The organism is Amycolatopsis coloradensis (genome assembly GCF_037997115.1).
GTDB lineage: Bacteria > Actinomycetota > Actinomycetes > Mycobacteriales > Pseudonocardiaceae > Amycolatopsis > Amycolatopsis coloradensis_A.
In genome coordinates, this window is sequence record NZ_CP150484.1 from 2,139,009 (window position 1) to 2,195,010 (window position 56,002).

A 56,002-nucleotide genomic window follows, 5' to 3' on the forward strand; every position below is an offset into this window, starting at 1 on the left:
TGCACGCGCCGACCCCCACCGACGACGAGCTTTCCCTGCCTGCCAGGCTGATCGCGACGTTGCCGATCGAGCCGTCCCGCCGCCGCGCGCTGCCGGGTCCGGAGCTGACGGCGGCACTGAAGAACGCCGCGCGGGAGTACGTCGATCTCGTCCGTTCCTTGCCCGGCAAGGAACGTCTGGCGCTCGTGCCGGGCGCGGACTTCCCGCGTTCCACTGTGGACGGAACGCTGCGGGAGGCCATCCTCGAGAATCTCGCCGGCTTGCCCTGGCTTCCCGCGCAAACAGGTGACGACTTGCCGGGGCGTCAGGCGCGTGTCCTGTCGGTGGACGTACCAGGGCTGGCGCCGCTGCTGGCGGACCTCGTGCCTGGACTGACTTCACTGTCCGGTGTGGACCTTCGCGCCGTCGGCGCGCAGTCGCTCTCACCCGCCGAGGCCATCGAGCTGCTGGCCGGGGCACAGCGCGAGCCCTCGTGGTGGCGTTCGCTCTATGACGTGCTGCTCCCGGCGCTCGAAGCGCACGACCTCACCAAGGACGACCTCGGCGCCTTGCCGGTGCCGATGTCGGACGGCCGTACCTTGCCCGGCGTCCGCGACGCGTTGCTCGTCGGCGGCTCGGCGGAACTGCTCGAACTCCTGTCCGATGTGGACATCATCGGCCTGCGGCTCGTGCATCCGGCCGCCGCGCATCCGTTGCTGGAACGCTTGGGAGCCAAGCACGCAGAGGCGAGCGACCTGCTCGAAGCCGACGCGCTGAGCGCCGCCGTCGAACGCAGCGTCGAAGACGTCCGGTCCGGTTTGGACGGTATGGCCCTCGCGGGTGCGGTGCTCCGCCTGATCGCCGAGGTCGGTGACGAGGCCCCCGATTGGGCGGGCGCTTTGGCCTTGCCGAGTGAGGACGGCTGGCGTCGCGCGGACGAACTCGTCCTGCCCACGTCGCCACTGGGCGACATCTTCGATCCCGAGGTGTTCGAAGAAGACGGCGCTTTGTCCGTGCTGGACGAGGAATTCGCCGAGGACTGGCCGGCGGCCACGCTCGTCGCGGCCGGCGTGCTGGATTCCTTCGCGATCATCACCGACGACGAACCGCTGGAACCCGAGCACGGACTGCCCGACGAGCACGACTGGTGGGATTCGCTGGAGCGCCCGCCGTCACGGGTGCTCGCCGTGCGCGATCTCGATCTCGTCGGCGATGACGCCTGGCCGGAGGCGCTGCGGTTGCTCGCGTCCCGTCCCGAAACCTGGCGTGCCCTCACCGAACCCGGCGGGCACACCGGCTGGTGGCTCGCGCGGTACGCGCTCCTGGACGGGCACGCGCCGCTCGATTGGCGGATGCCGGAAGCGTCCGCGCTGGCCGGGCTCTACGACGTCGTCCCGGATTCGGGGTTGAGCAAGGAGATCCTGCTCGCCATCGGGGTAAGGACAGAGCTGGGTTCCGAGGCCGAAGACGTCGAAGATCTCTTGGAGCGGCTGGGTGACCCCGAGCGCAAGGTGAGCCCCGGGCTCGCTTCCCGGGCGCACGCGGCCCTCGCCGAGTACACAGTGGACGTCGCGCCGCCGGATCGCGTCCGCGCCGCCGATGGTTCGGCCGTCGATGCCCAGAACGCCGTCGTGCTCGACGTACCGTGGTTCGCCGCCGTGCTGGCGCCGGAGCGGATGGTCGTCGCGGCGAGCGGCGCCGCCGCGCTGGCGGAACTGCTGGACCTGCCGGTGGCGAGCGGTCTCGACGCCAAGGTCACCGAAGACGGCGAATACGTGCCGTGGACGGAGTTGCCCGCGCTTCGGCTGGCCGCCGATCAGCTGGGCGTCGAACCGCCCGAGGGCGGGGTGCTGCTGCACGAGGCGCTGACGGTGACCTTCGAGGACGCGGAGCACGACGTCGCCTGGTGGTCCGACGGCAGGCTGCACGCCGCCGACACCCCCGAAGGGCTCGGCCGGGCCTTCGCCTGGGCGACGGACCGCTGGGCCGACCGGCACGTCCTGACGGCCCTGCTCGAAGACCCCTCGCCTTCGGCTCTCCTGAACTGACGCGTTTCGTCCTCTGAATGCGGTCCTTGCGTGTGCAACTACCGCATTCAGAGGACGAAATGCGGGGCTAGAAGCGTTGGGCGCTCTTCGAGCCCCGGCGGGCGGCGGCGCGCTGCCAGGCGATGATCGCGAGACCGATGAAGCCGAGCACGAGGCCGGAGAACGCCGTCTGCACCCAGATGCCGTCGGTCACAAAGAACAGGACCACGGTCGCGACCGCCCAGAGCGAGGTACCTACGATCACGACCGGCGTCAGGTCGGTCAGCCGCTTCGGCAGCTCCGGCGTTGGCCGCAATGAACCGTTTACTTCCCCGGAATTGATCGATTCGCCCACGTGGGGAAGGGTACCCGGCAACGGGCGAAGGGTGGTACGCGATGGCGGAGCAGCGCACCCGGTCCACACTGGACCGGTTCTTCAAGATCAGCGAGCGCGGCTCGACACCGGGACGTGAGATCCGCGGCGGGGTCGTCACCTTCTTCACGATGGCCTACATCGTGGTCCTGAACCCGCTGATCCTCGGCAGTTTCTCCGCCGACGACGCGGGCGCGCACAAGGACGTCCTCGGAGACATCCTCCCCGTGCCGCAGGTCGCCGCGGTGACCGCGCTGGTCGCCGGGGTGCTGACCATCGTCATGGGCCTGGTCGCGAACTACCCGTTCGCCATCGCCACCGGTCTCGGCATCAACAGTCTGATCGCGGTCACCTTCGCCTCCCAGATGACCTGGCCGGAGGCGATGGGCCTGGTGGTGATCGAGGGCCTGATCATCGTCCTGCTGGTGTTCGCCGGCATCCGGACGGCGGTGTTCAACGCCGTGCCGCCGCCGCTGAAATCCGCGATCGCGGTGGGCATCGGCCTGTTCATCTGCCTGATCGGCCTGGTCGACGCCGGTTTCGTCCGCCGCGTTCCGGACGACGCGAAGACGACCGTGCCGGTCGGGCTCGGCATCAACGGTTCGATCGCGTCGTGGCCGACGCTGGTGTTCGTCGTCGGCCTGCTGGTTACCGGCATCCTGGTGGCGAAGCGGGTCAAGGGCGCGATCCTGATCGGTGTCCTCGCCTCGACCGTGCTGGCGATCGTCATCGAGGCGATCACCAAGGTCGGCCCGTCGAAGGGCGTCAACCCGCAGGGCTGGAACCTCGGCTACCCGGCGCTGCCCGATCAGGTCCTCGGCGTGCCGGACCTCTCGCTGGTCGGCGACATCTCCTTCGGCGCCTGGACGCGGCTGCCGATCATCACCGTCGTGCTGCTGGTGTTCACCCTGGTGCTGGCGGACTTCTTCGACACCATGGGCTCGATGACCGGCCTGGCGAAGGAGGGCGGTCTCCTCCCGCCGGACGGCAAACTCCCGAACGTCGGCAAGGCCCTGTTCGTCGACGGCACCGCCGCGGTGGCGGGCGGTTTCGCGTCGTCGAGTTCGAACACCGTCTTCGTCGAATCCGCGTCCGGTATCGCCGAGGGCGCCAGGACCGGGCTCGCGAACGTCGTCACCGGGGTGCTCTTCATCGCGGCCATGTTCCTGACCCCGCTCTATCAGGTCGTCCCGGTCGAAGCCGCCGCTCCGGCGCTGGTCGTCGTCGGCGCGCTGATGATGAGCCAGGTCAAGGAGATCGACTTCGCCGACTTCACCGTCGCGCTGCCCGCGTTCCTGACCATCGTGGTCATGCCGTTCACCTATTCGATCGCCAACGGCATCGGCGCCGGCTTCGTCAGCTACGTCGTCATCCGCGCGGTCACCGGCAAGGCCAAGGGTGTGCATCCGCTCATGTGGGGTATCGCGGTGATGTTCGTGGCCTACTTCGCGGTCGGTCCCATCCAAGCCGCGTTCAACTGACCAGCGGTTATGTCATCCGTGGGCGATCTCACGGGCCGATGATCCGATCGTGAGGTATGCTAACTATATGTCCGGAGACACGCACGAGCGCTCACTGGCGAGCCGCCTGCGTCTCGCGGTGGTGCGGCTGAATCGACGGCTGCGGGCCCAGCGCGCCGGTGACGGCATCTCGCTGACCCAGGTGTCCGCGTTGTCGACGCTGCACAAATGCGGTGCGCTGACCCCCGGCCAGCTCGCCGCGAAGGAAGGCGTCCAGCCGCCCTCGATGACGAGGGTGATCGCCGCGCTCGAGGAGATGGGTTACGTCGAGCGCAGGCCGCATCCGACGGACGGCCGCCAGGCGATCGTCGAGTTGTCCGACCGCGGCCGGGCCTACGTGATCGAGCAGATCACCGCGCGGGAGATCTGGCTGGACAAGCAATTGGCGGAGTTGAGCGCCGAAGAACGTGAAGTGCTCTCTCGCGCCTCCGAGATCATCGACAGGATGGCGGGGAACTAACAGCGGTGACGACCACGGGTAACGAAACACAGTGTCCTTCCAAGACCACCGTTACCCGGGAACCCGCTCCACCACCGCCCGCGCCCGAGAAGCCGCGCGGGAGCATGTTCTCCTCGCTGAAGGTCCGTAACTACCGGCTCTTCTTCACCGGCCAGGTCATCTCGAACATCGGCACCTGGATGCAGCGCATCGCGCAGGACTGGCTGGTGTTCACCCTCAGCGGCAACGACCCGATCGCGCTCGGCATCGCGGTCGCGCTGCAGTTCGCGCCGACGCTGTTCCTCTCGTTGTGGGCCGGGGTGCTGGCCGACCGCGTCGACAAGCGGCGGCTGCTGATCGGCATCCAGATCGCCGTGCTGGCGCAGGCGGTCGTCCTCGGCGCGCTCGATCTGAGCGGGATCGCGGCGCTCTGGCACGTGTACCTCCTCTGCTTCACCCTCGGCGTGACCGCCTCGCTGGAGGTGCCCGCGCGGCAGTCGTTCGTAGCCGAGATGGTGGGCAGGGACAAGGTCACCAACGCCGTCGCGCTCAACTCGTCGATCTTCAACATGGCCCGCATCGTCGGCCCGGCCATCGCGGGTTTCGCGATCACCTGGGTCGGCACCGGCTGGCTGTTCATGGCGAACGCGGTGAGCACGGGCGCGGTCATCGCCGCGCTGGTGATGATGAACCCGGACAAGCTCTTCCGCGGCCCGGCCATCCCGCGCGAGAAGGGGCAGCTCGTCGAGGGGCTGCGATACGTGCGGCGGCGCAGCGACCTGATGACCGTGATGGTGCTGGTGTTCTTCGTGAGCACGTTCGGCATCACGTACTTCACGTCGCTGCCGATCGTCGCCGCGAACGTCTTCCACACCAACGCCGACGGCTACGGCCTGCTGTCGACATTGGTCGCCGTCGGCACCTTCACCGGCGCGCTGATGTCGGCCCGCCGCAACACCCGCGGCGGTCCGCGCGTGCGGCTGCTGCTGATCTCGGCGTTCCTGCTCGGCGCGTTCGAGGTGATCACCGCGTTCATGCCGACGTACTTGACCTTCGGCCTCGCGCTGATCCCGCTCGGCTTCGCCACGATCACCTTCCTGAACACGGCGAACGCGCTCGTGCAGACCGCGGTCAGCCCGGAGATGCGCGGCCGGGTGATGGGCCTGTACGTGCTGGTGCTGATCGGCGGCAACCCCATCGGCGGCCCGATGACCGGCTGGATGGCCGACGCTTTCGGCGGCCGCTCGCCGTTCTACATCGGTGGCGCGGTCTCGGCGCTCGCCGCGATAGCCTGCGCCGTCGTGCTGATCCGGCGTGGCGGCGTGAGCCTGCCGGTGCGGCGGTTCGGGAACGGTCTGCGGGTGCTGAAGCGGGAGCGGGTGTGAACGAACTCGGCGTCGAACCGTCGGTGACCCGATGGAACGACGGCGAGGCCCGGTTTCTCGACTGGACGATCGACGGCGTCGCGCTGTGCTCGATGCTGTCTGAGCCGCCGCAGCAGCAGACACCGTTGTTCCTGGACGACGATGGGTGGCGCGAGGCCGCTGTCGCGGCGCTTCGCCGTCTGCTGGGCGAACTGCCGGGTGATTTCGACGATGGCCGGGTCGCGCTGCTGGTGTGCCCCTTGTGCGGTGATCTCGGCTGCGGCGGGTACAGCGTCGAGGTCGTCTTCGGCGACGACGTGGTCGAGTGGCGGGCCCTCGGTTGGCAAACCGACTACGAGCCGTTCGACGACCCGGACGAGTACCGGTTCACCGGGGCCACGTTCGAGCGGAAGGCGTACGAGACCCTGCTCGGCGACCTCCTGTCGAACTACCGCGCCTAACGGCCGAGCAGCGGCGGCACCACCTTCTCGGCGAGCGCCGGGAGATCACCGGTGCCCTTGAACTTCAGCGTCTGCCCGGCCGGATCGTCGGTGAGCTGCACGAAGACGCCTCGTCCGTCGATCTGGGCGGGTAATCCGGCGATCGTCGTGGTCGGGGTGACGGCGGTGGACAGTTCGCTGTAGTCGGCGGTCACGCCGTTCAGTTCGCACGCGGCGAAGAAGGTCGGCTTCGCGTTGTCGACGGGCACACCGAGGGCGCGGCCGAGTTCTCCGCACAGCAGCCACGAGATCACCGGAAGCGGCCGGTCCTTGATCGGGCCGGGTTCGGTTTTCTCCAGGGCGATCTCGCCGTCCTTGCCGATTTTCGGCAACTTCGGCCCCGGCGGCGTCACACCGGCGATCAGTGCTTCGGCGAGCGCCCTCGCCTTCTTCTCGGTTTCGGGGCTCTTGACGATCCTGCTGCGGAGTGAAACGTGCAGCACCGGCGACGCGCCGTTGTGCGGCGCGACCTCGACGAGTTCGACGCTCAGGCTGGTGCCGTCCTTGTCGGTGGCGATGACCGCGAGCTTGCCGGCGACCGAGGTCTTCGTGGGCATGCCCCGGCTCGTGTCCTCGGGCAGCGCGGGAATCATCTGCACGCTGACGTCGAGTTTCGTGGTGATCGCGTGACAGGAGCTTCCCGCTTCCCGCAGCGTGCGGTCGCCGAGGATCTCCTCCCAGCGCTGCTCCGGGATCGCCTGGCACAGCACCTGCGCGCCGGTTTCGTCCGTCAGCGCGGCCACCATCTCGCCCGTCGGCATCGTGACCGGGCGGAGCGCCTGCGCCCGGTCGGACGGCCAGACTTCGGGGAGCTCGGCGCCGGTGTCGGTGTCGTCCCGGCTCAGCAGCGTGATCGCGACGGCGATACCCGCGCCGAACAGCAGCAGGACACTGACCAGCGCGCAGCCCGCCCAGATCCACATCGGACGGTCGGTCTTGCGTGCGATGGCGCGATAGTCGTTCGGGGTGGTCACGGGGTGAAGCTAGCCCGTCGGGCGTCCGCTGTCCGGCGAAACGCCAACCCGATGGATGGATCCGCACGGGTCTTCGAGGAGGGTTGCGGTCGGCCTGGACCAGCGCTGGTCAGTAAACCGGCGAAGTGGACCCGGCAGCCTTCCGGACGGTGGGGGGCCGGGTTTCGCGTATCCGGACCTCATACGATTCTGAAGCACGTAGATGCCGGTATTCGAGAGTGTCGTGGCAGCCATTCGCGTCCCGGTGCTCGAGAGGTCCTCGACCACCGCCCCCGTGGTCCCGAGGTCAGCGGCAGGTCGGCGAAGACCGGGTCTCACCTCCACCTGGCCGAGGGAGGCGGCTCCAGCGCCTCCCTTGATCGCTGTCTGCCCAAGGACGCACAGGATGTCGCCGCGGAACCGGAGGATCTGCCCGGTGACGCCCGCCGACAGGTCGCTGAGCAGGTACGTCACCAGCGGTGCCACCCGTGAGGCGACGGCGCCTTTCGACGCCGAGTACGCGGCCGCGCGCCGCTGGCCGATCATCGAGCCGGACCCGATGTTCACGATCACGCCGCCACCCCGCACACGCAGCACTTTCGCCGCCGCGGTCCCGCGGAACAGCGGGCCGAGCACGTTGACCTCGACCACTTCGCGCATCCGCGCCGGGTCGTCCGACCACGGGTCGGCCCGGTGGTTGACGCCCGCGTTGTTGACCAGTCCGGCGGCCAATTCGGCGTCGGCGACCGAGCCGTGGTGAGAGACGGCGCGCCCGTCCAGTGCGCGGATCTCCGCCGCGACCACGTCCGCGAGCCCCGTTTCGACGTCGTTCACCACGACCGCCGCGCCCTGTGCGGCCGTGTGGCGGGCGAAAGCCCTGCCCAGACCCGGTAATCAGCACGGCTTTGCCGCTCAGAAGGCTCATGGAGGCAGAGTGTTCCGTCACCCGGAAGGGTGAGATAGGCATCTCTCGGCCGTACCCCTTGTCGGGGTAGATGAGGTTAGGCTAACCTCATACATGTCCGCTTCGTGGTGGGAGCGGCAGTCAGTTCGGGAACGGACGAAGCCCCGCAACCGGGTCACCCCCGGAGGCGGGGCTTCGTTCATTCCGGAGGGTTCATGGTCGATGACCATGGCGATTCGGTCAAGGCACCCGGTCGAGTTCGATCCCGAACTCCTTCCGGTAGACGTCCAGGATCTCCCGATCATCCGAAAGCCTGGTCTCCTCGCGGACGCCATGGGTGGTGACGATCAGCCTGTCACCCGCGAGCGTGACCCGCCCGTGCCTGGTCGGCAGCGAGCAGGTCGGCCCCTGCGTGAAATGCGAGTCCGGCGACGTCGACTGCCAGAACGCCGTCGGGACGAACTCGTCCAGATCCCGCGGCCGCCGCTCGATCCGGTACTGGGGATCGCCGTCCCGCAGGACGTCGATGTCCCCGTGGGGCGCGTCGAGGACCAGGAACTCACCCGCCGGGTCGGCCTGCGCCTCGGTGGCGGACAGCCGCAGCGGGAACCGGCTGAACCGGCCGAAGCCGACGTCGGCCAGCCAGGGTTCGTCCAGGTCGACGTGGACGACCGCGTGGTCGAACGGCGGCCCGAGGGTGCCGTCCGGCCGGAACACCTTCGCCGGCCTGAGCTCGGCGTCGAACCCCAGTTCCCGTAGCAAGGCGGCGAAGAGCCCGTTCAGTTCGTAGCAGAAGCCGCCGCGCCGCCGTCGCACGATCTTGTCGAACAGCGCCTCGGTGTCCAGGACGATCGGCTCGCCGAGGTGGATGCTCAGATTCTCGAACGGGACCACCGCGAGGTGGCGTTCCTGCAGCGTCCGGAGCGCGGCGACGTCCGCGGTGGCGGGACGGTCGAGCCCGAGGCGGTCGAGGTATGCGGCGACGTCCATGCGTCCACCTTCACACCTCGACTCCGCTGGAGGTCAAGGCGGGAACAAGAACGGGGCCCTCCCGGAAGGAGAGCCCCGCTTCGTGGCGAGAGGTCAGCCGAGCAGCAGGCCGTTGCCACCGGCGACGGCGTTGTCGAATCGCTTGGAGATCTCGGCCCAGTTGAAGATGTTCCAGAGCGCCTTGACGTAGTCCGGCTTCACGTTCTTGTAGTCCAGGTAGAACGCGTGCTCCCACACGTCGACCAGCAGGATCGGCGTGGTCGGCAGGACCAGGTTGTTGTGGTGGTCACGCAGCTGCTGGGTGATCAGCGTCTTGCCGATCGGGTCCCAGGAGAGCGCGGCCCAGCCGTTGCCCTGGATCGTGGTGGCGACCGCGGTGAACTGCGCCTTGAACTTGTCGAAGGAGCCGAACGCCTCGTCGATCGCGGAGGCCAGCTCGCCGGTCGGCTTGTCGCCGCCTTCCGGGGAGAGGATCTTCCACCACACGACGTGGTTGGCGTGCCCGGCGAGGTGGAACGCCAGCGTGGTCTGCAGGCCGACGATGTCGCCGAAGTTGCCGGCCTCGCGGGCCTCCGCGAGCTTGTCGAGCGTGTCGTTCGCGCCCTTGACGTAGGTCGCGTGGTGCTTGCTGTGGTGCAGCTCGTTGATCTCGCCCGAGATGTGCGGCGCCAGAGCGCTGTAGTCATAGTCGAGATCGGGGAGCACGTAGCGGGCCATCGGCCCTCCTTCTGTCTTCGACACAAGTTTCCAAGGACGAACTTAGTCGTCTTCACCCGTTTGCGGCGACCGGGGGCGCCGCGTTTCTCCCCAGGTGGAACGACCCGTTCGTAGCGGCTGTACCCCGTGGGGCCACCGCCTGAAACCCACCCTGCTAGCTCCAGTTAGCTGGAGGTCAAGGCGATGTGACGGCGGTCATCAAGCCAGGTAGGGCAGCCCGACCAGGTGATAGGAGGCGATCGCCCCGAGGAAGGCCGCCAGCGCCACGGAAACCACCGTGTAGGTGATCCTGGCGGGGGTGGTCCACCAGCGGCGGAGCCACGCGAGCGCCGTGCAGACGACGGCCGCGCCGGCCAGGAGCAGGACGACGTTCGGCAGGAGCAGGGTGACGCTCAGCAAGGGGGAGTGCCCGGAGGTCAGCGCGACGGCTGCGGCGCTGAGGTCACTCATGAGGAGCGCGAAACCACCCGTGAACAGCAGGACCGCGAGGGCGGCGGACCAGGCGGCGACGGTCGCGAACCGGGCACCCGGCGGGTTCCGCTCACGGCCTCGCCGGACGAACGCGCGGATCGGCCACCACACCAGCGCGCCCAGCAGGAGCAGCAGCGCGATACCGAGGATCAGCAGATGTGTGGAGGGCGAACCGAGCCACGACGTGCGTTCGTAGGAGGAGTTCGGGTCGTCGCCCGCGAAGAGCAGCATCTGCCCGCCGGATTCGCGGAACGCGAGCCGCTCGCCCGCCGCGTCGGTGAACAGACCGGGCTCGGTCTGCGTCCATCGCCGGGTCCCCTCGCCGAGACCGGACGTCGTCAGCGCGCCGTCACCGTCGGCGGTCACCGTGACGCCGCCCGCGAGCGCGCGGACCTTCGTGAAGCTGTCGTAGTCCAACCGGGTGTTGTTGTAATCGCCTTCGAACCGTGAGACGTCCCCCGTCAGTGGCACGGGAGCGGGAACGGGAGCGGCGGGCTGGAGCCGGTCGAGAAAGGCTTTGAGTACCTCGGCGGTCACCGCGGCGGCGTCACCGGAGAACGCGCCGCCGTTGAACGCCAGGTACACGCCGGTGTTCTTCTCGGGGATCAGTTCCAGCACGCTGAAGAACCCCGGTGAGTCGCCGCTCTTCTCCGCCATGCGCAGGCCGTTCAGGTACCGCTCGGAGAAGCCGAACCCCATCGCGGGCAGTCGCGGGTCGTTGCGGTACCGCGCGCCATGCAACTGGTCGAGCAAGGAGCGGCTGAACACACCGGGGACGAGGTTCGCGGACAGATAGCGGCCCATGTCGGCCGGAGTGGCGACGTTCCCGTCACCGGCGGGTGGTTCGGGGCCGAAGTTGGCGGGCGGGACGACCTGCGCGGACCCGTCCCAGCGGTAGCCGGTGGCGAGAGGGACGTCCGGGGTGGGCTGGGCGACGCTGCTGTCCTTCATCCCCGCCGGTTCGAAGATGTGCTGCCGCACGTAGTCCGCATAGGACTGTCCGGACGCGAGTTCCACGAGATGCCCGGCCAGCGCGAAGCCGTAGTTCGAGTAGATGGCGACCTCGCCGGGCGGGCGGACGCGGGTGGGTATCTCGTTCGCGAGGTGCTCGGCGAGCGTCGGCAGCTTTTCTTCCCGGGGCGTGAACATCCGGTACACGCGGTCCTCGAAACCCGCGGTGTGGGTCAGGAGGGAGAACAGGGTGACCGGCCGGCCGGGGAAGGTTTCGGGGATCTTGAACGACTTCAGGTACGTGTTTACGTCGGCGTCCAGCGCCAGTTCGCCCTTTTCGACGAGCTGCATCGCGGCGGTCGCGGCGATCGACTTGCCGACGGAGTTGATCAGGAACCCGGTGCGCGCGGGGTCCACCTTGGCTTGAATGTCCACTGAGGACACTCCGTAGCCCGTCGAGAACACGGTCTTGCCGCCTTCGACGACCACGACGGCGGCGCCGGGAATGTGATGCTCGGCAAGGCTTCGCGGGAGGATTTCATCGAAGACGCCGGCGGCGGAGCCGGGTGTCGCCGCTTGGGCGGCGGGGGCACTCAGGACCGTCGCGACGGTCAGCAGGGCGGCGGTGGCCGCGATCCGGAACATACCCGGAAAGTTAGGGATTTCCCCGGGGAGAGAGGATCCGGCGGGCCGCCGATCGCGGGGTGGGGCCCGCCCTACCCCGCGACCGGCCCGACTTCAGGCGAAGGAGGTCAGGCGGCCCGGTACGCGTCCAGCTCGCTCGCCAGCTCGTCGAACACCGCGATGTTGCACTCGAAGGCCACGATGGCCTCCTCGATCAGCCGCGCGCGCTCGTCCTCGGTCCACGGCGCCGAGTTCAGCCGCTCGCGGTAGTCGTCCCGGAACTTGGGCGCGCTGCCCAGCTGGTCGAAGTGGTAGAACAGCGAACCCGCTTCGGTGAGCTCGTACTTGCGCTCCAGCAGCCGCCGGATGACCTGGCCGCCGGCGATGTCGCCGAGGTAGCGCGTGTAGTGGTGGGCGACGAACCCGCCGGACCAGTCCGACGCCTCGGCCACGCGCCGCGCGTAGCGCTCCGTCGAGGGCAGCGGGCGGACGGTCTCGCGCCAGTCCGGGCCGACGAGGTGTTCGAGGTCGCGTTCGAGGCTCGGCAGCCGTCGCAGCTCCTCGAAGACGAACTCGCCCGCAACCGGGTCCTTCGCCAGCTTGTCGGCGGCCTGCTCGATGGCCTGGTAGATGAAGTAGTACTGGATCGCCAGCCGGGTGTACCCGTCGCGAGTGAGCTCGCCGCCGAGCAGCGCGTTCATGTACTCGGAGTGGTTGGCCCGCTCGTGGGCGGGCAAGGTGGAGGCGCGCAGGGTCGCGGAGAACGGCCCGGATTCGACGTCGGTGGTCACCGGCATGGACAGAGCCTCCAAGCATCGATCTGACATGCTGTCAGAAAGAGCGTAAGGCACAACCGCGGGTTAGGCTACCCTAATTTTCCGGTTTCCCGGTCATCCCGACCGCTCTGAGCACGAAGCGGACGGCTCCCTCGATCGCGTCGTCCAGCCGTTCGGGTGGTACGTCGACGACCTGACGGCTGCCCAGCGCGGCGGTGATCATCGGGATCAGCACGTCGGGGTCCTCGTCCGGCGCCCCCTCGGCGAGGATCTCGCGCAACTGGCCGGTGATGGGGTCGGCGTGCGCGCTGATCCGCCGGTACGCGGCGGGTGCCAGCGCCGACGCGAGCGCCGTCCCCGGCGGCAGGTGGTACTCGGCCAGCACCCGCAGCTGGAGCCGGACGAACGTCGCGAGCTTCTCGACCGGGGTGTCCGCGGTCGCGACGGCCGCCGTCAGCCGTTCGACGTACCGGGTCGCCTCGTCCTCGACGAAGGCGACCAGCAGGCTCTCCTTGTCGGGGAAGTGGTTGTACATCGCCGTGCGGCCGAGGCCCGCTTCGGCGGCGACACCCGCGAGCGTGATCGCGTCGAATCCGCGTTCGTACAGCTGCCCGCGCAGGACGTCGAACACCCTGCTGCGGACCTCGCGCCGGTGCTCCTCAAGCGACCGGCCGATGATCTTGGGCACGAGCCACCTCCCTGGAGGGAGACTCTAAGCCTCCAGCGACCAGGTGTGCACCGGCGTCTCGGTGGCCGACAGCTCCAGATACCGGCCCAGCATCCGGTGCAGCGCGGTCTCCCGCTCGGCGCCGCGCTCCTCCGCGCGCAGGACGTACTCCCGCTGCCATGCCGCGCCGGTCCGCCTGGTGAGGCACCGCTGCTCGATGATGCCCAGGTAGCGCTCTCTCGCCTCGTCCGAAACGTCCGACCGGCGTAGTCCCTCGTGCGCCAGTGGCAGCAGGACCCGCAGCACCAGCTCGTCCGGCGGGATCCAGCCGATCCCCGGCCAGTACAGCTGCGCGTCGAAACCCCGTCGCGCTCCCGCGTACATGTTCTCCTCGGCGGCCTGGAACGACATCTGTGTCCATACTGGACGGTCGGCCTCGGCGAGGGCCCGCTGCGCGCCGTAGAAGAAGGCGGCGTTCGCGACCATGTCGACGACGGTCGGGCCCGCGGGCAGCACGCGGTTCTCCACCCGCAGATGCGGCAGGCCGTCGACGACGTCGTAGACCGGCCGGTTCCAGCGCCAGACGGTGCCGTTGTGCATCCGCAGTTCGGTGAGCTTCGGAGCCTGCCCGGAGTCGAGCGCCTCGATCGGATCCTCGCGGTCGGTCTCGGGAAGCAGGCCGGGGAAATACCGGACGTTCTCCTCGAACAGGTCGAAGATCGACGTGATCCACCGCTCGCCGAACCACACCCTCGGCCGCACGCCCTGGTTCTTCAGTTCTTCGGGCCGGGTGTCCGTGGCCTGCAGGAACAGCGGGATCCGCGTCTCGTGCCAGAGCGCCTTGCCGAGCAGGAACGGCGAATTCGCGCCGACGGCGACCTGGACGCCCGCCAGCGCCTGCGCCGCGTTCCAGTGCGCCGCGAACTCCTCCGGCGCGACCTGCAGATGCAGCTGGACGGAGGTGCAGGCGGCCTCGGGCAGGATGGATTCGGAGTAGCTGCGCAGCCGCTCGGGCTGACGGCCGGGAAGCGGCGCGCCCTCCATCGAAAGCACGGTGCGCTCGCCGCGCGCGGCGAAGATCCGGTCGTTGAGCAGCGAATACCGCGCGTTGTTGGTCAGCCACTTCTGATCGAAGTGTTCGTGCCGCAGCGTCGGGAGGATGCCGATCATCGCCAGGGAAGCGCCGGATTCCTCGGCCTTGCGGGAGGCGGCGCCCAGATACGCGTGGAGGTCGTCCTCCAGTTGCAGCGCGGACTCGCCTGCGAGCGGCCGCGGCGGCACGTTGAGCTCCAGGTTGTGCTGGCCGAGCTCGGTGGTGAACGACGGATCGTTCAGCGCTTCGAGCACCGTCGTGTTCGTCATCGACGGGCGCAGCTGGCCGTCGACGAGGTTGAGTTCGACCTCAAGGCCGATGTTCTTGCGCGGGAAGGAAAAACTTCCGTCGGTGAGCATACGGGCCAAGGTGTCGAGGCAGCGCTGGACCTTCCGGCGATAGCGGCCGCGATCCTGCGGCTCGGAGGGGTCCGCCGAAAGATTCTTACCCATGTTCGTCGAGCTCCTCATTGGCCACGCTCCGCGGGATCCAGGCGGGACTGCCAGGCGGCCCAACGGTTTCACGCCTCGCTGTCGCCCGGCTAGCGGCCAAACTGGTGCTCTCTGTCACGAGTGGTTAACTGACAGCAAAATACCTCCATTCGTACCATTTACCCGCAGGCGATCGGACGCAAACGGCGCGCAGCGGGCGGATGACACACTCTCCTGGTGGCAGAACTGATCACCATCGACGACCGCGAAGATCCGCGGCTCGACGATTTCCGCGACTTGTCCACAGCCGATCGGCGTCCCGATAGGCCGGGTGGGCGTGGCTTTGTGATCGCCGAAGGCACCGTCGTGGTCGAGCGGCTGCTCAAGTCCCGCTATCCGGTCCGCTCCCTGCTCGGAGTGGAACGGCGATTCCACGAACTGGGCGGTGACCTGGACGTCGTCGACGTCCCCGGTTACGTGACTTCCGCCGAGACGATGGCCGACGTGGTCGGATTCCACCTGAACCGGGGCATCCTGGCCGTCGCGGATCGGCCGGTCCCGCCGCCGACGGTCGAAGAGGTCGTCGACGGCGCACGAGTGCTCGCGGTGCTCGAAGGCGTCGGTGACCACGAGAATCTCGGCTCGCTGTTCCGCAACGCGGCCGCGCTCGGCGTCGACGGGGTCCTGCTCGGCGCCGGCTGCTCGGACCCGCTGTACCGGCGCAGCGTCCGGGTCTCGATGGGGCACGTCCTGCGCGTGCCGTTCGCGACAATCGGCTCCTGGCCCGGCGACCTGGAACTGCTGCGGGAACGCGGTTTCCGTATCGCGGCCCTCACTCCTCGTGCGGATTCCGTTTCGCTGCGCCAGTTACGCGACCAGACACCGGAGAAGGTCGCGCTGATGCTGGGAGCGGAAGGCCCCGGCCTGACCGAGGCGGCCATCGCCGCCGCCGACGTCGCGGTCCGGATCCCGATGCCGGAAGGCGTCGATTCGCTGAATGTCGCCACGGCGGGCGCGATCGCGTTCTACGAGACGCGTCCACCGCTATCGTGAGCACCCGAGCGATCACGAGGAGAACCCATGGAATTGCGGATCCGTGAGGGACGCGCGGTGCTGGCCGGTCCTGGCGGTGAAAGCGCGCGCGAGGTGGACCCGCATTCACTCGCGATCGGTTCGGATCTCGCTCAGGCGTTGCACGAATGGGCCAGGGTCGCTTCCGCCGTCGGCGGCTCCGGCACCGAGGCGGCTTCCGTGGTCTCCCAGCGAGGCCGCCAGCTCGCCCAGCGGGTCGCCGCCACGATGGGCACGTCGGTGCGGTTCGTCGATCCCGTCTCCGGCGACGGCGTCCTCATCGACCCGCCCGCCCCGGCACCCCGCAACGAACTCGCGCGGCGGCTCTTCGGCACGCCGGACCCCACCGGGGAACCGACACCCTGGCTGACCGGGCTGACCGTCTCCGCGTTCGCCGCGGCCGTGGTCGTCGTGGCGATGCTGGCACTGGCGAACACCCTCGCGCGTGAGACCAACGGCTGGCTCGCGCTGCTCGCGTCCGCCGTCGTGACCGCCGGGATCACGCCGTCGCTGTGGCTCGCGCGGAGGGTGCCGATCGTGCGCTGGGCCTCCTTCGGCGCGGCCGCGGGGATCGTGATCGCGTGGATCGGCGTGCTGATCGTCGTCTTCTAAAGATCGAAAACGGTGTCGATCGGCTCGTCGTGCTCGTCCTCGGCGGGAGCCGGACGGTTCGGCCGCGGCGCGGGCTCCCCGGTCAGCGCACGCCGGATGGTCGCCGTGATGACGTCACCGAGCGCGCTCGCGCTCGACGCCATCGCCTTGTCAGCGAGCCGGACCTCGCCGATCGCCCCGCCGGGACCGACGGTCACCGTCACCGTGCCGTCGGGGGAAGTCACCTCGGTCATGTCACCGGACGCGGCGAGCGCCTTGGCGTTCTCGGCCTTGCGCGCCTCGATCTCGCGCAGCTGCCAGCGCATTTCCTCGATCAGCTGGGGATTGCTGAGTTCCGCCATGGTCATTCCTCCGTGCTGCCCGGGCGAAGGCTGTGCGCAACGCGGGACGCGGCTTCCGCGACCGCGGGCCACCCTGTCCCGGATTCGGCGGCGACCACCAGCACGGCCAGGAACTCGCCGTCGGGCAGCGGGATCTGGTACTCCACCTTGGCCTGCGTGCGCACGATCTCCGCCGGGCGGCCGGTGAACTCGGGCGGCAGGCGGTACTCGCCCGCCACGACCGCGGCCATCGCCGGGCCGATCGGCAACCGGATCACCCGTGCGTCGGCACGCGGATTCTTCTTCCGGTAGACGTCCAGCAAGGCGTCGGCCACCGCGGTGCGCCGCAGGGTCAGCATCTCCGGATCCGCGTCCGGCCAGCGCAGCACCGCCAGCGACAACGTGGCGAGGTACTCGGGGCCGTCGCCCGCGGCGAACTTGCCGAACACCCGCACGCCGTTCGCCTTCAGCTCAGGTGTGAGTGCCATCAACGCGGCGGCGAAGTCCTCGGTGGACCGCCCGGCATGGGCGGCGGCCTTTTCGCCGACGGCCAGTGCGACTCGCGCGTTCAACGTGTCGTCGCCGGTCACCGGCATCCCGGTGAAGCCGGGCGGGAGGTCGATCCGGAGACCGGTCGCGTTCATCAGCTCCATGCCTTGTCCTCGGCACGCTCTTGGGCGTTCTTCCGATCCTCGGCCGCGCCCTGCTCGATGGCGTTGCCCATGGCCATCGCGGCCAGCGGGGCCCCGCCGAAGATGATCGACGAACCGGCCACCGCCCATTGGGTGCCGTCCTTCGGGATCCAGTAGTTCTTGAAGTCGTCGATCGGTCCTTCGAACTTGTACCCACCGGACACTTCACCGGCGGCGTCGGTCTGCACCTGGACGCCGAGAGTCCCGTACGCGATCCCCTTGATGAGGCCGTCGGGCAGTTCGGGCAGCGAGCCCACCAGTGACGTACCCGCTCCGATGAGATCGAAATAAAGGGTCTCCGGAGCGACGTCGGCACCGGCGAGCTTCGCGGTCGCGTGGCCACCCAGCGCGGCCACGCCGAACCCGGTGGCGACCGCGCCGACGACCGTGTCCGCCGGGGGCGGCAGCAGATCACCGGCGACGCCGAGGGCATTGCCGATATCGCCCATGACGTCGGACACCTTCGACAGCATCTCGGCGTTGTCCTGAACAACGTCCCATGCCGCGTCCACGAGGTCGGCGGTCGTGTTCACGAGGTCGGTGACGACTCCGGTGACCGCGTCGACGACGTCGTCCAGCAGATCGGGCTCGTCGGGAGCGAGCTCTTTCGCCTTCCGGAGCAGGTCCGCGACGCGCGCGGCGGCCGAAGTGTGCTGTTCGAGCAGCTTCTTCGCGGCTTCCTGAATTTCCGTGCAACCGTCGATGGCCGCCTGGAGCTGCCGTCCGGCGTTGTCGAGAAGAGCCTGCGCGATCCGCAAGGACTCCTGGTCGGTGAACGTCCGGTTGGCCAGCGCGAAGTCGGGATTGGCGCGAGCGTGTTCGGCCGCTTGGGCGGCGGCCTTGGCCTGCCGCTCGAGATCGGCTGCTTGGCGCTGCATCTCCCCGAGGTCGTGTGTCCAACCTTCGAGCGCGTACGCGGCCTGCGCCATCGAACGTGCCGCGCCATCCAGGTACTCGGGCAGCGGACCCAAGCGCCGGGAGAAGGCCTCGCTGGCCTCGCCGGTCCAGATTCCCTGCTTCGTGACGATCTGGCGGAGCATGGTGTCGGCCTCCGCGAGGTCACGGCTGACCGCGCGGTACTTCTCGGCCAGATCTCCGACACCTCCGACGTCGCCGGGAGCCGGGTCGAAGCCGAGCGCGGGGTACTGGTTGCCGGTCACCGGCCACCTCCGAGGATGTCGGTGATGCCCCCGGTGTAACCGCCGCCGACCGGGCCGCCGTCATCGCCCAGCGGAAATCGCGGTGAAGGGTCGGGCGTGCCCCCGGGTTTCGGTGTGCCACCGCCCTGCGGGCCCTCGACGGGATCGGGGATCAGCTCCGCGAACTTGTTCAGGTCGCCGCCGAACTCTTCTTCCATCTTCTGGTACTTCTGCTGGGCCTTCTTCAGCCTTTCGGTGACGCCTTCCGCGGCCTCGCCCAGTCTGCCGATGCCGAATTCCCAGGCTTCTTCGAAATCCATTCCGGATTTCGCGAGATCCTCGTGGCCCAGTGTGCCCCACGCGGCGCCACCGGAGAGTTTCTTGTTCGCGTCCGCCATCCGGTCGGCGCCGGTTTCCAGATCGCCGATGAGCTTTCCCAGCTCGGCGATCTTCACCGTGTACCCGCTCATGTACCCCCCTTTGGTACGGCTTGACCGGCAGTTCAGAACCGCCCCGTGTCACCTGTGTCCGACGTTCGCCCGTCCGTTTCCGTTCCCCGGTGTGCCGAAATGTTCCGTCTCACGAATGCCATTCCTTGGAGCCGTCCGTTGTTCTGCCGTACCCAGGCGGTGTAGTAGTAGTCGAAGTACGCGGCGATCTGTGCGACCAGTTCGGGGCTGACGCCGTAGACACCAGGGGCGATCAGGAGTGACGGTGAACCGTTGAACCGGTCGGCCAGCCAAGCCACGCGGTGGCTCCTGGGGGCGGCGCGCGTCCAGAGGAAACTCGCCAGGATCAGGGGAAAGCCGACGCCCACGCTCAACAGGAGCAGCCAAGGACGCTCGGTCATCGCGCCGGCCGCGCAGCCGACGGCGGCCAGGATCATCACGGTCACGACGGTGGCCGTCAGGCAACCCGGCGAACCGATCCGGAGTCCGGTTGTCGTGCGCGGTGGATTCGACGCGCGGGAGAGCAGCAGGATCCGGTCCCCGGAATCCGCGAATTCGGCCATTACGGTCATCTGAGCCTGCCCCGCGAGCTCGACGGCATGCCGTCGGCTGAGCTTCGCGTCCTGCAGGCTGATCCAGACCCGGTCCTTACCGCGGATCTTCTTCATCAGCCATTGACCGCGCGAAGGGGCCGGACTGGGCGCTGGGTAGTCGAAGAGCCGTCCGGGAAAGGAGTCCGGGGCGAACTGGAAGCTGAGGACGTCCGGCCCGGCGGGAGGGACCTCGACGTATCGGCGGTCGTAGGCGGCTTGCCGGATGGTCGCCGGATCCATTCCCCATATGGCGGGGGAGACGTGCACGACGGAGCGTTCATCGAACTGCCGGTACCGCAATGAACCGAGGAGGCAGGCCCACTCGGCCCCGAATTCGACGGGCTGGATCCCTTCCGGCGACAGGTACATCGGCTGCCCTTCCTATACCTGCTTGGCGAACTTCAGGTAGCGGCCGTGCATTCGCGAACCCGTGTGCCCGATCAGGAAATAGCCGTGATGAGCGGCGACCTGAACGGCAAGGGCCTCCGAGATCCCGAACGTGCTCAACGGGAACTGCACACTGTTGCTCCCGTTGAACTCCTTCGCCAGCCAACCGGCCTTGGTCGTACGCGGGAACACGGTGACGATGAAGGAAAGCGGGATCGCGAGGCCGAAGGCCATCACGATGAGAATGGTCACCAGCGGTGTTTCAGGGTCGTAGCCGTTCGAGGCACTGACGATGAACCCGCCGGTGAAACACAGGAAGAAGTTCACGAGTGGCAGGAGCCAGAGGAGGAACGAGTAGCGGAACCGCTTCAGGCCCGCCTGGACGGGAACGGGTCGCCTCGGCGGTCGCGGATCCCGGCTCACCAGAAGTAGCCGGTCGGTGGGGTCGGAAAGGTCGGCGACGACGGTCATTCCTTCGCCGGTGGCGATTTCGGTGATGTGCCGGGTGGAAAGCTTGGCGTGGCGGACGCTGATCCAGACCGCGGCTTTCCCGTCGATCCGGTTACGAAGCCAGCGTTCCCGGTCCTTGCTCGGCCCGGTTTCAGGATGATCGAAAGCGGGGACCGGGGGAAACCGATCCGGCGCGTGCCGGAAACTCAGGCAGCCCTGGAACATCGGCGGGATTTCGACGTAGCCGCGCTCGCGGGCGATCATGCGGATGCTGTCCGGGGCGACCTGCCATTCGACCGGGGAAACGTGTGCGTACGGCGCTCCGGACAGGACTTGGTAGCGCAGTCTCGTGACACGCACTTGCCACGGGTTCTCCCCGGTCATCGAAAACATGATCCCTCCCGTTCCCCGAGAGTAGGGGAGGACGCTCGGTTCCGCGTGAACCGAGCGGCGAGGATACTGAGATCCATGGCCGGAGATCCGCTCGATTCACTCAGACGGCTTTGTCTCGCGCTGCCGGAAGCCTCCGAGCGGCTCAGTCACGGCGAGCCGACCTGGTTCGTGCGCGGCAAGAAGACGTTCGTCATGTACGCGGACCGTCATCACGACGACAAGGTCGCCTTCTGGTGCCCGGCGCCGCCCGGGGCACAGGAGGAACTGGTGGGCGCCGAGCCGGAGCGGTTCTTCCGGCCGCCGTATGTCGGCCATCGGGGGTGGCTCGGGGTACGGCTGGACGTGGACGTCGACTGGACCGAAATCGAGCGGATCGTCGTCGACGCGTATTGCCTCGTGGCGCCGAAATCCCTGATCGCGCAGGTCCCCGGACGCACGTAATGGCCCCTCCACCGGAAGGGGCCACTACGTGCGGATTCAACCTCGTTGTGATCGGACGCCCAGAAGGACGTCTTCCCAGGATGGAACGATGGGGTGGTTCTTCTTCCCCTTCGCCCGTGGAGCGGGTTCGGCCACTTCCTCCGGCTCGTCAGCCGGAAGTGGTGGCTCGGCCTCTTCTTCGGGCTCCGCGATCGGCGCGCCGATCACCTTCGCGACCGGCTCTTCGGGGGCCGAATCGAGGGTGGGCTGGACGACCGCTTCCTTGCCGGGGTCCAGCGCCCGAACCGTGCGCGGGGCGCGGTAGGCGTTGGGGTTGAGCAGGACTTCGGCGTTCTCGTCGAGGGCTTGCACGGTGCCGCCGTGTGCGCCGGGCGCGAACGACCAGTGCGCGCGGTTGTCCGAGCGGCCGGCCTTCCAGCTCAGCACGACGACCCACTTGCCGTCGTCGCCTCGCCAGGAGTCCCAGGTCGCCTGGCTGTAGTCGTGGCCGCGCTGCCCGAAGGAGTGCGCCACGACCTCGCCGAGCGTCTGGACGTCGGGGCCGTCCTCGCGGACCGGATGGGCTCGCTGGGCCAGTTCGGCGGTGCGGGAACGTTCGAGCAGGACGGGGTACGCGAACCGCTCGACGCGCTGCACGGTGACGCCGGCGCTGCTCGCGACCTGCTCCACGGACTCACCGGCCCGGATTCGTGCCTGGATCTCGCGTGGCCGCATTTGGCTCTCCAACTCGATTTCGATCTGGCCGAGGCGGGTGATGTCACCCCTCGCCGCCGCTCGCAGCCTCTCATCCGCGGGGAGCAGGAAGCGCGTGCGGCTCGCCGGGTCTTCGCACACGATGGACTTACCGTCCTCGTGCAGCCCGACCACCCGTAGCGCTCGCATTCTCGCCTCCCCGATTCTTCACCATTGTGGGTGTCCACGTTAAAACGGCGCGTCGCCTTGACGTGTGAGGCGCGCCGATGTCATGTGTCCTGCTCACTATTTTGTTCATGACGGCAAGGGGAATTCTGCGGGAGCGACGGGCGGCTCGTGGCGTGACGCGCCGGACACGCACAGTCACGATCGGGGGAATCTACGGCAGCCGCACCCGGACGACCAGTCCACCGCCGCGGCCACCCGGTTCCGCGCCCGCGGTCCCACCGTGCGCCTTGGCGATGGACCGGACGATCGACAGCCCGAGTCCCGCGTTGCGCGAGTCGCCGGTGCGGTCGCCCGCCAGCCGCCGGAACGGTTCGAACAGCGCGGGCACGGCGTCCAGCGGCACCTGCGGGCCCGTGTTGCGCACCACCAGCGCCGGATCGACGCCGATGTCGACGTGGACCCAGCCGCCCTTGTGGTTGTAGGTGATGGCGTTGTGCACCAGGTTCGTGACCAGCCGCTCCAGCAGCACGGGATCGCCGGACACCGTCCGCGGCCGCAGCCGCGACTCCACCGTGACGCCCGCTTCCTCGGCCATGGCCGACGCCGACCGGATCACCGTCGCCGCGACCTCGTCCAGCCGGACGGGGCCGCGCGCGGCCAGGCCGCGGTCACTGCGGGCGAGCACGAGCAGGCCCTCGATCATCCGTTCGCTGCGTTCATTGGTGTAGATCAGGTGTTCGCCGAGTCTCCGGACCTCGGGGCTCGCGTCGGGATCGGCCATCGCCACCTCGACGAGCGTGCGCTGTACCGCCAGCGGGGTCCGCAGTTCGTGGGAGGCGTTGGCGACGAAGCGTTTCTGGCTGTCGAACGACACGGCGAGCCGGTCGAGCATGCCGTCGAAGGTGTCCGCGAGGTCCTTGAGCTCGTCGTCGGGACCGTCGAGGTCGATACGCCGGTCGAGGTTTTCCACCTCGAGTTTCCTGGCGGTGGAAGTGATCGCGTGCAACGGCCGCAGTACCCGGCTCGCCATCAGCCAGCCGAGCAGTACCGCGAGCGCACCGGCGATCGCCAGCGCCACCAGCGATTGCCACAGCAAGGTCGACAGGACATCCGAGCGGTATTCGGTGATCGAGGTCGCCACCAGTTGCGTGGCCTGGGCGCGCTCGGCCGGGAGGATGCTCGTCGTGTCCATCGGATACGCCCTGGCGACCTCCAATTGGGCCCCGGCGGTCGCTCCGTTCGCGAAGGTGGCCGTGTCCGGCAGGGTCGAGCTCACCAGCAGGTAGTTGACGACGAGCAACGCGAGCCCGACGATCAGGAACGCGCCGCCGTAGAGCGCCGTCAGCTTGGTGCGGACGGAGAGCCGGAGCGGTTTCACGACCCGAACCGGTAACCGGCGCCGGGCACGGTCTCGATCAGCGGCGGCTCACCGAGTTTGCGCCGCAACGTCATCATCGCCACCCGGACGGCGTTCGTGAACGGGTCGGCGTGTTCGTCCCAAGCCTTCTCCAGCAGGTCTTCCGCGCTGACCACGGTCCCTTCGGCGCGCATGAGCACCTCCAGTACCGCGAACTCCTTGGGGGACAAAGGAAGGAACCTGCCGTCGCGCGACGCCTGGTGCCGGGGCAGGTCGAGGACCACGCCGCCGCGCTTCAGCACCGGCGGCAGCGCCGGCCGTGCGCGCCGCGACAGCGCCTGCACCCGCGCGACGAGTTCGGCGAACGCGAACGGTTTCGTCAGGTAGTCGTCGGCGCCGAGGCCAAGCCCGGCGACCCGGTCGTTGACGTCGGCCGCGGCCGTCAGCATGAGGACCCGCGCCTCGCCGCCGGCCCCGATCACCGCGGCGCAGACCTCGTCACCGTGCACGACGGGGAGATCCCGGTCGAGGACGACGACGTCGTAGCCGTGCACTCCGACCCGGTCCAGGGCCTGCGCGCCGTCGTAGCAGACGTCGACGGCCATGGAGAACCGTCGCAGGCCCTCGGCGATCGTGTCCGCCAGCAGCCGCTCGTCTTCCACCACCAGCACTCTCACCTGGCCAGTCTGCCCCGGACGGGGGTAAGCGCGGGATAAGCGCGGCTCAGCCGACCGGGTGGCGTGGGTCGTGAGTGGTCGTCGCCGCTGCCGTGCTCCGTCCTTTGCGGACACACGCATGAGGACGCGGATCCTGGGANCGGGTGGCGTGTGTCGTGAGTGGCGTTTCGGGTCAGAACCCGAAACGCCACTCACGACCCCCTCGCTCCAGAGGGATCAGCCGGCGGGGTGCAGCTGCCGCGCCGGAAGCACCTGCTGAGGGGTGTTCGGGCTGGACCACAGCAGCTTCATCGACGCCTCACCGCCTCGTTCGGTGTGGTCTAGCCGGATCGTGTACGACCGCCCGGCGACCAGGTCAAGTGTCGCTTTGTCGACACTCGGGCCGTGCGGGATGGTGTTGTCGATCAGGAGTTTCCCGTCGACCCACAGTCGCACGGTGTCGTCCGAAACCGTGGTGAACGTGTACTTCCCGGTGTCCCGCGCGGTGACCCGGCCGGTCCAGCGCGACGAGAAGGTCTCCGCCGGGATCTTCGCGTCCGGTGAGCCGGTGAACTTCCAGTTGTGGTTCACGCCCGGCTCGACCCGGCGCACCGTCGGTGTCCCGGTGAAGTCCGCGTTCGGCCAGTACTCGGCGGTCAGCCCCGTCCCGCGGCCGGCGGGCGCCTGAGGCAGCGGATCGACGCTCAGCTCGATGACGGTCGCGACGTCGTTCGTCCGGCCGCCCGACGGCGTGAGTTTCACGCTTCCGGAGGTCTGCTCGACCCGCACGCGCTGACGGCTGCCGAGCACCCGCGCCTCGCGAACCCGGAAAGGTGCCAACGCTTCGAGCGTCAGCGAGCCGCCTGAAGCGGGCCAGTCGAACACCGACGCGTAGAGCTTGTCGCCGCGACGGCTGACGACGCCCCAGCCCGGTTCGGCGACCAGTCCCGGCGCGCCCGCTCCGTAGACGGCGGCGGACTGACCGTTCGTTCGCAGCCACTGGCCCATCTGCTTCAGCCGGTCGATGGATTCCTGCGGTACGCGGCCGTTGCGGTCGGGCCCGACATTGAGCAGGAAATTGCCGCTGCGGCCGGCGATCGAGAGCAGCTTCCTGGTCAGATCCGCCGAGGACTTCCAGTTATGGTCCCAATCGGTGTATCCCCAGCTGCCGTTGAGGGTCATGCACGACTCCCACAGCTGCCCGTCGACCGGTTTATCCGGGATCTCCTGTTCGGGCGTCCCCGTGTCGCCGTCGACCACCCGGCGTTTGCCGACGCGGTTGTTGACCACAATGGACGGATCGAGGCCGCGGACGTAGGCCTCCAGTTCCTCGCCGTCCCTTTCCGTCCACGGGTTGTTGGGCCGGTCGGTGCTCCATTCGCCGTCGAACCACAACACCGCCGGATGGTAGTTGTCGACGAGTTCCTTGAGCTGGGCGTACATCCGTTCCTTGTACTTCGGGAACGTCGCGGGATCGGGGAAGTCCGGGTCGTGCCAATCCCAGATCGAGTAGTAGAAGCCGAGTTTGACGTCGCGCGCGGCCGTCGCGCGTTTCAGTTCGGCGAGGATGTCGCGCTTCTTGTCGAACGCCGAATGGTCGCGGAGGTTGAACTTGTTGACCTTCGTCGGCCACATCGCGTAGCCCTCGTGGTGTTTCGACGTGATCACCACGTACTTCTGTCCCGCGTCCTTCGCCGACTGCGCGATGGCGTTCGCGTCGAACCCGGCGGGGTTGAACTTCGCGGCGATCTGCTCGTATTCGGCACGCGGGATCTGGCAGGTCCGCTGGATCCACTCCGCGTCCTGGCAGACGCTTCCGTCGGGACGGGTGTACTTCCCTTGCAGCTGGGAGTACGCGCCGAAGTGGATGAACTGGCCGAAGCGGTCGTCGCGCCACCAGCGCGTCCGCTCGGCGGTGAACGGGTCGTCGTAGGCGTGGTCGGACGGGAGTGGTGCGGCTTCCGCGGCGGGCACGACGCCCAGTGCGGTGGTCGCGATGACGAGGGCCGCCAGGGCCCGGAGTGGCTTGCGGCGATTCATGCACTCCTCCTCGCTGAGGTGTGGACGCTGGGGACTCTAAGAAGCAAGAGGTCGGATGTGAACCCCTGGAAGTCTCACGGGACGCCTAGTTCACCCGTAAAGACGGAAGATAGATCCGATCTCTGTTCCGCTGACTGGGACGGTAAGCGCGGCATAAGCGACTTCGCTTACCGCGCCGGAATCGCCGGCTCCGTAGAAATCGGTGCGCCAAGACGACCGAAGGAGCAGCGATGCGGAAACGACCGATGGCGGCACTGATCGCCGGAGCGGTCCTCGCGCTGGTGGCCGGCTGTGGCGGTGGCGGGGACGGCGGCGACAAGGTCGCCTCGATCTCTTCCCCGCCCGCCGCCGGAGCGGGCGACGGGAAGCAGGCGGACAACGTGTCCGACGAGGACAAGATCCGCAACTACCGGAAATGCATGCGCGAGCACGGGATCGAGATGCCGGAACCCAAGCCCGACGGCAGCGGGCAGGACACCGTCACCTTCGACGCGCGTGACATGCCGGACGAGAAGAAGATGAACGCCGCGAGCGAGGCGTGCAAAAAGCTGCTGCCGAACGGCGGCGAAATCAAGCCGCCCACGCCCGAAGAGCTCGACAAGATGCGCAAGGAAGCGAAGTGCATGCGCGAGCACGGCATCGACTTCCCGGACCCCCAGCCCGGCGGCCAGGGTGGCGCCATCGCGATGGACGCCGGTGGCGACCCCAAGAAGTTCGAAGAAGCGGCGAAGGCCTGCGGTCTCGGCATGACCATGAGGGCGGCCCCGGCGAAATGAGCGAACACGAAGGACCCGGCGGCGCACGGCGGTCGCGCCGGGCGCGCTGGTTCATCATCGCGGCGGTCCTCGTCGTCGTGGCCGGGACGATGTCCGTGGTCGTGCTGACCAGGGTCACGTCCGAGGCCCAGCAGGTCGGGCAGGCGCCACCGCCGGTCGAGACCGCGAAAGTCGAGAAGACCGACCTGCAAGAGGAGGAAGAGGCGAACGGAACTCTGGGCTACGGCGCGGAAAACGCCCTCGCCGGCCGGAAACAGGGCACCGTCACCTCCCTTCCGGACACGGGGGTGGTGTACACCCGGGGAAAGACCGTGTACGGCGTCGACGCCAAACCTGTTCCGCTGTTCTACGGCACGTTGCCGTTCTTCCGTGACCTCGCGGACGGGGCCGCGGACGGCCCGGACGTCAAGCAGCTGGAAGAGAACCTGAAGGCGCTCGGTTTCGGCGGTTTCGGCACCCCGGACAAGAAGTTCACCTCGGCGACCGCCGCCGCGCTCAAGAAGTGGCAGAAGTCGCTGGGCTTGGAGCAGACCGGCGCGTTCGGACAGGGCGACGTCGTCCTCGCCCCCGGCGAGATCCGGGTTTCGCAGGTCGCCGCGCAGCTCGGCGGCCCCGGCGGCGGCGAACTCCTGAAGTACACCGGCACCGAGCGCCTCGTCGAGGTCAAGCTCGACGCCGCCAAACAGGCCATCGCGAAGGAAGGTGACAAGGTCGGGGTCGACATCACCGGCGGCAAGAACACGACCGGCGTGATCACCGAGGTCGGCAAGGTCGCGGAGACCGGCAAGGACGGCGCCGGGCAGGACGACGGCAAGCCGAAGATCAAGGTGAAGATCAAGCTGGACGATCCGGCCGCGGCGGGGTCGCTCGATTCGACGCCCGTCTCGGTGCGCTTCACCAAGGAAGTCCACAGTGGAGTGTTGGCGGTTCCGGTCGGAGCGCTGCTCGCGCTCGCCGAGGGTGGATACGCCGTCGAGGTCGACGAAGGCGGAAATCGGCGCCTCATCGCGGTGAAAACGGGTCTGTTCAGCAACGGCCGCGTCGAAATCAGCGGTACCGGCCTCGCCGCCGGGATGCGGGTGGTGACCACCTCATGACCCCGGTGCTGGACGTGCGCGGTGCCTCGCGCACCTATCCCGGCGGGGTCCGGGCGCTGCACGAGGTATCACTGTCCATTGAGGACAAGGAGATGGTCGCCATCGTCGGCCCGTCCGGCTCCGGCAAGTCGACGCTGCTGCAGCTGATGGGCACGCTCGACCGGCCGACCAGCGGCGTCATCGAACTGCGCGGGCACGACGTGGCGAAACTGCCCGACCGCAAGCTTTCCGCGTTGCGATCACGATGGATCGGATTCGTGTTCCAGCAGTTCTTCCTCAGCGAGGGGGTGAGCGCGGTCGACAACGTCGCGACGGGGCTGCTGTACGCGGGCGTGCCGCGGCGGAAACGGCACGAGCGGGCGCTGGCCGCGCTCGACCGGGTCGGTCTCGCGCATCGGGCGGGCCACTTCCCGAACGAGCTCTCCGGCGGGGAACGGCAGCGGGTGGCGATCGCGCGGGCGGTCGTCAACTCGCCGTCGATCCTGCTGGCCGACGAGCCGACCGGGAACCTCGACACGGGCAACGGCGCGGCGATCCTCAACCTGCTCGCCACGCTGAGCTCGCAGGGGACGACGGTCGTGATCATCACGCACGACCGGGAGATCGCGGCGGGTATCCCGCGGCGGATCGAGTTGCGGGACGGCCGGATCCGGCTCGACACCGGGACGGGGGTGCTGGTGTGAGCGCACCCGTCGCCGACAAGACGCCGGATCCGGCCAGGCTCGGCCCGCGTGACGTGCTGAACCTCGGCGCGCACGGGATGCGGACGCGGCCGATGCGGGCGGTGCTGTCCGCGCTCGGCATCGGGATCGGGATCGCCGCGATGGTGGCGGTGCTCGCGATCCCGGCGTCGGGCGCGAAGGCGTTGCAAGACCAGTTGGCCGCGCTCGGCACGAACCTGCTTTCGGCTGGCCCGGGCAAGACGATGTTCGGCGGCGACGCGACGCTGCCGGACAGCGCGGTGCCGATGGCGAAGCGGATCGCCCCGGTGACGGCGGCGTCCGCGACCGGCACCACCGACGGGACGGTGCGGCGTACGGACAAGATCGCCAAGGACGAGACGTCCGGCCTTTCCGTCTACGCGGCGACGCCGGACCTCCTCGACGTCATCGGCGGTGCCGTCCGCACCGGGCGGTTCCTCCGTGACGCGACCCGCGACTACCCGGTCACCGTGCTGGGTTCGGTCGCGGCCGCGCGGCTCGGGATCGACCACATCGATCCGGCCAAGCCGCCCCAGGTGTTCATCGGCGGCCAATGGTTCACCGTGGGCGGCATTCTCGGGCCGACGCCGCTGGCGCCCGAGATCGAGCGGTCGGCGCTGGTCGGCTGGGACGTCGCCAAGCGACTCCTCGGCTTCGAGGGGCATCCGACCACCGTGTACGTGCGGGCGAAGGATTCGCAGGTCGAGAACGTGCGTTCGGTGCTCGCGCAGACGATGAACCCGGAGGCGCCGAACGAGGTCGAGGTGCGCCGTCCGTCGGAGGCGCTGGAGGCGCAGAAGCTGACGGAGAACACCTACAGCGCGCTGTTCCTCGGGCTGGGCGGGGTGGCGCTGCTGGTCGGTGGCGTCGGGGTGGCCAACACGATGGTGATCTCGGTGCTGGAGCGGCGCCGGGAGATCGGCCTCCGTCGCGCGCTCGGCGCGACGAAACGGCAGGTGAGAGGCCAGTTCCTGGCCGAGTCGGTGCTGTTGTCCGGGCTCGGCGGGATCGCCGGGGTCCTGGTCGGCGTGCTGGTGACGGCCGGGTACGCGCTGAGCCAGGGCTGGCCGGCGGTGCTCCCCGTCGGCGCCCTGCTCGGCGGGGTCGGCGTCTCGGCTCTGGTCGGTGCCGTCGCCGGTGCCTATCCGGCGATGCGCGCGGCACGGCTGCCGCCCACCCAGGCCCTCGCCTAGCTCGCGGGGGCTGAAGGGAACTTTCCCCGCATGAGACGCGGGGAAAGTTCCCTTCACCGCGTCTCATGCGGGCATGGTCCCCTTCAGCCCCCGCCAACGGTGGGTAATCTCGCCGGGTGCTGGTGGGATTGTCGGGGCGGAAACTCGCGGGGGCGTTGATCGCGCTCGAAGCCGTCGTGGTCGGCGTGCTGTTCACGCTCAAGGTGTTCGACGGCCAGGACCTCGAGGTCTACATCGGCGGCGCGCGGCTGCTCGTCGACTCCGGCGACCCGTACGGCGCGTGGGTGCAGACGCACGGCGGCTGGCTGCCCTTCACCTACACACCGTTCGCGGCGGCGGTGTTCCTGCCCGGCACGCTGTTGTCCGCCGCGCTGGCCACGAGACTGGTCGGGCTCGCGTCGATCATCGCGGGCGGCATCGTCGTCTATCTCTTCGTCGCGACACTCAACGGTTCGCTCACCGACCGTGCGAACGTCCGTGGTCGCGCCATCGCCGTCCTGGCGGCGATCGGGGCCCAGGCCGTCGGCGGCGTCATGGAGCCGGTCCGCTCGACGCTCGGCTTCGGCCAGGTCAACACGCTGCTGATGCTGATCGTCGTCCTCGACGCGCTCCTGCCGGGCCGCGCCCGCACGAAGGGACTGCTGATCGGCGTCGCCGCGGCCATCAAGCTGACCCCGGCCTTCTTCATCCTGTTCTTCCTGTTCCGCAAGGACTTCCGCTCGTCCGCGCGGGTCGTGGCCGGGTTCCTCGGCGCGGGCGCGCTGATGTTCCTGGCCGCGCCGGGCGCGTCCGCGAAGTTCTGGACGAACATCCTCTTCGACACCGGCCGCATCGGCGATCGCGGCTATGTCGGCAACCAGTCGCTGCGCGGGATGCTCGCGCGCTTCGGGCTCGGCTCGGCGGAAGACATCGTCTGGGTGCTGGCCTCGATCGCCGTGGTCGCGCTGACCGCGTTCGTGATCGTGCGCGTCGCGGAACCGGTGCTCGCGCTGACCGCGTGCGCTGTCGGCGGGCTGCTGGTGTCGCCGGTGTCCTGGACGCACCACTGGATCTGGTGCGTGCCGATCCTCGCGCTGCTGATCTGGGCGCGCTCGGTCGCCTCGTACACGCTCGCGGCCGTGACGGTGGCGCTGTTCGTGATCGCGCCGATGTGGCTCGCGCCGCGGCCCGCCGGGAACTTCGGCTGGTGGCTGGCGACGGAGTCCTATGTGCTGTACGGCCTTCTCCTACTGGTGCTTAAATCCGTGAAGGCCTCCTTCCCTACGCTCAGGGTAGGGAAGGAGGCCTTCACGGACAGCTAGCTCAGCCCAGGCGCTCGACGACGTACTCGATGCTCTGGGTCAGCTTCGTGATGTCGTCCGGGTCGATGGCCGGGAACAGGCCGACGCGCAGCTGGTTGCGGCCGAGCTTCCGGTACGGCTCGGTGTCGACGATCCCGTTGGCGCGCAGCACCTTCGCCACCGCGGCGGCGTCCACCTCGTCGGCGAAGTCGATGGTGCCGACGACCTGCGAGCGCAGCGAGGGGTCGCTGACGAACGGCGTCGTGTAGCTGGTCTTCTCGGCCCACTCGTACAGCCGGGTCGACGAGTCGCGCGTGCGCGAGGTGGTCCACTCGAGACCACCGTTCGAGTTCATCCACTCGATCTGGTCGGCCAGCAGGAACAGCGTCGACACCGCCGGGGTGTTGTACGTCTGGTCCTTGCGGGAGTTGTCGAGCGCCGTGGTCAGCGACAGGAACTCGGGGATCCAGCGGTCGCTCGCGCCGATCTCGCCGATGCGCTCGACCGCGGCCGGCGAGGCCAGTGCGATCCAGAGGCCACCGTCGGAGGCGAAGGACTTCTGGGGCGCGAAGTAGTAGACGTCGAAGTCCTCGGCCTTGACCGGCAGGCCGCCCGCGCCGGAGGTGGCGTCGATGGCGACGAGGGCGCCTTCACTGCCTTCGGGGCGGCGCACGGGCACCGCGACACCGGTCGAGGTCTCGTTGTGCGCCCAGCCGACCAGGTCGGCGCCTGCCTCGTAGGCGATCTCGGGCGCGCCGCCCGGGTCGGCCTTGACGACGATCGGGTCGGCGAGGAACGGGGCGCCCTTGGTCACCGTGGCGAACTTCGAGGAGAACTCGCCGTAGGTGAAGTGCTGCGCACGTTCCCGCACGAGCCCGAACGCCGCGGCGTCCCAGAATGCGGTCGTCCCGCCGTTGCCGAGGACCACTTCGTAGCCTTCGGGCAGGGAGAACAATTCGGACAGACCTGCACGCACGCGGCCGACGAGGGACTTCACCGGCTTCTGACGGTGCGAGGTGCCGAGGTAGGTGGCACCGGATTTCGCCAGGTTGGCGAGCTGCTCGTCACGGACCTTGGACGGTCCGCAGCCGAAGCGGCCATCGGCAGGCTTAAGGTCCGCGGGGAGGGTCAACTCAGGTGCGTCGGTCATGTGCCCAGTCTCTCAGGTCGGGACGACCCTGCTGATAGTCGGTGTCGCGTGTCCGATATGTGAGATCGGCGGACCGGCTCCCACCGGCGCCGACCGCCGGGTAGCTTCTCGCCTCATGGCGACAGTGCACGAGCGGTTCCCCGTTCCCCCCGAGGCGTTGTGGCAGGCCCTCCCCAACGGGGTCGACGCGGTCAAGGGCCAAGTCCCCTATTACGACGCCGCGGCCGGATACGTCACCTTCTCGACCAAGCTCGGCTTCTTCAGCTATGGGCAGACGGTCACCGTGAAGGTGGAGCGGACGACGGAGGGCTCCGGGCTGGCGATCCAGACGAGCCTCAAGTTCGGCTTCGTCGACTGGGGCGAGGGCAAGCGCATCGCCCGCAAGTTCATCGCGGCCGTCGGCGCGGCGGTCGGGCACACCCCGGCGGCCTGATGCCCGAACCGTGGAGACCCAGATGGGGTTTCCTGTTCCTGTACTTCCTCGTCTTCGTCGTCCACGCGATCTTCGCCGATTGGGACGAGACGGCGGCGATCGGCGCACCGCTCGGTTTCGTGGCGACGCTCGTGCTCGTGTTCGTTCCCGGCCTGCCGCGCTGGGTGCACGGAGACGGGCCTGGGGAGATCTCTTCGCCGAAGACCCGTCAGTGGTGGACGGCGTTGCGGTTCACGATCCGGCGCCGTGAAGGTGTCCTCGACGTGGTGTTCGGGCCATGGGCGCTGGCCACCGCCACGCTGGATCCGGACGCGGACACCGCGCGCGGATGGGCCGTCCTCGACGGCAGCCCGGCGAAGTTCGTCATCGAGCGATGCCCCGGCGAACTCGCCGAGTCGCTGCGCGGACCGCGCCGGATGTGGGTCGTCGGCGACGCCCACTACGGCGATGTCCTGGTGTGCGCCGACGGCGGCCGCGAATTCACGACCGCCGCCTTCCGCTTCCGTTAGCGCCAGCCCTCGGGGTCGACGCCGCCCGGGATGGGCGCGGCCGGGTCGAACGGGGTCCGCGAGAAGATGAACGTCGCGAGGTCGAGGTGGTTCGGCTTGCCCGCCGAGTCCCGCCCGACCCGCAGCGTTTCGCCCGCGTAGTAGGCGTCGAGTCCGACCCAGGTGTCCTCGCCCACCGGCGCGAAGCGTGAAGCGCGGCCGGGGCCGTCGGCCGGCGCGAGGGAGAACAGGCCGCCCGGAAGCAGTCGCAGGTGGTACGGCGTCGGGCCCCAGTGCCACAACCCCGTCAGCTCCAGCAGCTTCGGGTCCACAGTGGACGGTTGCCATTCGGCGGGCATCGACGGCTCGTGCTGTTCGGTCAGCTTCATCAGGTCGAGGCAGAGCTGCGTGATCCCGACGCCCGCCGTCGAGTTCGTCAGCACGAGCGCGCCGATGCCGGCGTTCGCGTCGACCAGCGAGCAGGCGAGGAACCCCGGCATCGACCCGGTGTGCCCGGCCAGCCGCCTGCCCTCCGTGCGGATCAGCATGACGCCGAGGCCGAATCCGGTGGTCCAGGCGTCGCCGTCGTCCACGGTGACCATTTCGCGCATCTCCGCGACGGTCTGCTCGCTGAGCACGCCGCCGGTGTGACCGCCGAGGAACGACGTCCAGCGGGCGAGGTCGGTGATCGTCGACCACAGCTGCCCGGCCGGGGCCATCGCACCCGCGTCCGGAGACGGTTCCGGCATGAGGAGATCGGCGAAGGGGTGCACGGCGAATCCGCTCGCGTGCGCGCCTTCGGGGTGCGGCGACGTCCTGGTCATGCCGAGCGGGCGGAGGATCTCGGCGCGGATGACGTCGAGCCAGGACTGCCCGCGGTGCCGGGCGACCAGCTCGCCGAGCACGCCGTATCCGACGTTGCTGTAGTGGAACTTGCTGCCCGGGCGCAGCCGCGTCGCGCCGTCCTTGAGGCTCTCGACGAGCGCGTCCCAGTCGGCGCCGACCGTGCGCTCCCACCAGGAGCCGGGCGATTCCGCGGTCAGGCCGGAGGTGTGCGACAGCAGCTGCGCGATGGTGGCCGAGCCGAACGCGGTGCCCGGCAGGTGCTGCTCCAGCGGGTCGTTGAGGTCGAGCTTGCCTTCGTCGCGCAGCCGCATGACGGCCGTCGCGACGAGTGTCTTGGTGATCGAGCCGAGCCGGTACTGCGTGTCGGCGCCGGGTGTCTCGCCGTCGACACGTCCGCGCCCTCCGGACCAGGCGAGTTCGCCGTCACGGACGACGGCGGCGACGATGGACGGGGCGCGGCACGAGGATTGCTCGTGCGCGAGGCGGCGCAGCAGCGCCAATTCGGTCGAGGCAAGCATGGGACGCATTCTGCTACCCGAGCAGGCCCAGTCGCATAGCGGTGGTCACCGCGGCCGTGCGGTCCGAAACGTCCAGTTTGCCGAACACGCGCAGCAGGTGGGTCTTGACGGTCGCCTCGCTGATGTGGAGCGCCCTGCCGATGTCGGCGTTCGTGCTTCCCCGCGCCACCAGCCGGAGTACTTCGATCTCGCGCGCCGACAGCGGCGACGTCGTCGGGTTGCGTACCCGGTTCACCAGCTTCCCGGCCACCGAAGGCGCCAACACCGTCTCGCCGCGTGACGCCGCACGGATCGCACTGGCGAGCTCCGCGCGCGAAGCGTCCTTCAGCAGATACCCGGAGGCACCCGCTTCGACAGCGCGCAGGATGTCCGCGTCCGTCTCGTAGGTGGTGAGCACGACGACCCGCTGGCCCGGCCGGTCGGCGAGGATCTTCCGCGTCGCGCCGACGCCGTCGAGACCGGGCATCCGCAGATCCATCAGGATCACGTCCGGCTGCTTGACCCGGCTCAGCGCGACGGCCTCGTCGCCGGAACCCGCTTCCCCGACGACGCTCAGATCCGGCTCGGCCTCCAGCATGCCGCGCAGGCCTTCCCGCACCACGGGGTGATCGTCGACCAGCATGATCGTGATCACGCGGGCACCTCCAGTTCCAGCGTCGTCCCCGCACCGGGTTCGCTCTCGAGTGTCACGATGCCACCGACCTGATCGGTGCGCGCCCGCATCCCCGCCAGGCCGAAGCCACCGGTGGGCGCGGCGGGATCGAATCCGGTGCCGTCGTCGGTCACGGTGAGCCGGACTTGTCCGTCCACAACGGACAGGCGTAGCGAGACCGCGGTGGCGTGTGAGTGCTTGCGGATGTTGCTCAGCGCCTCCTGCGCGCCTCGCAGCAGGACGACTTCGGTGGCCATCGGGAGCGCGGGCAGCGGGCCGTCGACGTCGACCGACGCCTCGATCCCGGTCTCCTCGGTCAGCCGTTCCACCTGACGGCGCAGCGCTTCCTCCAGTGAAGCGGCGGCGAGCGCCGATGGCCCCTGCGCCGCGACCATCGCCCGCGCCTCCGCCAGGTTCTCCCGCGCCGTCCGGGCGGCGAGCTCCAGGTGACGGCGGGCGGCTGTCGGGTCAGTGTCCATTTCGGACTCGATCGCCTGGGCGAGCGTGACGATGCTGGTGAACCCCTGCGCGAGCGTGTCGTGGATCTCGCGGGCCATGCGCTCGCGTTCGGCGGCCGTCCCCGCCTCGCGCGAGAGCCGGGCAACCTCCGCCTGGCTGGCTTCAAGCTGGTCGATCAGTGCGGCCCGGCCTTTGCTCTGCTCGATGATCTGGGTGGTGTAGCGGCCGGCGAGGAGGCTGAAGATGATCAGGATCGCCGTCATCGGCAGCAGGACCGGCTGTTCGCCGAGCCCGCCCCGGACGAGCAGGGACACCGGGCTCGACAGCACCGCCGCCGTGGTGAGGATCGACGCGGCCTTCGTCGGCATCGTCATGTACAGCACGGGGCAGGCGAGGAAGAGGATGAAGCTCGAGTTGCCCGCGGCGAAAATGGCACCCGTCGTGAAGAGCATCATCACCCCGGCGAACAACCACGGTGTGTGGTCGTAGTCCGGGCCTTTGATGAGGCGGCGTCCCCGGATCAGGTAGGTCGCGCCGAGCGCTGTCAGGCACAGGAGCGCGACCGTTTTGCCCGTCGTCGCACCGTCTTCGAGGAGCACCAAGGCCGTCGTCGCGACGAAGGTGACCCCGAACAGGACCTCCCAGAGCCAGTAGAACCGCTCCCAGGCGTTCACTTGCCTTCGTTCGACCAGCGGAACGTCAGCTTCGCCAGCAGCAGCCCCGCGGCGCACCAGGCCGTCAGCACCAGCGCCACCATCGGAAGTTCCCATGTCCCCGCCATTTCCTGGGTCGCGGCTTCGGACGGCAGGAACACCGAGCGGAAGCCCTGGCAGATCCACTTCACCGGAAAGAACGAAGCGATGTCGACCATAACCCCCGGCAGCGCGGTGATCGGCGTGACGAACACCCCGGAGATGAACTGCAGCGCGATGTAGATCAGGTTGGTCACCGCGACCGCGCCGCTGACCGTCCTGGTGACGGATCCGAGCGCGATCCCCAGCAACGTGCAGCTGGTGATGCCGAGGAGGAAGACCCACAGCGCGGTCAGCAGTTTCGCCGGGTCGCTCGGCAGTTCCAGGTCGAACAGCAGGCTGCCCACGATCGACATCAGCACCACCTGCGCGATGCTGGTGAAGCCGACGAGGATGATCTTGCCGACGAAGTAGGACGTGGCGGGCATCGGCGTGCCGCGCAACCGTTTCAGCGCGCCGAGCTCGCGATCGGACGCGAGGTTGATCCCGATGTTGGTGAAGGAAGTCGAGACGATGCCGGAGCCGATCATGCCCGCGGCCAGCACCTGACCGGTGGTGATCACCATGCCGGGCATCGAGGAGTTCAGCATCGAGCCGAGCAGGATCATCAGCAGTGACGGGAACGCGAAGGTGAAGATCACCTGCTCCCGGATGCGGAAGAACTGTTTGATCTCCGCGGCGCCTCTGACGAGGCCGAGCGAGAAGGTGCCCGGGAGGGCCAGCGTGCTCATCGGGCTTCTCCGATCAGGTCGAGGTAGGTCTCTTCGAGGGTGGGGCGGTGGACGGTCAGCTCCGACGGCTCGCGGCCGTCGGAGGAGAGCTCGCGGATCAGCTTGGCCGGGAAGTGGGTGCGCTCCTGATGGCTGCCGCGCTCGTCGGCCCAGCGGACGGTGGCCTCCGCGGTCGCGCGGCCACCGAGCGTCCGCGGCGTCCCCTCGGCGACGATCTCTCCGCGGGTGATGACCGCGACGCGGCCGGCCAGCGCCTCGGCCTCGTCCAGATAGTGGGTGGTGAGCAGGATCGTGGTGCCTTCGCGGGCGAGACTCCTGATCAGCTCCCAGAACTGGCGCCGGGCCGCCGGATCGAACCCCGTCGTGGGCTCGTCGAGGAATACCAGCTCGGGCCTGCCGATGATCCCGAGCGCGACATCCACACGGCGCCTTTGCCCGCCGGAAAGGCTCTTGACGCGGGCGCCCGCCTTCTCGGTCAGTCCGACCTGCTCGATCACTTCTTCGGTGTCACGGGGATACGGGTAGTAGCGGGAGAAATGCCGGACCGTCTCGGCGACCGTGAGCTCGGCGGCGTCGTTGGCCGTCTGCAACACGATCCCCAGCCTCGCCCGCCAAGCCCGGCCCGCGGTGCCGGGATCCTCGCCGAGCACGTCGACCTCGCCCGACGTCCGCCCGCGGTGCCCCTCCAGGATCTCGACCGTCGTCGTCTTGCCCGCCCCGTTGGGGCCGAGGAGTGCGAAGACCTCGCCCTGCTCGATGTCGAGGTCGATCCCTCCGACGGCCGTGTGGCCCGGGTACTCCTTGCGCAGACCGCGCACTCTCACTGCCGTTTTCATACCTCGATCGTGCTGTGCGGGACCGGGGTCCCGGGACATCCGCAGGACTGAACCTGGCTGTCAACCGATCGATGGACACCGGTGTCACCGCCCTCCCGCATTTAGTCCTCTGAATGCGGTCCTTGCACACGCAACTACCGCATTCAGANACCGCCCTCCCGCATTTAGTCCTCTGAATGCGGTCCTTGCACACGCAACTACCGCATTCAGAGGACTAAATGCGGGGAGTCAGGAGCGTGCGCACGGAGGCTTCCAGGGAGGCTAGGAGGGCGGCCGGGTCGGCCGAGGTGAGCATCCGGTTCGCGAAGCCGTCCGAGAGGGCGAGGACGGCGTCGGCCAGGTCGGAGGCCGCGAGGTCGTCGCGGACATGGCCCGCCGACTGCGCTTTCGAGAGGTACTGGGCCATCATCTCCGCGAGTTCGTCGTAACCCGTGCGGATGAACTCGGCCCAGGACGGCCGGACGGCGGCGCGGGCGGTGAAGGCGTTGATGACGATCACCTCCGCGCGGCGCTGCTCGTCGAGTGGCATCGCCTCGATCAGCAGGCGTAGCAGCAGGTCCAGCAGGTTGCCGGACTGATCGAGGGTGTTCCAGCGCTGTTCCAGGAACTCGCTCGTCATGTCGAGGGCGAAGCGGAACAGGTCTTCCTTGGTGGAGAAGTACTTCTGTACCGCGCCCGCGGACACCCCGGCTTCCATGGCGACCGAGCGCACGCTCACGGCCTCGACGCCTTCACGCGCGACGATGCGCAGGAGGGCGCCGGCGATCTCGCGGCGCCGTTCGGCGCGGTCCACGATCTTCGGCACGACCGAATCCTCCCCTCTGCTCGCCGACTAGGTCAGGTGGGTCGCCTTGCCTGGCCAACGCATTTTAGAATACAGTCGTATCCGAACAGGGGGTTCTGGGGTGGACGAAGTCGCACAGAAGCGACGGTCGGAGGAGAATCAGCTCGCCGCCGCGCTGACCAAGGGGCCGGCGGAGGTTCTCGATTTCCTTCTGCCGTTGTGGGTGGGGAGTCAGCTCGGCGCGTCGGCCCCCGAGGTCGGGGCGCTGACGGCGCTGGAGACGCTGGTGTCGTTCGTGGTCCGGCCGATCGCGGGCGCGCTCGCGGACCGGTTCGACCGGGGCCGGATCGCGGCCGCCGGGGCGGTCCTCTATGGACTGTCCTTTGTGGTCTACGCGGTGGCGCCGGGCATCGGGGTCGCCTATCTGGCCGCGGTTCTCGGCGGCGCGGGCGGCGCGCTGTTCTGGGTCGCGTTGCGGGCCCGTGTGGGGGAGGGGCTCGCGAGGGACGACGGCGCGTTCGGCAAGTTGTTCGCGGCCGAGGGCGGCGGAACGTGGATCGCGTTCGTGGTCGCGCTGAGCGCCATCGCGTGGATCGACTACCGGGGCGTGTTCTGGCTCGGCGCGGCGGCCTGCGCGGTGGCAGCGGTGGTCCTGCTGAACGCGAAGTCCGCGCCCGTGCGCGAAGAAGGCGCGCCGCGGCTGCTGCAACTGGGCAAGCGGATGCGGCCGATGCTCGCGCTCGTCGCGTTGACCGCGATGGCCGAGGCCGGGGTCGCCCTGTTGCTCCTGATGCATCTGCAACGCGGGCACCAGCTGCAGCTCGGCGAAATCGCCGCGGTGTTCATCCCCGGCTTCATCGTGTACAGCCTGCTGCCGGACTACCTGCACGGTTTCGTCCGCAAGGCCGGCCGGACGCGGGTGCTCGCGCTGGCGATGATGGCGAGCGCGGTCTTCGCCGCGGGGTTGTCCTTCGCGCCGAGCCCGGCGGTGCTCGCGATCATGTGGGTGCTGTCCGCGGCGGCGTTCGCGGCCGCCATCCCGGTGGAGCAGGCGGTGGTCGCCGAGGCGGCCGGGCTCAGCCTGGGCCGCGCGATGGGGATCTACGAGAGCGCGACGCTACTCGGAGCGACGATCGGCACCTTCGTGGCGGGTCAGCTCTACGGTTCAGACGCGGGATGGCGTGTCGCCTGCTTCGGCGCGGCGACGCTCCTGCTCTTCGGATCCTTCGTGGTTCGTGGTGCCGTACGGCGTGTCGGAGTTGCGGAGTTTCCCGTGGAACCACGAAAAACGGTGTCACAAAAGGAAAGTCCGGTCACCTGCACGGTCGAGGAGAGTCCGCAAGCGGCCGAATCGGTGACGGAGGAGCCGAACAAGCGCACGAACCCGCTCCGGAACTGGGCGGTTCATGTCGGGGTCTACGTCGTCGCGCAGACGGCGCTGGCGTTCGCCGGCTACAGCTGGCCGGTCGAAGCCTTGTCCGGTGAAGCGCACGAAGCCGGCTGGTACTGGAACTCGAGTGGTCACTGGCTGTTGAACGTCGGCCGGATCTGGACCTTCGTCCTCGTGATCGACACCTTGTGGAGCATCGGTCGCGCGGTACTGAGAAAGCGGCCTTATTGACAAGTTGTCTAACATGACATCATGTCTCATAAGTGGGTGACGGCCAGCGACGGTGTCCGCCTCTCGGTCCGGGTGACCGGCGTCGACGACGCGCCCACGGTGGTGCTCGTTCACGGCTACCCGGACAACGGCTCCATGTGGGACGGCATCGCCGCCCTGCTGGAACGCCGCTACCGGGTCGTCGTCTACGACGTCCGCGGCGCGGGCCGTTCGGACAAGCCTTCAGGACGCGGGTCCTACAAACTGGACCAGCTGTCCGATGACCTGGCCGCGGTCGTCGACGAGGTCCAGCCCGACGGCAAGGTCCACCTGCTCGCGCACGACTGGGGCTCCATCCAGACCTGGCATTCGGTCACCGGGGAACGGCTGCGCGGACGGCTGGCGTCCTTCACGTCGATCTCCGGCCCGAGCCTCGACCACGCGGGCGCGTGGTTCCGCGCGCAGCTGCGCCCGAACCCGAAACGGCTCAAGAACGCGCTCGTCCAGTGGGCGCATTCGACCTACATCCTCGGCTTCCAGATCCCGCTGATCCCGCAGGTGCTCTGGCGCACCGGCGCGATGGGCGCGCTCATCGGCCGGATGGACCCCGCGGCCGCGACGCCGTCCACTTCGGACGGCCTGTACGGGCTCAACCTCTACCGCGCCAACATGTTCACCCGCCTTTCCCGGCCACGGCCGCGACCGGCCGAGATCCCGGTGCAGGTGCTCGCGCCCACCGGCGACAAGTTCGTCACCACGCCGTTGCAGACCGAGATCGAGCGCTGGGCGCCGGACCTCCGGATCCGCCGGATCGTCGGAACGCACTGGGTGGTCCGCGAGAAGCCCCAGGTGATCGCCGACGCCACGGCCGAGCTGATCGACCACGTCGAAGGCGGCGAGGAGAGCCGTGCGCTCAAGCGGTCCCGGTCGGACGGTTTCGCGCACAAGCTAGTCGTGGTCACCGGCGCCGGCAGCGGGATCGGCCGCGCGACCGCGCTCGCGTTCGCGGAGAAGGGCGCCGACCTGGTCATCACCGACATCAACGGCTCGGCCGCGGCGGATACCGCGAAACTCCTGCGGGACAAGGGCGCCACCGTCGGCGAGTACACAGTGGACTCTTCCGACGCCGAGGCGGTCGAGAAGTTCGCCCAGCAGGTCAAGGAGGAGTTCGGGGTCCCGGACATCGTCGTCAACAACGCGGGGATCGGCCTGTCCGGCCCGTTCCTCGACACGACGGTCAAGGACTGGGAACGCCTCATCGACGTCAACCTGTGGGGCGTCATCCACGGCTGCCGCGTCTTCGCCGAGCAGATGCGCGAGCGGGCGGAAGGCGGCCAGATCGTCAACGTCGCCTCGGCCGCCGCTTATCTGCCGTCGAAGATCCTGTCCGCTTACGCCACCACGAAATCCGCCGTGCTGACGTTGAGCGTCTGCCTGCGGGCCGAGCTCGCCGCCGAAAACATCGGCGTCACCGCGATCTGCCCCGGCATCGTGAACACGAACATCACCAGCACCACCCGTTTCGTCGGCGTCGACGAGATCGAGCAGAAGCGGCGCCAGAAGTCGAGCAGCAAGCTGTACGCGAAACGCGGTTTCGGCCCGGAGAAGGTCGCGCGCGACATTCTGCGCGCGGTCGAGAAGGACAAGGCGATCCAGCCGTCGACGCCGGAGGCCAAGGCCGCGCTCGTCCTCTCCCGGCTCACCCCCGGACTGCTGCGGGCCGCGGCGAAACTGGACGTCACCCCGTGACCAGACGCCCTCGCCGGATGTCGCCGGAAGCGCGCCGCGAGGACCTGATCCGCGCCGCGCTGGACCTGTTCGGTTCGCGCGCGCCCGAACTCGTCACGGTCGACGACATCATCGCCCGCGCCGAGGTTTCGCGGCCGCTGTTCTACCGGTACTTCTCCAGCCTGCGGGAACTGCAGGTCGAGGCATTGAAGACGGTCACCGAAGGGCTCATCGACGGCCTTGCCGGACTCGAGGAAGGCCCGCCCGAAACCAGGCTGCGGGCCGCGGTGCGCGGGCTGATCGACGTCGCCGATCACTACCGAGCGGGTTATGTCGCGCTGTTGCGCAGTGGTTCGGTGATCGCGACCTCGGAGACGGACGCGGCGATCGACGAGGTCCGCAACCGCGCGGTCGAGCTCATCCTCGACGCGCTGGGCGTGCCGGAACCCTCGCCGATGGTCATGCTGACCTTGCGCTGCTGGACCGCGGTGGTGGAGGGCTCGCTGTTGAGCTGGCTGCAGGAGCGGGCCGTGCCGCGCGAGGTGCTGGACGGCTGGCTGGTCGATCAGCTGACGGCCATGCTGTCGGCGACCGCGGCCCACGATTCTTCGGTCCCGCAGCTGCGATGAAGGGGCCTTTCATAGCAAAATTCGCTATGAAAGGCCCCTTNTCATAGCAAAATTCGCTATGAAAGGCCCCTTCATCGCACGCGGGTCAGGACTGCTTGACGACCAGGTCCCAGCCTTCGACGTCCTCCGGCCTCCGCGGCTCCGGCCCGACGTACTTGGCCGACGGCCGCACCAGGCGCCCGGTCTTCTTCTGCTCCAGGATGTGCGCGGCCCAGCCGGCGGTGCGCGCCGAGCTGAACATCGCGGGCATCATGTGCGGCGGCACCTGGGCGAAGTCCAGGATCACGGCCGCCCAGAACTCGACGTTGGTCTCGATCGGGTGGTCCGGACGCCGCTCGCGCAGCTCCTTCAGCGCCACCTGCTCCAGCTCCGCGGCAGCCTCGTAGCGCGACGCGCCGAGTTCCTGGCAGGTCCGGCGCAGCACGCGCGCCCGCGGGTCCTCCGCGCGGTACACGCGGTGCCCGAAGCCCATCATCCGTTCCTTGCGGTCCAGGATGCCCTTGACCAGGCCGACCGCGTCACCGGTCTTCTCGACCTCTTCGATCATCGGCAGCACCCGCGCCGGCGCGCCGCCGTGCAGCGGGCCGGACATGGCGCCGATCGCGCCGGACAGCGCCGCGGCGACGTCGGCGCCGGTCGAGGCGATGACCCTGGCGGTGAAGGTGGAGGCGTTGAGGCCGTGTTCGGCGGCCGAGACCCAGTAGGCGTCGATGGCCTTGACGTGGGCCGGGTCGGGCTCGCCGCGCCAGCGGACCATGAACCGCTCGGTGATCGACTTCGCCTCGTCGACCCGGGTCTGCGGGACGGCGGGCTGCCCGATGCCGCGAGCGGACTGGGCGACGTACGAAAGCGCCATCACCGAGGCGCGGGCCAGCTGGTCACGCGCTTCGTCGTCGGTGATGTCGAGCAGCGGCCGGTAGCCCCAGATGGGGGCGAGCATGGCCAGCGCGGCCTGGACGTCGACGCGGACGTCACCGGTGTGCACCGGCAGCGGGAACGGCTCGGCGGGCGGTAGCCCGTGGCCGAAGCGGCTGTCGACGAGAAGACCCCAGACGTCGCCGAAGGTCACCTTGCCGGCGAGGTCCTCGATGTCGACACCTCGATAGCGCAGCGCGCCACCGTCACGGTCGGGCTCGGCGATTTCGGTCTTGAAGGCGACCACACCTTCGAGACCCGGTCGGAAACCGTCGTCGACCTGGTCGGACGGCTTGGTGCTGATCGTGGAGGTACTCACTGTGGTGAAACCTTTCGATGCGCATTCCCCGGCTTTGTGTTTCATGCGTGGACGGGATGCACGCAGCGAAGGCGCGCCTCATCGCACGGATGGACAAACTTTGCTCCACGTCGCGGCCCGGGGCAATCGAAAGATGTGGTGCTTTCGGTCACGATTACGAGAACGATTCAGTGAAATCGGGCCTCGTACGCGAAGAGTTACGGTTTCGTTCACTTTGCGTGTACCTGACGCCGAGGTAAATCCTGTGTTTCGAGAACCGGCGGCGGGCGCTTTCCGGTGATAGACCTTTCCCATGCACCTGAGCCCCCAGGAGCGGGACAAACTGCTCATCCACGTCGCGGCGGACGTAGCGCGCAAACGCCTGGAACGCGGGGTCCTGCTGAATTACCCCGAAGCGGTCGCGCTGATCACCGACCACGTCGTCGAAGGTGCCCGTGACGGCCGGACGGTGAGCGAACTCGTCGCGAGCGGCCGCTCGGTGCTCTCCAGGGCGCAGGTGCTGGACGGGGTACCGGAGATGGTCGATTCCGTGCAGGTCGAAGCCACTTTTCCGGACGGCACGAAGCTCGTCACCGTGCACGACCCGATCGGTTAGGGAGGGCCGCGAGTGCGACCAGGGGAGATCATCACCGGCGAGGTGCCGGTCGAGCTGAACCCGGGCAGGCCGCGGGTCCGGCTGCTCGTGCGGAACCTCGGCGACCGGCCCGTCCAGGTCGGATCGCACTACCATTTCGCGGCGGTGAATCCGGGGCTCGAATTCGATCGCGAAGCCGCGCGAGGACAACGTCTCGACGTGCCCGCGGGGACATCGGTGCGGTTCGAGCCGGGCGTCGAACGCGAAGTCGACCTCGTCCCGCTGGCCGGGAACCGCGCGGTGCCCGGATTGCGGATGGAGTCCTGATGCCGTCGATCGATCGCGAGCGGTACGCCGAACTGTTCGGCCCGACGACCGGTGACCGGATCCGCCTCGCGGACACCGATCTGCTGATCGAAGTCACCGAAGACCGCAGTATGGGTCCGTCCGGCAGCGGCGACGAAGTGCTGTTCGGCGGCGGCAAGGTCATCCGCGAATCCATGGGCCAGGGGATGGCGACCCGGGCCGAAGGCGCGCCTGACCTGATCATCACCGGCGCCGTGATCCTCGACCATTGGGGGATCGTCAAGGCCGACGTCGGTGTCCGCGACGGCCGGATCGTCGGCATCGGCAAGGCGGGCAATCCGGACACCATGGACGGTGTGGACCCGGCGCTGGTCGTCGGCCCGTCCACGGAGGTGCTGTCCGGCAACGGGAAGATCCTCACCGCGGGCGGGATCGACTGCCACGTCCACTTCATCTGCCCGCAGCTGACCGAGACCGCGCTGGCGTCCGGCCTCACCACCCTTGTCGGCGGCGGGACCGGCCCGGCCGAAGGCAGCAAGGCCACCACCGTCACGCCCGGCGCGTGGAACCTCGGCCGGATGCTGCAGGCGATGGACGGTCAGCCGGTCAACGTCCTGTTGCTGGGCAAGGGGAACACCGTCCGGCACGAGGCGCTGCGCGAACAGCTCGCCGCCGGCGCGGGCGGGTTCAAACTGCACGAAGACTGGGGAAGCACCCCGGCCGCGATCGACGCCTGCCTGACCGTGGCCGACGAATCCGGTGTCCAGGTGGCGATCCACACCGACACGCTGAACGAAGCCGGGTTCCTGGAGTCCACAGTGGACGCGATCCGGGGCCGGTCGATCAACGCGTACCACACCGAAGGCGCGGGCGGCGGGCACGCGCCGGACATCATCCAGGTCGCCGGGCTGCCCAATATCCTGCCGTCGTCGACGAACCCGACCCGGCCGCACACCGCCAACACCCTCGACGAGCACCTGGACATGCTCGTCGTCTGCCACCACCTGAACCCGTCGGTGCCCGAGGACCTGGCGTTCGCCGAAAGCCGGATCCGGCCGACGACCATCGCGGCCGAGGACGTCCTGCACGATCTCGGCGCGATCTCCATGATGAGCTCGGATTCTCAGGCGATGGGCCGCATCGGCGAGGTGATCATCCGGACCTGGCAGACCGCGCACGTGATGAAACGGCGGCGCGGCGCCCTGCCCGGCGACGGCGCGGCCGACAACCTGCGGGCTCGTCGCTATGTCGCCAAATACACGATCAATCCCGCGATCGCGCACGGCATGGAGCGCGAGATCGGCTCGGTGGAGGTCGGGAAACTCGCGGATCTCGTGCTGTGGGAGCCGAAGTTCTTCGGTGTCCGGCCGCATGTGGTGCTCAAGGGCGGTTTCCCGGCGTGGGCGGCGATGGGTGACGCGAACGCGTCCATCCCGACACCGCAGCCGGTGCTGGCGCGGCCGATGTTCGGCGCGGCCCCGGTGGTCGCCGCCGCGAGCGGCTTCCATTTCGTGGCGCCGGAAGCGCTGGAAAGCGGGGTGGCGGAACGGTTCGGCATCGCGCGGAAGCTCGTGCCGATTTCGGACACGCGCTCGCGGGGCAAGGCCGACATGGTGCTCAACGACGCGACGCCGGACATCCGGGTGGAGCCGGACAGCTTCGCCGTGCACGTCGACGGCGAGCTGATCGAGCCTCGGCCGGTGACCGAACTGCCCATGGCGCAACGATACTTCTTGTTCTGATGGATCTTTCAGCGATCATTTTGGCCGACTCCCGGTTCCCCGGGGGCGGGCACGTCCATTCCGGCGGGCTCGAAGAGGCCGTCACCCGGAAACTGATCACGCACGAGCGCGACCTGCCGGGGTTCCTCTCCGGGCGCTTGCGCACGGCCGGTTCGCTGGCCGCGGTGTTCGCCGCCGCGTCGGCGCACGCGGCGGCGCGGAACGTCCGGAGTGGACACTGGCGGCGGCTCGACATCGAGCTCGACGCCAGGACGCCGTCGATCGCGCAGCGGGAGGCGTCGCGCGCGCAAGGCCGCGGGACTGCCAGGGCGGGCAAGGTGGCGTGGCCGTCGCCGGTCCTTTCGCGGCTGTTGAAGGAAACCCCGCGACCGCATCACCCGGTGGTGGCCGGTGCGCTGATCGGGGTGCCCTTCGACGCCGCGATGGCGGTGGCGTACCTCGCGATCAGCGGACCCGCGAGCGCGGCCGTGCGGCTGCTCGGTCTCGACCCGTTCGCCGTCAACGCGGTCGTGGCCGGTCTCGCGAAGGAGCTCCGGGACGTTTCCCTGCGCGCGGCCGAGGTCGCGGGCGACGATCCGGCCGATCTCCCGGCGCCGGGTTCACCGGCGCTCGACCTGTTCGCCGAGGCACACGCCCGGCATCACAAGGAAGAGGTGCGTCTCTTTGCCAGCTGAGCATGGTCACGGTCACGGACATCTGCATCCGGTCAACTTCGACCCGACCGCCGCGGAACCCGACCACTACGAGCAGGCGCCGACCGCGGGGCGCGCGTACCGGATCGGGATCGGCGGGCCGGTGGGGAGCGGGAAGACCGCGCTCACCGCGGCGTTGTGCCGGGCGCTCGGCGACGAGGTGAACCTCGCCGTCGTCACCAACGACATCTACACCACCGAAGACGCCGACTTCCTGCGCAAGGCCGGGGTGCTCGACCCGGAGCGGATCGAGGCCGTGCAGACCGGCGCGTGCCCGCACACCGCGATCCGTGACGACATCACCGCGAACCTCGACGCCGTCGAACGGCTGGAGGAGCGGTTCCCGGGGCTGGACCTGGTGATCATCGAAAGCGGCGGGGACAACCTCACCGCGGTGTTCAGCCGGGGACTCGCCGACAGCCAGGTGTTCGTCGTCGACGTCGCCGGTGGCGACAAGGTGCCGCGCAAGGGCGGGCCGGGCGTGACGACGGCGGATCTGCTGGTGATCAACAAGATCGACATCGCGCATCTGGTCGGCGCGGACATGGACGTGATGACCTCGGACGCGCACCGGATGCGGGGCGAGCTGCCGGTGATCACGCAGTCCCTTGTGGACACCCCGAACGCGCCGGCGGTGGCGGACTGGGTTCGCTCGCTGCTCCCGGTCCGCACGGGGTGAAGGCGCACGCGCGGCTGACCGCCCGCTTCGAGGGTGGCCGGACCGTACTGCGTGAGCTGCGCTCGATGGCGCCGCTCACGCTGCTTCCCAAACGGGGCACCGGTGCGACGGCGGTGGTGCACCTGGTCAACTCGGCGACCTCGCCCTTGGGTGGCGACGAGCTGAAGCTGACCATCCGCGTCGGCGCCGGGGCTTCGTTGCGGCTTTCCGGTGTCGCGGCGACCATCGCGTTGCCGGGACCGCACGGTGAGGCGAGTTCGTCCCTTGTGGACGTTGCCGTGGACGATGGTGGGTCTTTGGAGTACTTGCCGGAGCCGACCGTGGTGACCGCTCACGCGCGGCACACCGCCGTGTTCCTGGCCTCGTTGGCGTCGGAGGCCTACTTGCACACGCGCGAGGTGCTGGTGCTCGGGCGGGCGGGTGAACGGCCGGGTTCTTTGGTGACCACGCAGCACGTGACGCGAGGTGAATTACCGGTGCTGCGGCAGACGCTGGAGATCGGAGAGTCCCCTTTGGACTCCAGCCTGGCGCACCTGGCCGGGCGCCGGGTACTGGCGACCGATCTGGTCGTGGGCGGACCGGTGCTGCGCGCCGCCTCGGGTGAGTGGTGGTCGCGTACGCCTTTGGCCGCGGGCGGAACGCTCATGACTTCGCTGGCCCCGGACGCCGTGACCGCGCTCCGGGTGTTCGAAAGTCCGTGAAGGCCTCCTTCCCTACCCTGAAGGTAGTGAAGGNACAGCCCTGAAAGTCCGTGAAGGCCTCCTTCCCTACCCTGAAGGTAGTGAAGGAGGCCTTCACGGACCGACTCCCCGTCAGAACTTCGTGCCCAGCCAGGTCATCGCGACCGGACCGCCTGCCGAGACGCCGCCGATGTGTTCCAGCAGCGGGAACTCCTGCCAGGTCACGTCGGCGCCGAGGGCGCGGTAGCGGTCGAGCAGGCCCTTGCCGACCGAAAGCGGGATCAGCTCGTCCAGGGAAGCGTGGTACAGGAAGACCGGCGCGCCGGGTTTGGTCTTGCCCGCCAGGTTCTCGCCGAGCCGGGCTTGCCAGCGCGGGTCCGACGAAACGTTCGGCACGGTCGTGAAGTCGTTGAGCCGGGCGAAAGGCGCCGCGGCGCCGAGCTCGACGGTGCACGCTTCCTTGACCTTCGCGACGGCCCTCTCGCCCTTCGCGTTGAGCACCTCGTTGAACGGCAGTTCCGGATAAGCGGTCGCGTAACCGACGGCGGCACCGAGTACGAGGCCGAACGCCGGCCCGCCGTCGTTGAACTTCAGGACCGCGTTCAGATCCGCCGGGACACCGCCTTCCGCGACGCCGACCAGGTTGACATCGGGCGCATAGGACGGCTGGAGTTCACCGGCGAAGGCCGCGGCCTGGCCTCCTTGTGAGTAACCGAAAACGCCGACCGGTCCGGTCTTGGACAGGCCCGCTTCGGGAACTCGGGAGGCGGCGCGGGCGGCATCGAGGACCGCCCGGCCTTCGGACTGGCCGACGGCGTAGGTGTGCGTGCCCGGGGTGCCGAGACCCTCGTAGTCGGTCACGACGACCGCCCAGCCGCGCGAAAGCGCTTGGCTCATCAGGAGGACTTCGTTCTCGGACCCGTTCGTCAGCCGGGTCGACGGCGCGCAGCGGTCGCCGAGGCCGTGGGTGCCCACGGCGTAGCTGACCAGCGGGCGGGCGCCCTTCGTCCACGGTGTGTGCGGGACCAGCAGGATGCCCGACACCTTGTTCGGCTGCCCCGTCGCCGAGGTGGAGCGGTAGTGGAGTTTCCATGCCTTCGCCGGGGCGGTGGCGACGACCTGCTTGTAGTCGACCAGGTCCCCGGGCGCGCTCGGCGCGGCTTGCGCGGCGGGCGCGCCGATCAGGGTGGCTGCCAGAGCTGAGACCAGAACTGTCCGAAGCGTCATTGCCGTCTCCAGTTTGGTAATCGAGATTTTCGCAATGTAGGCGCTGTTGCTAGCATCTGGCAATCCCTGTTACCGAATCGGGGGAGGACGAGTGGCCCGCACCTACGGCGGGGTCGCGCCCGAGCAACGGCGCGCCGAGCGGCGTGAACGCCTGCTCTCGGCTGCCCTGGACCTGTTCACCTCGACGGGTTACCGGCAAGCGAAGATCACCGAGTTGTGCACCCGCGCCGGCGTCTCGACGCGGAACTTCTACGAGGAGTTCGAGGGCAAGGAGCAGGTGCTGCTCACCCTGCACGAGCGCATCAACGCGCTCGCGCTGGAGCACGTCACCGGCACCCTGGAGGGTCTGGAGGACGCCGACGCGGTCACGCGGATCGGGACGCTGTTGGACGTCTTCGTCAGCACGGTGACGTCGGATCCCCGGATGCCGAGGCTGAACTACGTCGAGGCCGTCGGCGTGAGTGCCGCTTTGGAGGCGCAGCACCAGGAATGGGTCGACCGGTGGGCCGCGTTCATCGAAACCGAGGCCCGGCACGCCGCCGCGCACGGGGTGGCGCCGGATCGCGATTACCGCCTGACGGCGATCGCGCTCGTCGGCGCGGCGACCGGTCTGCTGCGCGAGTGGCAGGCGCACACCCCGCCGCTGCCGGTCGCCGACGTGGCCGCCGAACTCCGTGCCCTGATGCTGGCCGCGATCACCCGGCCCGCCTGAACGTCAGTTCTGGGCGCCTTCCTTGTCCGGGTCGAGGTCGATCCGGTCCCGCCGTTCGCCTTCGGGCTTCTTGCCCGGCTCTTCCTTGGCCCAATCGCCGAGCGTGCCGATCGCCGTCTGGAGCCGCTCCTTCTGCTCTGCGTCGGTCTGCGCGTACTTCTCGGCGGCTTCCTTGATGCGGTCGCCCGCGGCCAGGTAGCGCGCGGTCGTCTTCTGGAAGAAGGACTCGACGTCGTTCCGTAATTGCTTCAGGGCGGTGTCGGCTTCGGTGGGGACGACCCCGCGACCGACGAGCTGGCCGTCGGCGTAAGAGGTTTTCGCGAGTTCCCCGAGCAGGCCCGAGTAGATCTCGGCCGCTCCGTAGCAGGCCTCGGCGAGCTGCAGCACGACCGTGACGTCCACGGCGTAGCGCTGGGTTCCGTCCGATCCCGGGTTGGCTCCGCTTTTGGCCGGAGGTTGCGTCATGTCGTAGAGCTCGAGATCGATGCGGTCGACCCCGGCGATCTCGTTCTCGATGGCCTTGATGGCGTCGTGGTAATCCTTCTCGGCCTTGTCCAGGTCGCTGTGGAGTTCGCGGACGCCGGTGTCCACATGGGTGAAGAACGCGTCCAGCCGCGGGAACCGCAGGTCCGAGTTGAACGGCCGAGCGGTGATGTTCATCGCGAACTCGAGCAGGATCAGCGCGTTGCCGACACCGTCCGGAGCCGTGCGGCCCAAGGCGCCGATGACGGTTTTGGCGTACTCCCACTTGTCGCTGAGGGCGCTCAGTACCAGCTTCTCCTTGGGGGGTTCCGCCGGAGCGGGGGCGGCTTCGTTGAGGGCGGTGGTGGCCTCCGCGATGAGGTTCAGGATGTTGTTCCTGGCGGCGTGGATGATCGTGGCCCGGCACGAGTAGCTGTTGCCGAGCCACTTCACGAGGATGTCCTGATGGGTGAGGGTGGGGAGGACCGTCGCGAGGAAACCGTCCTGCAGGCTGTTCGCCGCGAGCCCCATCCAGCCGGTCATCCAAGCCCGGGTGCCCGCCTCGTTGTTGTTGCCCGCGAGTAGCGCGATCAGGTTGTCCAAGTCGTGGTCGCCCATCGCGTTGCCGACCCGCATCTTCTTCTCGACGGACGAGAAGGCGCTGTAAGCCTCTTCGAGCGACGACAATTCCGGCCCGCCCGCGAGATCCGGGATGCCGGTCGCCAGCTGTTCCCGTTTCCGCCACGCCCAATCCGCGACCTGGGTGAACACGTCGAGCGCGCGGCACTCGACGTATTTCGCGTCCCGCACGCTCCAGCCGTCACAGGCCTCCGCCTGCGGCCGGTTCGCCGCGGCGCCGTCATTGACCGCCCACTGGACGATCGGACAGGTCGTCAGATGGCCCCACGAGTCGGTCGGGGGCTGCCATCGAGCGGGCTCCGGCGCCCCGGGGAACTGGCTCGAACCACCCCGCAGCAGCTGGCCGGCGTCGTGCAGCCAGCGCTTCTCCAGCCTCTGCCAATAGCTGTTCAGCGCAGCCGTGAGCGTCGCCGAATACTCGCTTCCGCTCATGTAGTCGCCGGACATCGCACCCACCCCGTTTCGCATTCCCGCGGCCGGACGGGCGGGAATGCGATCGAGGATAACAGGAGAGTGTGACGTTCAGGGGTGAATTGTCACTTCTTGTCCGCGATCGGGTCAGGACGCGGCCGAGGCCCGCCGGAAGGTGTTGTGCAGTACGGCGAGCAGCGCGTCACGCACCGAAAGCCGAGCTCGTGCGTCGAAGGTGATCAGCGGGACGTCCTCGCCCACCGCGAGGGCCCAGCGCACGTCTTCGAGGTCGTGCTTGAGCGAGCCGTCGAAGACGTTCACCCCGACCACGAACGGCAATCCCGCCTTCTCGAAGTAGTCGACGGCCGGATAGCAGTCGTCGAGCCGCCGGGTGTCGACGATGACGAGCGCGCCGAGCGCGCCCAGCACCAGGTCGTGCCACATGAACCCGAACCGGTCCTGTCCCGGTGTGCCGAAGAGGTACAGCTTCACCTCTTCGTCGATGGTGATGCAGCCGAAGTCCAGCGCCACCGTGGTGGTGGTCTTCGACGGCACCTCCCCGCCGGAGCCGTCGACGGCCGCGCCCGCCGAGGTCATGGCTGCCTCGGTGGTCAGCGGTTTGATCTCGGAGATCGCGCCGACGGTGGTCGTCTTGCCGACCCCGAACCCGCCCGCGATGACGATCTTGACCGGTGTCGGCGGCTTGGCGGGCGCCGGTTCAGCGAATTGCTTCGAGTCCACGAATGACCCTTTCGATCATGCCGAGGTCCTGGGTGAAGGCTCCGGCGGGGCGACGGAGCACGACGTAGCCGAGTGCGGCGAGATCCGCCACGAGCACCCTGGCCACGCCGATGTGCAGGCCGAGCATCGCCGCCACTTCGGCGACGGATTTCGTTTCCCGGCAAAGGGAAACGATCTCCCGTCGTTCGAAGGTCAGCCTCGCGTGCGACGCCGCGCCGAGCCTGCTCGTGAGCACTTGAGCCTCGATTTCGAGCGTGCCGTCCACCGGCTGCGCGCGGCCGGCGGTGAGCAGATACGGGCGTAGCGGCGAGATGCCCTGTTCGGCGCCCCGTGGCTGAGGTACCTGGTCGTCGCTCATTCCCTTGTCCCCTCGTCAGTTCAGCTGCCGACGCTCTTCTTGAGTTCCTCGATCAGCGCGGGGGTGAGCACCTCGGTCGCGCGGTTGGCGAACATCGCCATCTCGTAGGCGATCGTGCCGAGGCTGGCCTGCTTGGTGGCGAGCACGCCGAGCGAGCACCCGATGCTGATCGTGCAGACCAGGAGGTAGCCCTGTTCCAGCTCGATGATGATCTTGTCGGGCGAGCCGAGCGGGTGGCTCTCGGAGACGCCGTGCGCGAGGCCGAGCATCGCCGAGCAGATCGCGGCCAGCCGGTCGGCGTTGGCCCGCTCCAGCTCGGACGACATCGCGATCAGCAGGCCGTCGGCCGAGACGGCGATCGCGCCCATCGCGCTCGCCGTGTTCTGCGCGAAGCGCGTCACCAACCAGTTGAAGTTCCGGGCTTCGACGCTGACTCCGGTCGTCATCTCTTGCTCTTCTCTCTCTGTTGCATCTCCGGGTTGACGGCTTTCTCCAACCCGTCACTGAAGGCGTCGAACGCGGCACGCTCGGCCTCGGGGTCACGCATGCCCTTGGGCTTGGTGGTGTTCAGCGCCGCCCGCGCGGTCTGGTGCCGCGCGGCCGGGCCTTTCGCGAGCCCCGGCGCCAGTTGCGCGCCGGGGACCCTTCTGGTGAGACCGCCGCGCGAGGCGGCGGGCACCGGTGTCGGGGTCGGCATCGGCGCCGGGGCGGCCGCCGGCGGCGCGGTGGCCTTCGCGAGCCCGGCCTCGAAGCCGTCGAAGGCCGCCTTGGCCGCTTCTGGATCATGCCTGGACTTCTGCCGCGAAGGCGCTTCGGGGGCTCCGGGGAGCTGCGCGCCCTTGACCCGCCGCCGCAGCCCGCCGCGAGTCTCGCCGGGATCGGCGGCGGTGAGCGTCGGCGCGGGCGCCTGGTACACGGGCGCAGGTTCGGGCACCGGCACCGGAGCCGGCGCGGGTTCGGCGATCTCCCCGTCGGTCTTGCGGAACCACCGGAAGTCCCTGGGCCGCTGACCGTCGCGCGGGATCATCCCGGCGATCGCCAGCGTCGGCGGCTCGCTCGGAGTCGCCTTCTGCCGCGGCTCGGGCTCTTCACTCGGTTCCGCCGTCGGCCACACCGGCGGCGCGGGAACGGACTTCGGTGTGGGTGGCCGGTAGGTCAGCAGGTTCGGCGGGACGGTGAGCCGCGCGGTGATCCCCGCTCCCGGTTCGGTCTCGGTCAGCTCGACCTTGAGCCCGTGCCGCCGCGCGAGCCGTCCGACCACGAACAGCCCGAGCACACTGGTCGGCGCCAGTTCGAGCCGTTCGCGTTCGACCAGCCGCCGGTTCTCCTCGGCGAGCCGTTCCGCGGTCATGCCGATGCCCTGGTCCACGATCACGATCAGGCAGGAGCCGTCGGGCAGGATCTTCGTTCCGACGTCCACAAAGGACTCCGGCGGCGAGAACGACGTGGCGTTCTCCAGCAGCTCGGCGAAGATCAGCACCAGATCGGAGCCGAAGGGCGACGACAACAGGACGTCGCCCATCGAACCGAGCCGCACGCGCTGGTAGTCCTCGATCTCCGCGAGCGCCGAACGTAGCGCCGTCGACAGCTCGATCGGACCGGAAATCCTTGCCTCGTCACGGTTCCCCGACACGACGAGGAGGTTGTCCGCGTTCCGGCGCAGACGGGTGGAGAGATGGTCGAGCCGGTAGAGGCTGGCCAGCAGGGCGACGTCCTGCTCGTTGCGCTCCAGTTCGTCGACCAGCGCGAGCTGCCTGCCCACCAGGTTCTGCGTGCGCTTCGCGACGTTGGCGAACATGAGGCCGACGTTGCGCCGCGTGACGGCCTGCCGTTCCACCAGTTCGGCCGCGGTGGCCTGCACCCGGTTGAACGCCTCGGCCAGTTTGCCGAGTTCGTCCTGTGAGGACACGTCGATGGTGGCGAGCCGCGGCGCGAGTTCTTCGGCCTGCTCGGTGTCGGTGACGCGGACCAGTTCGGTGCTCGCGAGGTCCGCGACCGACGTCGCCGCCGTGGTCAGCTTCCGCAGCGGATCCGCGATCGACCGGCTGACCGCGATCGCGAGACCACCGACCAGCAGGAACAGCACCCCGGCGCCGATACCGATCGTCCACGCCAGGTTCTGCGCCGCGTCGGCTCGCGCGGTCGCGGCATAGGTGATGCCGGTGGTGACCGCGTCCTGGGCGAGGCGCCGCTGGTTCGACTGGGCGTCGACGGCGCCGAGGATGTCCGGCAGCAGGCTCTGCACGGCCTGCGGGCCGCGGGCCTCCGGGAGCCTGGCTTCCAGCGCGTCGACCCGGCGGCCCGTCTCGCCCTGCTCCACCGCGACGACCTGTGTGGCCTGGGCGACGTCGGCCTGCTGCACGAACCGTTCGAGGAACAGCGACGACTGCTGTTTCGCGTCGGCCAGCACCGGCGTGCCCGATTCGGGGGTGACCAGCACGATGATCAACGCCATACCGCGCAACGAGTTCTCCTCGTTCGCGCGCAGCAGCGCGTCGAGCGCGGTCAGCTGCCGGGTGCCTTCCGCGTCACTGGTCTGCTGCGGAACCAGGCGGAGCGAGTTGATGACCGCGTCGATCACCGCGTGATACGTCCGCGCCACGCTGTCGAGTGAGGCGCCGCGCCGGAGCGCGTTCTCCCGGATCTCGTTCA

General features: G+C 68.9%; 58 protein-coding genes (2 of these 58 only partly in view). 25 read left to right on the forward strand and 33 right to left on the reverse strand.

The features are described 5' to 3' along the window. A protein-coding gene (locus tag LCL61_RS09970; RefSeq protein WP_340686572.1) for a sacsin N-terminal ATP-binding-like domain-containing protein crosses the window boundary here: on the forward strand, positions 1-2,027 show its 3' portion. The gene continues 781 nt to the left of window position 1, outside the view; only the last 2,027 of its 2,808 coding nucleotides appear in the window; the start codon falls outside the window, past its left edge; the stop codon is at positions 2,025-2,027. Positions 2,028-2,094: 67 nt separating this feature from the next. Here LCL61_RS09970 and LCL61_RS09975 read toward each other — a convergent pair whose 3' ends face one another. Continuing rightward, complete coding sequence (locus LCL61_RS09975; RefSeq protein WP_125801418.1) at positions 2,095-2,322, reverse strand: DUF2530 domain-containing protein; 228 nt, start codon at positions 2,320-2,322, stop codon at positions 2,095-2,097. Between the two features lie 80 nt (positions 2,323-2,402). Here LCL61_RS09975 and LCL61_RS09980 point away from each other — a divergent pair, with 80 nt between their 5' ends. From LCL61_RS09980 to LCL61_RS09995, 4 genes are all read left to right on the forward strand, one after another. Further along, entirely contained in the window at positions 2,403-3,860 is a 1,458-nt protein-coding gene (locus tag LCL61_RS09980; protein ID WP_340686573.1) for an NCS2 family permease, read from the forward strand. Between the two features lie 67 nt (positions 3,861-3,927). Further along, positions 3,928-4,359 (forward strand): MarR family winged helix-turn-helix transcriptional regulator, encoded by a 432-nt coding sequence (locus LCL61_RS09985; RefSeq protein WP_016337543.1) that lies wholly within the window; start codon positions 3,928-3,930, stop codon positions 4,357-4,359. A 104-nt stretch (positions 4,360-4,463) separates the two neighbouring features. Next, a complete protein-coding gene (locus LCL61_RS09990) occupies positions 4,464-5,723 on the forward strand; it encodes an MFS transporter (RefSeq protein WP_340686574.1) in 1,260 nt (419 codons plus the stop codon). Further along, entirely contained in the window at positions 5,720-6,163 is a 444-nt protein-coding gene (locus tag LCL61_RS09995) for a hypothetical protein (RefSeq protein WP_340686575.1), read from the forward strand. The genes LCL61_RS09990 and LCL61_RS09995 overlap by 4 nt, the downstream gene beginning before the upstream one ends. On the opposite strand, the gene LCL61_RS10000 is transcribed toward LCL61_RS09995, so the two are convergent. The 8 genes from LCL61_RS10000 to LCL61_RS10035 form a co-directional block, all read right to left on the reverse strand. Further along, entirely contained in the window at positions 6,160-7,176 is a 1,017-nt protein-coding gene (locus tag LCL61_RS10000; RefSeq protein WP_340686576.1) for a hypothetical protein, read from the reverse strand. The genes LCL61_RS09995 and LCL61_RS10000 overlap by 4 nt on opposite strands. 9 nt (positions 7,177-7,185) lie before the next feature. Beyond that, positions 7,186-7,992, reverse strand: a complete 807-nt coding sequence (locus tag LCL61_RS10005; RefSeq protein WP_340686577.1) for an SDR family NAD(P)-dependent oxidoreductase — start codon at positions 7,990-7,992, stop codon at positions 7,186-7,188. A 307-nt stretch (positions 7,993-8,299) separates the two neighbouring features. Further along, positions 8,300-9,049 (reverse strand): arylamine N-acetyltransferase family protein, encoded by a 750-nt coding sequence (locus tag LCL61_RS10010; protein WP_340686578.1) that lies wholly within the window; start codon positions 9,047-9,049, stop codon positions 8,300-8,302. Positions 9,050-9,142: 93 nt separating this feature from the next. Further along, a complete protein-coding gene (locus tag LCL61_RS10015; protein ID WP_340686579.1) occupies positions 9,143-9,766 on the reverse strand; it encodes a superoxide dismutase in 624 nt (207 codons plus the stop codon). 198 nt (positions 9,767-9,964) lie between these two features. Beyond that, entirely contained in the window at positions 9,965-11,833 is a 1,869-nt protein-coding gene (locus LCL61_RS10020; protein WP_340686580.1) for a serine hydrolase domain-containing protein, read from the reverse strand. Between the two features lie 107 nt (positions 11,834-11,940). Then, positions 11,941-12,609 (reverse strand): biliverdin-producing heme oxygenase, encoded by a 669-nt coding sequence (locus LCL61_RS10025; RefSeq protein WP_340686581.1) that lies wholly within the window; start codon positions 12,607-12,609, stop codon positions 11,941-11,943. 73 nt (positions 12,610-12,682) lie between these two features. Next, positions 12,683-13,276, reverse strand: a complete 594-nt coding sequence (locus tag LCL61_RS10030) for a TetR/AcrR family transcriptional regulator (RefSeq protein ID WP_340686582.1) — start codon at positions 13,274-13,276, stop codon at positions 12,683-12,685. Between the two features lie 24 nt (positions 13,277-13,300). Further along, positions 13,301-14,800 (reverse strand): glutamate-cysteine ligase family protein, encoded by a 1,500-nt coding sequence (locus LCL61_RS10035; protein ID WP_340686583.1) that lies wholly within the window; start codon positions 14,798-14,800, stop codon positions 13,301-13,303. A 216-nt stretch (positions 14,801-15,016) separates the two neighbouring features. Between LCL61_RS10035 and LCL61_RS10040 the strand changes: the two genes are divergently transcribed. Next, the gene (locus tag LCL61_RS10040; protein ID WP_340686584.1) at positions 15,017-15,832 is read left to right on the forward strand and encodes an RNA methyltransferase; all 816 of its coding nucleotides are present in this window, start codon (positions 15,017-15,019) and stop codon (positions 15,830-15,832) included. Positions 15,833-15,859: 27 nt separating this feature from the next. After that, positions 15,860-16,462: a DUF2537 domain-containing protein gene (locus LCL61_RS10045; RefSeq protein ID WP_340686585.1), complete on the forward strand. Its 603-nt coding sequence runs from the start codon at positions 15,860-15,862 to the stop codon at positions 16,460-16,462. On the opposite strand, the gene LCL61_RS10050 is transcribed toward LCL61_RS10045, so the two are convergent. From LCL61_RS10050 to LCL61_RS10075, 6 genes are read right to left on the reverse strand one after another with little or no spacing between them, the layout of a single operon-like run. Next, positions 16,459-16,803 (reverse strand): YbaB/EbfC family nucleoid-associated protein, encoded by a 345-nt coding sequence (locus LCL61_RS10050; RefSeq protein ID WP_340686586.1) that lies wholly within the window; start codon positions 16,801-16,803, stop codon positions 16,459-16,461. The two genes, LCL61_RS10045 and LCL61_RS10050, sit on opposite strands and share 4 nt — an antisense overlap. Before the next feature lie 2 nt (positions 16,804-16,805). Continuing rightward, on the reverse strand, positions 16,806-17,435 hold the full coding sequence (locus LCL61_RS10055) for a hypothetical protein (protein ID WP_340686587.1): 630 nt from the start codon (positions 17,433-17,435) through the stop codon (positions 16,806-16,808). Then, positions 17,426-18,634, reverse strand: a complete 1,209-nt coding sequence (locus LCL61_RS10060) for a putative T7SS-secreted protein (protein ID WP_340686588.1) — start codon at positions 18,632-18,634, stop codon at positions 17,426-17,428. The genes LCL61_RS10055 and LCL61_RS10060 overlap by 10 nt, the downstream gene beginning before the upstream one ends. Further along, positions 18,631-19,083 (reverse strand): hypothetical protein, encoded by a 453-nt coding sequence (locus LCL61_RS10065; RefSeq protein WP_340686589.1) that lies wholly within the window; start codon positions 19,081-19,083, stop codon positions 18,631-18,633. The genes LCL61_RS10060 and LCL61_RS10065 overlap by 4 nt, the downstream gene beginning before the upstream one ends. Positions 19,084-19,115: 32 nt before the next feature. Next, on the reverse strand, positions 19,116-20,024 hold the full coding sequence (locus tag LCL61_RS10070) for a hypothetical protein (protein WP_340686590.1): 909 nt from the start codon (positions 20,022-20,024) through the stop codon (positions 19,116-19,118). Positions 20,025-20,036: 12 nt separating this feature from the next. Continuing rightward, positions 20,037-20,876 (reverse strand): hypothetical protein, encoded by an 840-nt coding sequence (locus LCL61_RS10075; RefSeq protein ID WP_340686591.1) that lies wholly within the window; start codon positions 20,874-20,876, stop codon positions 20,037-20,039. A gap of 84 nt (positions 20,877-20,960) precedes the next feature. Here LCL61_RS10075 and LCL61_RS10080 point away from each other — a divergent pair, with 84 nt between their 5' ends. Further along, positions 20,961-21,326, forward strand: coding sequence for an MmcQ/YjbR family DNA-binding protein (locus tag LCL61_RS10080; RefSeq protein ID WP_340686592.1), 366 nt, complete (start codon positions 20,961-20,963; stop codon positions 21,324-21,326). A gap of 36 nt (positions 21,327-21,362) precedes the next feature. Here the strand turns inward: LCL61_RS10080 and sepH are convergent, their stop codons facing one another. From sepH to LCL61_RS10100, 4 genes are all read right to left on the reverse strand, one after another. After that, positions 21,363-22,208 (reverse strand): septation protein SepH, encoded by an 846-nt coding sequence (gene sepH, locus LCL61_RS10085; protein ID WP_340686593.1) that lies wholly within the window; start codon positions 22,206-22,208, stop codon positions 21,363-21,365. A 190-nt stretch (positions 22,209-22,398) separates the two neighbouring features. Beyond that, positions 22,399-23,565: an ATP-binding protein gene (locus LCL61_RS10090; protein WP_340686594.1), complete on the reverse strand. Its 1,167-nt coding sequence runs from the start codon at positions 23,563-23,565 to the stop codon at positions 22,399-22,401. Next, the gene (locus LCL61_RS10095; RefSeq protein ID WP_340686595.1) at positions 23,562-24,221 is read right to left on the reverse strand and encodes a response regulator transcription factor; all 660 of its coding nucleotides are present in this window, start codon (positions 24,219-24,221) and stop codon (positions 23,562-23,564) included. Before LCL61_RS10095 ends, LCL61_RS10090 begins: the two co-directional genes overlap by 4 nt. Positions 24,222-24,437: 216 nt before the next feature. Continuing rightward, positions 24,438-26,240: an alpha-L-fucosidase gene (locus LCL61_RS10100; RefSeq protein WP_340686596.1), complete on the reverse strand. Its 1,803-nt coding sequence runs from the start codon at positions 26,238-26,240 to the stop codon at positions 24,438-24,440. 230 nt (positions 26,241-26,470) lie between these two features. On the opposite strand from LCL61_RS10100, the gene LCL61_RS10105 reads away from it, so the two are divergent. From LCL61_RS10105 to LCL61_RS10125, 5 genes are all read left to right on the forward strand, one after another. Beyond that, complete coding sequence (locus LCL61_RS10105) at positions 26,471-27,016, forward strand: hypothetical protein (RefSeq protein WP_340686597.1); 546 nt, start codon at positions 26,471-26,473, stop codon at positions 27,014-27,016. Further along, entirely contained in the window at positions 27,013-28,113 is a 1,101-nt protein-coding gene (locus LCL61_RS10110) for a peptidoglycan-binding protein (RefSeq protein WP_340686598.1), read from the forward strand. Before LCL61_RS10105 ends, LCL61_RS10110 begins: the two co-directional genes overlap by 4 nt. Then, positions 28,110-28,796, forward strand: a complete 687-nt coding sequence (locus LCL61_RS10115; protein WP_340686599.1) for an ABC transporter ATP-binding protein — start codon at positions 28,110-28,112, stop codon at positions 28,794-28,796. Before LCL61_RS10110 ends, LCL61_RS10115 begins: the two co-directional genes overlap by 4 nt. Beyond that, positions 28,793-30,007 carry an ABC transporter permease gene (locus LCL61_RS10120; protein WP_340686600.1) on the forward strand — a complete coding sequence of 405 codons (1,215 nt, stop codon included), beginning with the start codon at positions 28,793-28,795 and terminating at the stop codon, positions 30,005-30,007. Before LCL61_RS10115 ends, LCL61_RS10120 begins: the two co-directional genes overlap by 4 nt. A 116-nt stretch (positions 30,008-30,123) precedes the next feature. Next, positions 30,124-31,308: a glycosyltransferase 87 family protein gene (locus LCL61_RS10125; RefSeq protein ID WP_340686601.1), complete on the forward strand. Its 1,185-nt coding sequence runs from the start codon at positions 30,124-30,126 to the stop codon at positions 31,306-31,308. Position 31,309: 1 nt separating this feature from the next. Here the strand turns inward: LCL61_RS10125 and serC are convergent, their stop codons facing one another. Then, positions 31,310-32,437, reverse strand: a complete 1,128-nt coding sequence (gene serC / locus LCL61_RS10130; protein ID WP_340686602.1) for a phosphoserine transaminase — start codon at positions 32,435-32,437, stop codon at positions 31,310-31,312. A 115-nt stretch (positions 32,438-32,552) separates the two neighbouring features. On the opposite strand from serC, the gene LCL61_RS10135 reads away from it, so the two are divergent. Together LCL61_RS10135 and LCL61_RS10140 are read left to right on the forward strand one after the other, a co-directional pair. Continuing rightward, positions 32,553-32,870: a hypothetical protein gene (locus tag LCL61_RS10135; protein WP_192743760.1), complete on the forward strand. Its 318-nt coding sequence runs from the start codon at positions 32,553-32,555 to the stop codon at positions 32,868-32,870. After that, positions 32,870-33,379 (forward strand): hypothetical protein, encoded by a 510-nt coding sequence (locus tag LCL61_RS10140; protein ID WP_340686603.1) that lies wholly within the window; start codon positions 32,870-32,872, stop codon positions 33,377-33,379. Before LCL61_RS10135 ends, LCL61_RS10140 begins: the two co-directional genes overlap by 1 nt. Here the strand turns inward: LCL61_RS10140 and LCL61_RS10145 are convergent. The 6 genes from LCL61_RS10145 to LCL61_RS10170 form a co-directional block, all read right to left on the reverse strand. Then, positions 33,376-34,722, reverse strand: a complete 1,347-nt coding sequence (locus tag LCL61_RS10145; RefSeq protein WP_340686604.1) for a serine hydrolase domain-containing protein — start codon at positions 34,720-34,722, stop codon at positions 33,376-33,378. The genes LCL61_RS10140 and LCL61_RS10145 overlap by 4 nt on opposite strands. A 13-nt stretch (positions 34,723-34,735) precedes the next feature. Next, a complete protein-coding gene (locus LCL61_RS10150; RefSeq protein ID WP_340686605.1) occupies positions 34,736-35,356 on the reverse strand; it encodes a response regulator transcription factor in 621 nt (206 codons plus the stop codon). Further along, positions 35,353-36,507, reverse strand: coding sequence for a sensor histidine kinase (locus LCL61_RS10155; protein ID WP_340686606.1), 1,155 nt, complete (start codon positions 36,505-36,507; stop codon positions 35,353-35,355). The genes LCL61_RS10150 and LCL61_RS10155 overlap by 4 nt, the downstream gene beginning before the upstream one ends. After that, positions 36,504-37,316, reverse strand: coding sequence for an ABC transporter permease (locus tag LCL61_RS10160; RefSeq protein ID WP_340686607.1), 813 nt, complete (start codon positions 37,314-37,316; stop codon positions 36,504-36,506). The genes LCL61_RS10155 and LCL61_RS10160 overlap by 4 nt, the downstream gene beginning before the upstream one ends. Then, a complete protein-coding gene (locus tag LCL61_RS10165) occupies positions 37,313-38,140 on the reverse strand; it encodes an ABC transporter ATP-binding protein (RefSeq protein WP_425342039.1) in 828 nt (275 codons plus the stop codon). The genes LCL61_RS10160 and LCL61_RS10165 overlap by 4 nt, the downstream gene beginning before the upstream one ends. 226 nt (positions 38,141-38,366) lie before the next feature. Then, the gene (locus LCL61_RS10170) at positions 38,367-38,957 is read right to left on the reverse strand and encodes a TetR/AcrR family transcriptional regulator (protein WP_340686609.1); all 591 of its coding nucleotides are present in this window, start codon (positions 38,955-38,957) and stop codon (positions 38,367-38,369) included. A gap of 100 nt (positions 38,958-39,057) precedes the next feature. On the opposite strand from LCL61_RS10170, the gene LCL61_RS10175 reads away from it, so the two are divergent. The 3 genes from LCL61_RS10175 to LCL61_RS10185 are packed head-to-tail and all read left to right on the forward strand — an operon-like array spanning position 39,058 to position 42,893. Then, positions 39,058-40,557: an MFS transporter gene (locus tag LCL61_RS10175; protein WP_340686610.1), complete on the forward strand. Its 1,500-nt coding sequence runs from the start codon at positions 39,058-39,060 to the stop codon at positions 40,555-40,557. Between the two features lie 36 nt (positions 40,558-40,593). Beyond that, positions 40,594-42,285 carry an SDR family oxidoreductase gene (locus LCL61_RS10180; protein WP_340688540.1) on the forward strand — a complete coding sequence of 564 codons (1,692 nt, stop codon included), beginning with the start codon at positions 40,594-40,596 and terminating at the stop codon, positions 42,283-42,285. Between the two features lie 17 nt (positions 42,286-42,302). Beyond that, on the forward strand, positions 42,303-42,893 hold the full coding sequence (locus LCL61_RS10185) for a TetR/AcrR family transcriptional regulator (RefSeq protein ID WP_340688541.1): 591 nt from the start codon (positions 42,303-42,305) through the stop codon (positions 42,891-42,893). Between the two features lie 85 nt (positions 42,894-42,978). Here LCL61_RS10185 and LCL61_RS10190 read toward each other — a convergent pair whose 3' ends face one another. Continuing rightward, complete coding sequence (locus LCL61_RS10190) at positions 42,979-44,127, reverse strand: citrate synthase 2 (protein ID WP_340686611.1); 1,149 nt, start codon at positions 44,125-44,127, stop codon at positions 42,979-42,981. Between the two features lie 292 nt (positions 44,128-44,419). Here LCL61_RS10190 and LCL61_RS10195 point away from each other — a divergent pair, with 292 nt between their 5' ends. Genes LCL61_RS10195 through LCL61_RS10220 form a run of 6 tightly spaced genes read left to right on the forward strand, consistent with a single transcriptional unit; the run spans position 44,420 to position 48,821 of the window. After that, positions 44,420-44,722 carry an urease subunit gamma gene (locus LCL61_RS10195; protein ID WP_340686612.1) on the forward strand — a complete coding sequence of 101 codons (303 nt, stop codon included), beginning with the start codon at positions 44,420-44,422 and terminating at the stop codon, positions 44,720-44,722. A 12-nt stretch (positions 44,723-44,734) separates the two neighbouring features. Continuing rightward, positions 44,735-45,028 carry an urease subunit beta gene (locus LCL61_RS10200; protein WP_340686613.1) on the forward strand — a complete coding sequence of 98 codons (294 nt, stop codon included), beginning with the start codon at positions 44,735-44,737 and terminating at the stop codon, positions 45,026-45,028. Continuing rightward, a complete protein-coding gene (locus LCL61_RS10205) occupies positions 45,028-46,749 on the forward strand; it encodes an urease subunit alpha (protein ID WP_340686614.1) in 1,722 nt (573 codons plus the stop codon). Before LCL61_RS10200 ends, LCL61_RS10205 begins: the two co-directional genes overlap by 1 nt. Then, positions 46,749-47,423: an urease accessory protein UreF gene (locus tag LCL61_RS10210; protein ID WP_340686615.1), complete on the forward strand. Its 675-nt coding sequence runs from the start codon at positions 46,749-46,751 to the stop codon at positions 47,421-47,423. Before LCL61_RS10205 ends, LCL61_RS10210 begins: the two co-directional genes overlap by 1 nt. Beyond that, positions 47,413-48,120 carry an urease accessory protein UreG gene (gene ureG / locus LCL61_RS10215; protein WP_340686616.1) on the forward strand — a complete coding sequence of 236 codons (708 nt, stop codon included), beginning with the start codon at positions 47,413-47,415 and terminating at the stop codon, positions 48,118-48,120. Before LCL61_RS10210 ends, ureG begins: the two co-directional genes overlap by 11 nt. Next, positions 48,117-48,821 (forward strand): urease accessory protein UreD, encoded by a 705-nt coding sequence (locus LCL61_RS10220; RefSeq protein ID WP_340686617.1) that lies wholly within the window; start codon positions 48,117-48,119, stop codon positions 48,819-48,821. The genes ureG and LCL61_RS10220 overlap by 4 nt, the downstream gene beginning before the upstream one ends. Before the next feature lie 111 nt (positions 48,822-48,932). On the opposite strand, the gene LCL61_RS10225 is transcribed toward LCL61_RS10220, so the two are convergent. Continuing rightward, positions 48,933-50,027 carry a lipase family protein gene (locus LCL61_RS10225; RefSeq protein ID WP_340686618.1) on the reverse strand — a complete coding sequence of 365 codons (1,095 nt, stop codon included), beginning with the start codon at positions 50,025-50,027 and terminating at the stop codon, positions 48,933-48,935. 91 nt (positions 50,028-50,118) lie between these two features. Between LCL61_RS10225 and LCL61_RS10230 the strand changes: the two genes are divergently transcribed. After that, positions 50,119-50,739, forward strand: a complete 621-nt coding sequence (locus tag LCL61_RS10230) for a TetR/AcrR family transcriptional regulator (RefSeq protein WP_340686619.1) — start codon at positions 50,119-50,121, stop codon at positions 50,737-50,739. 3 nt (positions 50,740-50,742) lie between these two features. On the opposite strand, the gene LCL61_RS10235 is transcribed toward LCL61_RS10230, so the two are convergent. From LCL61_RS10235 to LCL61_RS10255, 5 genes are all read right to left on the reverse strand, one after another. Continuing rightward, complete coding sequence (locus tag LCL61_RS10235) at positions 50,743-52,287, reverse strand: hypothetical protein (protein WP_340686620.1); 1,545 nt, start codon at positions 52,285-52,287, stop codon at positions 50,743-50,745. Between the two features lie 111 nt (positions 52,288-52,398). Beyond that, entirely contained in the window at positions 52,399-52,992 is a 594-nt protein-coding gene (locus LCL61_RS10240; protein WP_340686621.1) for a GTP-binding protein, read from the reverse strand. Further along, complete coding sequence (locus LCL61_RS10245) at positions 52,970-53,350, reverse strand: DUF742 domain-containing protein (protein WP_034308529.1); 381 nt, start codon at positions 53,348-53,350, stop codon at positions 52,970-52,972. Before LCL61_RS10245 ends, LCL61_RS10240 begins: the two co-directional genes overlap by 23 nt. A gap of 20 nt (positions 53,351-53,370) precedes the next feature. Next, positions 53,371-53,796, reverse strand: a complete 426-nt coding sequence (locus LCL61_RS10250; protein WP_005156032.1) for a roadblock/LC7 domain-containing protein — start codon at positions 53,794-53,796, stop codon at positions 53,371-53,373. Further along, positions 53,793-56,002, reverse strand: the 3' portion of a protein-coding gene (locus LCL61_RS10255) for a sensor histidine kinase (RefSeq protein WP_340686622.1). 394 nt of this gene lie beyond the right edge of the window; 2,210 of the gene's 2,604 nt are visible here — the last part of the coding sequence; its start codon lies beyond the right edge, outside the window; the stop codon is at positions 53,793-53,795. Before LCL61_RS10255 ends, LCL61_RS10250 begins: the two co-directional genes overlap by 4 nt.

Coding starts and splice junctions, on each gene's coding strand:
- LCL61_RS09980 (WP_340686573.1), top strand. CDS start 2,403: ATGGCGGAGCAGCGCACCCGGTCCACACTGGACCGGTTCTTCAAGATC.
- LCL61_RS09985 (WP_016337543.1), top strand. CDS start 3,928: ATGTCCGGAGACACGCACGAGCGCTCACTGGCGAGCCGCCTGCGTCTC.
- LCL61_RS09990 (WP_340686574.1), top strand. CDS start 4,464: ATGTTCTCCTCGCTGAAGGTCCGTAACTACCGGCTCTTCTTCACCGGC.
- LCL61_RS10010 (WP_340686578.1), bottom strand. CDS start 9,049: ATGGACGTCGCCGCATACCTCGACCGCCTCGGGCTCGACCGTCCCGCC.
- LCL61_RS10015 (WP_340686579.1), bottom strand. CDS start 9,766: ATGGCCCGCTACGTGCTCCCCGATCTCGACTATGACTACAGCGCTCTG.
- LCL61_RS10020 (WP_340686580.1), bottom strand. CDS start 11,833: ATGTTCCGGATCGCGGCCACCGCCGCCCTGCTGACCGTCGCGACGGTC.
- LCL61_RS10025 (WP_340686581.1), bottom strand. CDS start 12,609: ATGCCGGTGACCACCGACGTCGAATCCGGGCCGTTCTCCGCGACCCTG.
- LCL61_RS10035 (WP_340686583.1), bottom strand. CDS start 14,800: ATGGGTAAGAATCTTTCGGCGGACCCCTCCGAGCCGCAGGATCGCGGC.
- LCL61_RS10045 (WP_340686585.1), top strand. CDS start 15,860: ATGGAATTGCGGATCCGTGAGGGACGCGCGGTGCTGGCCGGTCCTGGC.
- LCL61_RS10050 (WP_340686586.1), bottom strand. CDS start 16,803: ATGGCGGAACTCAGCAATCCCCAGCTGATCGAGGAAATGCGCTGGCAG.
- LCL61_RS10055 (WP_340686587.1), bottom strand. CDS start 17,435: ATGGAGCTGATGAACGCGACCGGTCTCCGGATCGACCTCCCGCCCGGC.
- LCL61_RS10065 (WP_340686589.1), bottom strand. CDS start 19,083: ATGAGCGGGTACACGGTGAAGATCGCCGAGCTGGGAAAGCTCATCGGC.
- LCL61_RS10070 (WP_340686590.1), bottom strand. CDS start 20,024: ATGTACCTGTCGCCGGAAGGGATCCAGCCCGTCGAATTCGGGGCCGAG.
- LCL61_RS10075 (WP_340686591.1), bottom strand. CDS start 20,876: ATGACCGGGGAGAACCCGTGGCAAGTGCGTGTCACGAGACTGCGCTAC.
- LCL61_RS10080 (WP_340686592.1), top strand. CDS start 20,961: ATGGCCGGAGATCCGCTCGATTCACTCAGACGGCTTTGTCTCGCGCTG.
- sepH (WP_340686593.1), bottom strand. CDS start 22,208: ATGCGAGCGCTACGGGTGGTCGGGCTGCACGAGGACGGTAAGTCCATC.
- LCL61_RS10100 (WP_340686596.1), bottom strand. CDS start 26,240: ATGAATCGCCGCAAGCCACTCCGGGCCCTGGCGGCCCTCGTCATCGCG.
- LCL61_RS10105 (WP_340686597.1), top strand. CDS start 26,471: ATGCGGAAACGACCGATGGCGGCACTGATCGCCGGAGCGGTCCTCGCG.
- LCL61_RS10110 (WP_340686598.1), top strand. CDS start 27,013: ATGAGCGAACACGAAGGACCCGGCGGCGCACGGCGGTCGCGCCGGGCG.
- LCL61_RS10115 (WP_340686599.1), top strand. CDS start 28,110: ATGACCCCGGTGCTGGACGTGCGCGGTGCCTCGCGCACCTATCCCGGC.
- serC (WP_340686602.1), bottom strand. CDS start 32,437: ATGACCGACGCACCTGAGTTGACCCTCCCCGCGGACCTTAAGCCTGCC.
- LCL61_RS10135 (WP_192743760.1), top strand. CDS start 32,553: ATGGCGACAGTGCACGAGCGGTTCCCCGTTCCCCCCGAGGCGTTGTGG.
- LCL61_RS10140 (WP_340686603.1), top strand. CDS start 32,870: ATGCCCGAACCGTGGAGACCCAGATGGGGTTTCCTGTTCCTGTACTTC.
- LCL61_RS10145 (WP_340686604.1), bottom strand. CDS start 34,722: ATGCTTGCCTCGACCGAATTGGCGCTGCTGCGCCGCCTCGCGCACGAG.
- LCL61_RS10160 (WP_340686607.1), bottom strand. CDS start 37,316: ATGAGCACGCTGGCCCTCCCGGGCACCTTCTCGCTCGGCCTCGTCAGA.
- LCL61_RS10185 (WP_340688541.1), top strand. CDS start 42,303: ATGTCGCCGGAAGCGCGCCGCGAGGACCTGATCCGCGCCGCGCTGGAC.
- LCL61_RS10195 (WP_340686612.1), top strand. CDS start 44,420: ATGCACCTGAGCCCCCAGGAGCGGGACAAACTGCTCATCCACGTCGCG.
- LCL61_RS10205 (WP_340686614.1), top strand. CDS start 45,028: ATGCCGTCGATCGATCGCGAGCGGTACGCCGAACTGTTCGGCCCGACG.
- LCL61_RS10210 (WP_340686615.1), top strand. CDS start 46,749: ATGGATCTTTCAGCGATCATTTTGGCCGACTCCCGGTTCCCCGGGGGC.
- LCL61_RS10225 (WP_340686618.1), bottom strand. CDS start 50,027: ATGACGCTTCGGACAGTTCTGGTCTCAGCTCTGGCAGCCACCCTGATC.
- LCL61_RS10235 (WP_340686620.1), bottom strand. CDS start 52,287: ATGTCCGGCGACTACATGAGCGGAAGCGAGTATTCGGCGACGCTCACG.
- LCL61_RS10245 (WP_034308529.1), bottom strand. CDS start 53,350: ATGAGCGACGACCAGGTACCTCAGCCACGGGGCGCCGAACAGGGCATC.
- LCL61_RS10250 (WP_005156032.1), bottom strand. CDS start 53,796: ATGACGACCGGAGTCAGCGTCGAAGCCCGGAACTTCAACTGGTTGGTG.